Below are 57,671 nucleotides of genomic sequence, written 5' to 3'. Positions count from 1 at the left end.
ATAGTGATTTTGTTGCAATATTATATGACCTAAAAATATAAATATTCAAGAGGTCAAAGCTTTTAAGTAGTTTGAATATTTTTATTTTAGGTTATGCACAAGTGGTAGTCAAAATCATGCCTTTAGCTTGTCCTTAAGTTTTATTTATTTAGTTAAAGTATTGTAGTAATTTTATAGTTTAGCTAATTGGACCATTAAGAGCTATTGCTCTTAATGGTACTTATTTATGTACTAGAATGGTAATTCTTCTAATGGTATATATTCCTCCCATGCTATAGATTCTTTCTCTTCCTTTTCCCAATTTATTATTGCACATTCATCTTGACACTCTTCGTGTATATGTTTTGCAATCTTCTTCCATAAATCAATTTTTCTTTCATTTATAAAGTAGTTTCCCTCTCTTCCAACAAATCCTGTATAAGAAGTTTTAATATCAGATTCATTGTATTTACCACCTATAAAATGTATGAAATATTTCCCATATCTATCTTTATATAGTTGCTGATATGTATAAGATTCTTTTGAAGTTAAATTTCTATATCTCACCTCGTACAATAATTTTGATGTTTCTAAATTAAATCTCATTTTCTAATACACCCTTTCTACCATAAATAAACTTTATCCCCTTTTAATATTTTTCCCTATTAAAAGTATTTCCAATTATGCTAGTTACTATACATATTACAAAATAAATAATATAATTTTTAAGTAAATATATTTAATTACAGTGTATTTATGTTAAATAAAGATATTACTATGAAAAGAGGATAAGATATTGTTAAAAAAATTACATATTAAACTTGTAGCTACTTTCGATAAATTCTATAGCACATTTTTTCTATATATATTATTTGGATTTCTTATATCTATTTCTTCAATTGGGAAAAATACTTTAGGACATAAATTACAGATAATCTGTGGAATTATATGTATAATATCTGGAATAGTTGGATTAACAAAGTCATATAAAACTAAAAGAAAATCCTAAAATAAAAACTTAATCACTTAATTTTAAGGACAAGCCTTAAGTATGTTTGACCTAGCTACAAAAGTATTATAAAAAATTAATAATGTCAATCTGCTTCATAGTCCTAGCTCCTTGACCTTATTAACTTTTTTAATGATATAATCTTGCTTTTCAAACTACAGATAATAATATATTAAATAAGGGGTGGTGGTCGGGGCATATTCAGAAAATATAAACACTCTAAAAATTCGTTAAATTTAGTGCTATCAATTTATCGAATTTTTTAGAGTGTTATTTTAAAAGAATATTTATAAACCTAAAATATCTAAATTTACAATATAATAAGCGGTGGTAAAAATTTTAAGACCATCTGTATTCGTTAAAGGATGGTTAATGTTGTGCCTCAAGATTAATCATGATTTATCGAATAGGTCCTAGTACATCTATAATAAGTATAGGAGCTGCTCTTATTATTCCTGCTACTTTAACTGCAGCTCTTATACAAATATAAGATAGAATGTATAGGTGCTTATACGTCTTTAGTTCCTCTTCTTTAGGTAGCTCTTATACATTCAGCACCCCAATCGGGTACCCAAATATAGGACTAGATTAATCCTAGTCAGTTATTAGTAGATATGAGGTTGAAGCTTGCCGGAAAACTCACAGCTGCTTAGAAATGACAGGTAATATCCTGTACTATTTTGGGTGATGGATAGGTGCCAGTATTAATTAAAGTTTCTAGTATATACAGTATAAGGGTAATCACTCTACTATCTATAGTACATACTTAATAATACACTTATTAATATTCTTATAACTACTTATGATATAGAAATAAATTAACTTTAAAATATTATTAATAATAAAAATATAAAATCAATTTATTTAAAAGCATAAAAAGTATTATTAAATAAAATCTAAACTTACTTTTAATAAAAATATTATCTTGTAAACCAATTTATATATAAAATAAAAGAACATCTAAAAATATAATAGGCATAGGTTAAACCTAATGGACTAGATTAATGAAAAGTTAATATAAATCAAAAATTATATCTATACTTAATTCTTTTGATTAAGTTAGTCCATACACTACCTTGACCACAGAGAAAGGCTTAGATAGTATAGGAGCTGCTCTTAAAACTCCTACTGCTTTAGCTGCAGCTCTTATACCCAACATCTATAAATTAGCTACATAGGAATATAACAATTTGGAGATAGAATAGCCATAAATGAAGTATGAGTGGCTTGGATGTTCTATCTCCTGGTTGTTTTATTCCTCTTCCAGAATACTATCTATAAACTAACTAAGTTTAAAAATTAGGATTTTTTTACCTTAAAGAATATCTATTTTATTAAAAAAATAAAGGCATGTCTATTTAGGTAAACAAAGTTTCCCGAAGTGTACTAGCCTGTTTAGGCTTGTATCATTTACGGGACAACGTCTTGTTTGCCGGAAGTAGACTTGCCTTTATATTAAGATGATTTTTATTTAAAAAGATTATAGAAAAAAATCTTCATATTCTATATAGTTAGACCATATTTTAGGATCTTAAAAGTTAAGTTAAACTTCTTATATCATATTTAATTATTACTTTATTAATTACTTGTATATTTTATAATTTTAGGAGCTATTGTAAGTCCTTTATTATTATTTTTTATATTTTTAGTAATTATTCTTCTAGAATTAGGTTGTATGTTAGTATCATTTGTCCAATTTGTATCTACAAGATTTTTATTACTATCTAAAAAATCAAATCCAATTTCTATATAATCTATAGTCTTATTTTTATTAGGATTAGTTACTGTTACTTGTAATTCTAACCACATATTTCTATCATCTTGCGAAACAATATCAAATTTTTCAATTACTGGTGGTTTTATTTCATCATTAACTATAGGTATACTTGTTTTACTATTAAACACACTTTTTTGTCTAAAATTTTCAGCTTCATCAAAAGATTTTAACTTTTTTTCTTTACATATTTTTATATTAAGATTGTAATCTTTTAAATTATCGATATTTTTATCATAGTAATAGTAATTCTCTGCTAAAGTGTTTGCACCTTCATAATCCTCATTTTTAACTAAGTCTTCTATATTTTCTCTTTTTTCCTTATCTGTTAATCCTTGTCCTGTTTGATATCTATTATTGTCATACTTTAAATATCCAAATGTGCCACCACAAATAATTATAAATACAACAATTGCAATAGCTATATTTTTTTTACTAGAAAAAATAGCTTTTAGATTAATTTTAATTTTTTTATTTTCCCCCATTATTATTCTCCCTTAATTTTCTTTTACTTTATTGTAAGATATATTACCAAATTCATCATTATTTGTGTGAGTGGTTTTCTCATTAGTAGATAATTTTTTTCAAAAAGGAGTAATTGAAATTATTTCAGGAGAACGTTTTGTTTATCGAAATAAACTTGTCTTTATATATGATGATTTTTATTTAAAAAGATTATTGAAAAAATCTTCCTTTAATCAACTTATCTTAGCATTTAGAACAAAATAAATATCTCATCAAGAAATTGAAATTTATTAATATTTATATATTCTCTGAATCCAATCTTAACCGATAAATAAATTGAAGCCATTCTGGTTGCTTGTCTAACACTTCTTTTACATTAGCAAGGGTTCTTTTACCAATTCTCCTATCTAACACAGCAAACATTCTTTCCAACGGGTTCTCAGAATTTATGCTGTATTGAATAATCTGATTTCTATATTTTTCAAGAGCTTCACAGAATTCGTTATCTGTATATTCCAGTCTGAATTGTATAGGCACAGTATCTATAAGTAACCAAAATTCATCCCAATATTCTCCTATACCAAAAGGATTAGAATTTGTCTTATAACCATTTTCAATAAAATAAGTATTAACTGTTTCCCATGAAAATTGCTTTACCAATTTGTTATCAATATATAGTGCAAAAATATGACATCCATCCATGCCAACATAAGAAGTACAGTTATATCGAACTCGCCCGTGCAAACATTCAGCAAGCATTTCTTGTTCAAGATATTTACGCATCCTACTCCAAGACCCTAATATTTTACCCATTCAATCCCCCCTACAATATTTAAAGTATTTTCGTCTCCACCATCATCAAGCATTTCTCCATTATCAAGTTCACATGAAATCATGTCACCTATTGAAAATAAAGTTAAATCTAATGAAATTTTATAGCAGCCTTCTGAATGAACTGGTTTATTTTCATTCATCCAAAACGTATTGTATGTACCTTCTTCAATATTGAAAGAACAAATTTCAGAATTTTTATATACCCTAAAAAATCCAATAGGTACTTCAAATTTATTTACAATCATAATGCTCTTCCTTTCAAATTTGAATTTATCTAAGTATTTGAAATTATTCTTTCATATTTCTTATCAGAATCTGCTACTATCTTAATCTTATTACTTTCTATCATATGTTCAATTCTTGATGCATACCACCAATCACCAATTCCTAATGGATAATTTCCGAGGATGTCACCAATTAATCTAGCTTCTTTTATAGGTTTAAATCCAAGGTGCTTATAAATCAAATGGTCATAAAAATCTACTGGAACTCCTATTAACTGTCCATTTACTACTGCTCTCAAAAGATTGTTATCTTCTATAAGCCCTAACCAATTATTACTAAGCATTCTTATTTCTAGTTGAGATAGTTTTTTTTCATATCTAATAAATGTATTAAATTTTTCTGGTACAATTTCTCCCCAACCTTGGTATTCTATAACTATCTCTTGTATTTGTATATACTTAGGTAACTTCACAACAAATATTTCATTTGATATGTTTTTTAATATACTACATATATAGTATAAACCACACATAGCATATGGAGCATTACTATACCATATTCTAATTGGTTCTCCTTTTAATAAATATTTCATAAACCTATTCTGTTCATCTATATACTTTATTCCAACTTTTTGAAGTTCTTTTAATGATTCTTCATTTTTATAATAGCCATTTTGTGTATACATATCAAAAATGAGTTGCTGCCTATAAGGACTATCTATTTTTTCTCTAATATCACCAATATCTAACATTAAAGCAAGACAAACAACTTTATCTATACTTCCTAAAATAACTCCTTTTTCTATTGCTATTTTCATAGCTGCTGCTTCACTTTCTCCAAATAAAACTTCTATCATAGATTTCTCCTCTATAAATTACTATTTATCTTTTGGTTAATTATATCATATTTTGTAAATACACCCTTATAAATTTTTAAGAGTATTTTAGTAATAACTACAACTTTACATATTATAAAAAATATATAATTTTTTTGTTCTAACCTTGTATTTTTTAATTCTAAAACATATATCCTATGTGAAATCAAATTAAAAGGGGGTAAACTAATGGCTATAAAAAAACTTGTTAAAGGCACTATTATGAGCATAGAAGTTCAAAAAGGTGTTGATAAAAGTGGTGATCCAATATTTACAAAAAAGAGTTTCTCTAATGTAAAAGAGGATGCAGCTGAAGAAAATGTCTATGATGTAGCTGAAGCTATTAAAGGCATTATGGATGGTGCAACTAGATCTACTTTTATCACTGTAGCATCTAAGCTAATGAAAGCTTAAAAACAATAAGCAATAATTAATAAAAAAGGGGGTATACTAAATGGATCATATTTTAACAATGTCATTTCTAACACAAACAGGCAAGAAAACTTCAATAACTATAAATGGAGTTAAAGAAGATGTTAATGCAGATCAAGTTAAAGCATTAATGAACCTTATAATCGAAAAAGAAGTCTTTTTCGTTAATGGTGGATTATTAAAAGCAATTGATTCTGCTCAATTAACAAATAGAGCAATCACAAAATTTGACTTAAAATAATCTTTCTTTCATAATAAAACCCCTATGTATAAATTTAAACTTATACATAGGGATTTTATTTTATAAAGTTGAGTTCTATAATTAGAAAATTACAAGTATATTATAATTTTTTACTATTTATTATCCCACTCTATTTATATAAATGTAAATCACCAATTATTTAATTATCTTATTTATATCTTTATCAGTTAATTTTAATATTTTTTTTATTTTTTCAGTAGTAGTATTTAAAGCTGTTCTATTATTAGATATTTTTCCTTCACTCGTTAAAATACCACCTATAAAAATTTGATTTACATTTCCTCTATTAATTCTCTTCCACTCTAATTTACAAAGTGCTTTAGCCAACTTCTCCATATCTATTCCATCATATTGTATTCCTATATGACCTATTTTGGCTATTGTATATAGTCCTGCCCCTGTCATCGATATATATTCTTCTCTTAATTCCTTTACATTTGATAGATTATAGTTAATTTGATTAAATGGTTCACAATTTATAAAAATGTAATTTAGAAATGCTGAAATTTTCTTCATTAATTTTATGTACTCAAGCTTATTATCGTAATATAATTCCTGAAATTTTTTATCTCCATTCACATTATCTAATGATAAAATTGAAATTATATTTTTTATCATATTAAATGAAATTGTATTACTACTTTTAGAGACATTATCATTAACTAAATCTACACCTATGTAATTCTTATTTTCCGGATATAATGCTGTTACTAAATAATTATAATTATCCATAATACCTAACAAACTTTTAGTTGCATTTGAAATCATATCATTTTCTTTTAATAGTGACATAACAGATGAGTCTATAGACTTATTAGTATTTAGAGTAACAAAAAGTTGTTTTTCCTTTTCTCTATCAACTTCTAAATAAAAATCTATTCCTACATATAACCCTTCAATATCAGTATCAATAATTTCACTCTTAATAAGTTGATGAATTGCATAAGTTCTATGATTTCCATCTGATATTGTAAAAACTGTATTTTTAGGTATCTTAATATATGCAAATATGCATCCATTATTTTGTTTTAATTCGCTAAAAATTTCTGTGCTTATTTGCTTTTCATCCTCCACATTATATACTATTGGAAAAGTTGCATCAACAACAGTTGTAAGATTAGGTAAAATAAAATCTTCAATATTATTCTTTACATAAAGTATAATTTCTTTGCCATGTTTAGGTTCTAAATATCTATTTTTAATATTGTTTAAATTTAGTAAAACTTTTTTATCGTCTTCTGGTCTTATTGAAGTATGTTTGCATAGTTTTTCAACATCCCAAAAAGATAGTACAGATCTGTATACTATTCTTGAACTTTGTTTAAATATCATGGCCTTTAAATAGTAATAATCATTTTTAGATATTATGCTACTATATAGCACTTTATTTTCTTGTTTACTAAAGAAGTCCTTAGTCTCAAATTGTAGTTGTTCGCTTTTCATATACCCCTCCAAAACACTTAATACATAAATTATAGCAAAAAGTGTATTATTTGCGAAGTCTTGTTTTAAACATAATGTTTTGATGTTTTCTCAAATTAAACAAATATTAATTTACTTAAATAATTATTAATAATAAAAATGGGATCTACTATATACAACTCATATAAAATTGCATATAGTAGCCTATCTTTCTATTATTTTAACTACTATTTTCTTCTTAAGAATAATCTCCAATTTTCTAAGATATTTCTCTTCTATAATATTTTTCTTAAATTGATCTGCAAGTATTAATTGAATAGTTTCTGAATCTTCAACTATATTAACATCCATAAACCAAGTTCTATATGCTATTTCCCCAACTTCTTTAAATATTTCTTTATGAATATTAGTTAAGAATACAAGAAGAGGTAATTTAATATTCTTCCTTTCTTTTAATTCTTTACATTCTTTTAATTCTTTATCATTATTGTTTGTGTATACCTCTCGGTTCTTTTGCGGTTCCTGCATGGTTCCAAAGTGGTTCTTGCACGGTTCCAATGCGGTTCCATCTTCTATAAAAATCCCCCTCAAAATGTTGGTATCACAAGAATTTTTAGTGGTTCCATTTTGGGCCTTATTATTTTCAAAATTATTTTCACAAATAACATTATTCTCAAAATCATCGATTTTCGGTGGTTCCAATGCGGTTCCTTTTTTCTCATTAAACCCTTGGTAATCATCATATCTACTAACTTCAATGGTGGTTCCTTTAAAGGATTTCTCCATTTTTATCATTCCATCATTTTGCAATAAATCAAGGAATGTTCTTGCAGATTTCTTACTAGTGGACCATCTTTTAGCTAATTTCAATTCAGATGTATGAAAAGATCCTCTTTTAACTAAAATTATTTCATTACCAATCATAACCTTTTTATCCTGATGATTTGCTTGAAGCAACATATCAATCCACCACTTTAACTTTACTGGTTCTTCCCATATCCAATGCTCTCTTAAGTTTCTATAAAGTTTTATCCATCCTTCACCCATATTTAAACACCTCTTTTAGAGAGTAGAGCTTGTACATTTTTCCTTATACAAGCCTCTTTATAAAGTTACTTAAAAGCTTTATTAAAAAAACTAATTCCAAGCCATGTAGGATTCTTTCCCCATTTTCTACATAACCTAATATATTCTCTTAAAAACTCAAACTTCATATTCCTTACCTTTCATTATCTTTTCTTTTCACATTGTCTATCTATCCATACTTGAAGCTTTTCTCTATTTATAAAAATCCTTTTACCAATTCTAAAACAAGGAAAATCTCTTCTCCTTAATAAATTGTCATACATCATACTTCTACTGCATCCAAGTATTTCAATACATTCTACCGGTGTTATAACCATCTTTGTAATATTTTGTTCCATTTTAATTACCCTCTCTTATAACTATTTCTTTTAAATTATTTTTTTTATAATATTCTCATAACCCAATATGTATTTAATTAATATTAAATACATATTCTACTTTTTCATCTAATGCATTAGCTATACTTTTCATAATTTCAAGACTAGGATTATTTCTCTTTCCTTTTGCCAAAAGATATACATATTGTGCTGATATATTAGCTTTTTTACCTATATCATAATAGCTTAAAAGTTTTCTCTTTCTTAATTTATCAATCTTATTCATATTTATTCCCTCTTTTACAATTATTTACTTATTATGTTTATTATATTAAACTATGAGTTTATTTAAAACTTCTATATAAACTCATAGTTAATTGTAATTGATCTAAAAAACATCTTTTTCTTTCCTATTCTTTACATTTCTCAAATTTTGTCATTTTTATATTGCCATTTATTAACTGTAAGTTTATAATAAAGATAAACAATTAGTTTAAGGAGTGTTTAAATGTGTTAACTGAAAATATTAAGAGGTTAATGAACGCTAAAAAAATCACATCTAAAGAGCTAGCAAAAATTATAGGAGTAACTCCTACTCATATAAGCTATATATTAAATAATAAAAGAGATCCTAGTCTTGAATTATTAAATAAAATAGCTGCTGCTTTAAAAGTTCCAGTTGAAGAAATCTTTGAAAGTAATAGCAATAAAGAGAAAAATAGTTCTTTACAAAATAATTTTAGTAGTGAAAAACAAAAACAAATTGATACAGTTGCAGCACACTTAGAAGAAAAAAATTTAACTCCACAAAAATTAAAATTACTTAATGACTATATAGATTTACTATTTAATGAAGAATTTTAATGCTCTAAATGACAAAACTTTTCTATTAACTTAATCTATAAACAATGTATTTATAGATTAAGTAGTGAAAAGCTCTGTTAAATTATTTTTCTAATTACTGGAGGTTTAAGAAATGAGTTATGAAGAATTACTAATTAAAGCAGAGGAAAAAGGTATTGAGGTTAAAGAAGTAAACATGCATCCTTCTTTAAAAGGATTATATAGAAATAATAAAATTTTAATAAATTTAAAACTTGATACTAATATAGAAAAGAAATGTATTCTTGCAGAAGAGATTGGGCATCATGAAACCTCTTCTGGAAATATCCTTGATAACAAAAATATTGTAAATAGAAAACAAGAGCTTAAAGCTCGTAGATGGGCCTATGAACATATTATTAAATTATCTGATTTAATTAAAGCTTATGAACATGGTGCTATTACTAGTTTTGAAATTGCAGATTATTTAAACATTACTGAGGAATTTTTAAATAATTGTATTATTAATTATAAAAAACGCTATGGTTTTAGCGTCGAATTTGAAAACCATTTCATATATTTTTATCCATACATTAAGATTATAAAAAAGAATACTTTTAATTATTCAGTTATTTAAAATATATTTCAAATCAAATCTTTCTATTATTTTGATAGTCTTTATAATTCTAAAATCAGACATTATAAAATAATTAGCATTAAAAAATCTACATCTAACAAATAATCCATAATTATATTATTAGGCGTATTTTTTAATATAACTTATGCAAAATCATCATTTAATTTATTAATAATAAACTATAAACATTTGTATAATAGTTATCAACAATACTTGTTGATACTTCTTTTTATAATATCTATTTTACTTTAAAAGAATAAAGACATCTCATTATAACTCTTAAAATATTATTATAACTTTGTATAAAGCTACGGCTATTTACACACACTAAATGTATAGAGTACTAGAAATAATACTTACAAAGGAGATTTAATTTATGCCAAAAACAACTTATAAGAAAAAGATTAAAAATGGTACAGAATATTACTTTTATAGATTTAGACATGACAATTTAAGAACGCCCAAAGATATATATGCTTCTACAGTAAAAGAACTTGAAAAGAAAATTAAAACACTCACTACTGAACTTGATAATAATATAGTTAGTAGTAAAGAATTCTTTGATACTTTCTTTACTGAATGGTTATTTAATGTTCAATTTTTACATTTAAAACCCTCTACACAAACTTTATATGAAAGTGTATATAGGGTTTATATTAAAGATTGTGAGTTATCAGATATTAGAATAAAAGATCTTTGTGCAGTTGATATTCAAAAATATTATAATAACCTACTAAAAAAAGGCGTAACCCCTCATACAATAGTCAGTATCAATAAATTAATACTTCCTTGCATTCGATATGCTTATAACACTAATCTAATAATAAAAGATTTTACTTCTGCAATAGTACTTCCAAAAGAAGATGAAAAAACTAGGTTATCTAAAGATAATAAAATTCATCCATTTACCATAGAAGAACAAAAAAAGTTTCTTAATGTAATAAAAGAAAATCCTTATGAAATTATATTCTTAACAGCTCTTTATAGTGGATTAAGACAAGGAGAATTACTTGCACTTACATGGGATGATATAAACTTTAAAGAAAGATTTATAAATGTAAATAAGACAGTAGCAGAAGTTGCTGATGTAACCCCTGAAGGACGTGGAAGATTAAAAAGAGCACTACAAACACCAAAGACTAGTAGCAGTATTAGAAAAGTAGATATCCCTAAATTTTTACTCTCAAAACTAAGATTACATAAATTAAACCAAGCACAAAATAAATTCAAAACCAGCAAAAGATATGAAGATAATAATTTAGTATTCTGTAATAGATATGGAAAATTTATAAATAGCAGAAAACTAAGGCAAGTTTTTAAAGATATCTTATCAGAAAATGATATAGAAACAAGAAAATTCCATGATCTACGTCATACATATGCTACACGCTTATTTGAACTTGGAGAAAGAGAAAAAACAGTACAAAAGCTAATGGGCCATAGTAATATTGCAGTAACAATGAACACCTATACTCATGTCCTAGATGATATAAAAGAAAAAGCTGCATCTAAATTAGATGGCTTGGCAGAAATGATGGAGACCGTTTAATGAACTGTCTCCTCCTTAATAGTCATTATAAAATATTATAAAGATATTTATTTATAATTATGTAATTAATTTTTATTATCTATTAGTTATACGCTTGCTTTTATATTCATGTAATATTCCCATATCAAAAATATCTTTAAGCTTTCCAGTTTCTCTATATTCTTTCATAACATTAAATGCATGGCTTGAATATTTATGATTTGCAATAAAATTATTTATTTTAATTTCTTTGTCATTTAACCCAAATTTAGATAATACCTCATTTAATCTAATAACCTTTACTCTCATAAATTTCTTCACAAACTCTTTACTACCCTTATCGTCAGATAATATTATAGATATTCCTAGAACTGCTGCGTAAATTATTGATACCTTTTCGCCTAAATCTTCTCCTAAAACATATTGTTTCTTAACATTATCATAAATTATATTTTCATTTCTTAAATGTTTATTTATTATCTTTACAATATCACTATTTTGTTCAAATAAATTTATTATCTTAGCTTTACCTTTCTCTCTATTATCATTTATTACATTAAAAGCTTTATTAAAAGCAAAATTTAAATCAACATTTTTATTTTGTGATAATTTCAAATTACTGCAAATTTCTTGGTAAACGGCATCAGTAAAATTTATTATTTTATAATATTCAAATAGTTCACTATATTTTTTACATTTACACAACTTAATAATTAAATCTGAATCACATATTGGATACTTATTAACCACCTTTATCCCCCTCCTATATTAATCTTCAAAAAAATTTAATATTTGATTATATTCATAATCATCAATTAAATTTTTTTGAAGACTCTCTTTTAAATCACTATTAAATAAAGCTGGCAATACAAAACTCTCTTTTATTAAATTTAAATTAGTATATTTTTTAGTTTCACTAACTATTTGTTGCCTATATTTTTCTGAAGTATATGCCATTTTAAATTTTTCTTCAGGCTTTGGTAACATATCATAGAATTTTCCCCATTTTAAATCACTCTTAGATGATGTATTATTAATAACATACACTATTGATTGGAAGCTCACATTAAATTCTTCCTGCAATTTTACTATATCCAGCATATTTAAACTTCTATTTTTACTTTTTTTTAAATTTTTAATTTTCTTTGCTAATAAATCACGAGGTATAATCAATCTACTTGCAAATTCTTCAGCTCTCTTTTCAATAGGAGAACTCATTCTATTTTTATAATAACTTGCTGATTCATCTGATTTTTCAAATAAAATATGATATAATTCATGGGCTACTGTAAATAATTGTCTTCCTATCGGTTCTTTAGTATTAACATATATACAAATATATTTTTCATTTTCTTTTACTGAATTTTTTATTATTGTTAATCCAGATATTTCAACATCATTAGGAAAACTTAAAATATAAAACCCTGGTTTATTTTCTAATATATTAAATAAATCTAAAGGATAATCTTCTTCCTTATTACCTATATTAAATTCTTTTTTAAAAATTTCTACAAATTCTTCTATATCATAGTCATTATAATTTAATAAAGTTTTACCCAATAAATATTTATTAAATGTAGTTTTTTGATTTGCATTATTTCTTCTATGCTTAATCATTTGATCATACAAATAATTTAGTATTTCTATTAATTGATCTTCACTATCGACAGCTCCTCTTGCACTTACACTAATGTCGTCTTGAACTTCTCTTGTTAATTCATCTAAAGAAATATCTAGAAATTCTTCTAGAAATTTATATATATCATAATTGAAGTATACATCTCCCGTTAAAACAAGATTTACTTCATCTTCAGATAAAAAATATTGCTTATATTTTTCATATAATGAATTAAGATTCAAATTTAATTCTTCCATTTTTTCTTTTATCATTATAGATAATTCCTTATTTGTATAGGCTTCTCTGGAATTTATAATTTTTACTGGCATTTTATCACCTAACCCAATTAAATTTTTTATTAATAAAATCTAAAATATTTTTTTCATCAATATCATTTACTTTACTATTATCATCCTTTTTAATTTTAAAACTTTTATATCTATTATTTTTTTTAGCTATAATACCAATACTTTTTAACTGTTTATTAAAATTTTTATTCTTATTCTCATTAAAAGACAATATATATATTTCATTGTTAATTTTTAAATATACATTTATTATTTTTCTAGTTAAACTTTTTATTTCTATATTTTCAAATTCATTCTTCATATTTAAAATTCGTAATCTATACATATTACTTTCTGATTGAAATTTTTGAATTTTTGTATATAAAATTCTTTTTAGTTTATATTCCATAATTTCTTTTATATTAATAATTTCATTATCAATTATAAGTTTAGAAATAATATCTTTTTCTACTTCATTAATTATAGTTTTACTTATATTAGAATATTTTTGTATCATACCTGCAAAAAAATATGGGTATATTGACTCACTTAAATTATACCTTTTAGATAATTCCTTTATTTCTATGACTTTATCATATTTAATCAATGATATTAAAAAAGCTCTTAATATACTTGAATTTATATCTTCTATATTATATTTATCTTTCCCATTTATTACTATATCATATAATTTTCTATAGTTATTTAAATATGATTCTTCAGATATTTTATTTTTTATATCTTCACCAATTTTTATCATAGCGAATTTTATATTAGTATTTTTACATAAATTATTTGTTATAATATTAAATATGATTAATTCATTATTTGAACACTTAAATATATTGTTAGAAACAATATAATATTTATTATTTTTATCTATCTTTAAAAAACTATTTCCACTAATTTTTAATTCCTTTTTTATATTCTTTTTTCTTATTAGTTTTTCTTTTTCAAAACCTTTTTTTATATTACCAATATAAAATTTATTTTCCTTTAAATTTTTAACGTATTTTTCTAATAATATTATTTTAAAATATTCTTCTCGTATTTTATTATTAGATATAATACTTGATTTATTTTTAAATAAAGAATAGTAAATAGCACCTAAAATTCTATCATATAAATTTATATTCAAATACTCCTCTTCAATCAACTTATTTTTATCAAAATCATTTGGTTTATATTTATTTTCTGAATATACAAAGCTATAGTTTTCATCTAATACATATGCATTTTTTATAAAATTTTTCATATTTTTAACTTCTGATGTTATCATTGTTCTTGCAGAAATTATTTTTTTTATTTTATCATTTAAAAAAATAATTATTCCATCAGCAATACTAAAATTTTTAGGATATATAGATACACTTTCATTTACTTGAATAAAGTTTTTCTTATCCTTAATTTCAAATTTAATAATAAATTCATCTTCTTTTATTTTAGGAATATTATTATAAAAAGTTATATATTCATTATTTATATCAAATCGACTTTCTTTATAGTTATAAATTCGTTTATAATTCTCTACAGGAAGTAAGAATTGTAAAGAAAATATATTATTAAAATTTTCAATTTTACTTGCAAAATATATCTCCATTTAGTTAATCCTTTCATTATATAAATTTGAACTAATATTTATCATAAACTCATTTAATATTCCATGATAAGTTATATATAATCTACGTTTGGCTCTTGTGCATGCTACAAATAGACTATTTCTATATTTAAGTTCATCATTCTTTTTTGTTGCATATACCTTTTTATTATCACAACATGTTACAAATACTGTGTCAAATTGCAATCCCTTAGAACTATGATATGTTAATATTGTTGGATTGTCTATATCATTAAAATTTAATGTTTTAATATCACTTTTTAATTTATATTTGTATCCATAATTATTTTTTTCAAAGTATTCAGTTGCATTCCTTATAGATTCTTCATTATTAACAAATATACCTACATTTCTTAAATCATATTTTTTTATTGTATTCATTATAAAGTTAAGTTCATCATCCAATTTATTACATTTTACCATTATTGGTTTATATGTTATTTCTTTATTATAACAATTATCAATTAAATCATTTCTTTCAATAATACACTCTGCAAATTTCATTATTGATTTTGATACCCTATAATGTTTATCTATATTATAAGTATTATTATTTATTTTTTTCTTTATCATATTTTTTATTTCTGCCATTGATATTCTATCTTTATATAAAGTTTGTCCATCATCTCCAAAAAACATTAAATTTTTTATATTATTATTTATTTTTACTATAAGATCTCTTTTCATATCTTGTGATTCATCTACTAATATATATTCTATTTCATCATTACAAATTTTTTCTTCAAAATCTTTGCTTTCTGAACTAAGTATATTTAAGTTATCTATTTTTATATTTTCTACCATTTCATCCTTATACATTTCTATCGTATTCTCTAATCCATTTTTTATAAATTCCATCAATGCTAGTGTATATACTACTAATGTAATCTTTTCTGATCCATGTAATGCAATTAATTCCAAAAATTTATATGTAGCTAAAACAGTTTTTCCTGATCCAGCAGGTCCTTCAACTGTAAAATTATATGTATTATCATTTAAAATAGTATTCTGAATTCCCTCTAACTCTTCTTTGGGTATTAACCATACATCTGGAATTTCCCTTTCTTCTTCAAACATTTTCTCTAATTCATTTTCTTGTAGTCCTACTGCCATTTTTATCCTCCCCATAAGCAATTCTTCTAAATAATTATACCATCTATTTCATTTATTCACATTATTTACTATAATTATTATATAAAAACTTCTCGCCAATACTTATCTTAAGTATTGGCGAGATTATCAGTTTTATATATTAATACTTATTTATATTTGTATAAATATTAGTTCAAAAATTTGACTTATAGATTAATAAAAAATTTCAAAATTTCCAGCACATTTTAAACTTAACTCGTACAATTTTGCCCCTTTTTTTGCCCCTTATTGCCCCTCACAAATGAGTATTAGCTAGTACATGTTAATATTACCCACTCTGCAAAATAGCTCTATAAGCCGTTTTACAAGGTAGCTTGTCTTTTAAAATAAAAAAAGCCGTAGCACAACGTGCTACGACAATTCTGGCAGGGGCACTAGGATTTGAACCCAGAACCAATGGTTTTGGAGACCACTACTCTACCGTTGAGCCATACCCCTTTAAAGACAATAATTATTATATAACATAATTATTAAAAAATCAACTGTTTTCTACAATTAAATCTGTTAATACTTCTACATTATATAAAATTAAGTCATCAAAAGACATATTCCCATCATATTTCCATAAATTCACTACTGCATATTTAGATAAATCCATACTTGTTTGTTCTGTACCATCTTTTAATATAACAAGTTTATTTTTATCCAAATTATTAATTTTTACGAATTCAGATATTTCATGATTATCAAGTTTTAATACATTTAACCCTAAATCTTTAGTTAAATAATCAAAATTATTATTCAATGTTAAAAATGTATAGCTCTTTAAACTTTCTATTTTTTTCGAATAAACTTCTAGTCTATCATTTAATTCTTTTATTGCATTATTATAATTTTCTTCATAATATTCTCTATTTTCTGGGTCTCTATCTTGAATTGCAGCTTTAACATTATATAATGCTATTTTATAAGTTTCTATCCCTTCAAAATAATAAGGATTTTCCTTAGATGATCCATTTACATCATAATTTAAAAGTCTCATTCCTCTAGATAGATTTATTATTCCAATATTACCTTTTTCAAGTTCACCAATAAAACTATTTGCCCACGGTTCAAAAGTTGTACCTGTATATATAAACAGGTCCATATTAGAAACATTTTCAATAACGTCTTTAGTATATTTAAAATCTTTAATATTCTTCTCATCTGCAAACATATATTGTACATTATGTTTATCTTTCACAATCTTTTTTACCATTTGATATTGTGGTTTATTAACTGTCATTATATTTAAATATCTATCTCTCAAATTCTTTGGATTATTTTCAGTATTCGCTAACAACGGATTAGAAAATAAACCTATTCCTAATGAAAAAGCAATTGTTATCACAACCATAACAAATGTTATCTTTTTCAAATTATTCACCTCCGAAAATTTCTTAAATTCTCTTTATTTTAATGTATATATTCTAAATTATAAAAAACTTGTTACCTATTATATTTATATTAACGAACAAACTTTATTGAAATTTATATAATTATTAAAAAATTAATATAATTTTTAGTTATTATACTAAAATATAATAATACATTACATATTCTATTATATCAATTAATAAAAAAAAGTGTATACAAATTTGTTACAATTTTATAGTATAATTCTTTTATGATTACAATAATAAAATTTTGTTTACAATTTAAAGTATAAATTTACATTAATTTTGTTTTTGTTTTATTATAAATCTTGGTTATACCTTTGCTTTTATAAAAAAATTTGGATAAAATAAAAAGATGGTATTAATTATATGTTTTTATATACTCACTTAGAAAGGAGTAAGTAATTAAATGGAATTTAATGTTTATAGTATAGATGATACTACTAAATTAGGGACAAAAATAGGTAAATTAGTGAATGCTGGTGATATAATTTGTTTGACTGGAGATCTAGGTACTGGTAAAACACATATTACAAAGGGTATAGCACTTGGATTAGATATAAAGGAAGATATTACAAGTCCAACCTTTACAATTGTAAATGAATATGAAGATGGTAGATTAAAATTAAATCATTTTGACGTTTATAGAGTAAATGATCCTGATGAAATTTATGCAATTGGATTTGATGATTATATTTTTTCTGAAAGTGTTTCTATTATTGAATGGGCAAATTACATTGAAGAAATTCTACCAGACGATTTTTTACATATAAATATAGAAAAAGATTTAAATAAAGGTGATGATTACAGAAAAATAACGTTAACACCTTATGGTAAAAGATATGAATATATTAAGGAGTTGGAATTATGATTATATTAAGTGTGGACTCATCTTCAAAAGTTGCTACTGCTGCTTTAATGGATGAAGATAAACTATTAGGAGAAATTACATTAAATGATAAAAAAGAACATTCTGTTGTATTGATGACTATAATTCAAGATTTATTAAAAAGCAACAATCTAGATATTGACGATATTGATGGTTTTGTGGTTTCTAAAGGCCCTGGATCTTTTACTGGATTAAGAATAGGAATGGCTACTATTAAAGGTTTAAGTTTTGGAAGTAATAAACCTTATGTTAGTATATCTAGCTTAGATGCACTTGCATTTAGTGTAGCCTCATTTGATGGAATTATCTGTCCTATAATGGATGCACTAAGAAATAATGTATATACTGCATTATATAAAACTTGTAATGGTGAATTAGAAAAAATAATGGATTATTCAGCTATTGATATTAATGAATTAGTTGATATGCTTAATTCTAAAGGAGAAAAAGTTATGTTTATTGGAGATGGAGTACCAAATAACAAAGAATACTTATTAGAAAATTGTTTAAATTGTAATTTTCCATCAAATCATTTAAATATAATAAGAGCTTCTTCTTTAGGAGAATTAGGAATAAAAATGCTAAAAAACGGTAACTACGATGATCCTAATTCTGCTCCATTTTATCTAAAAAAACCACAAGCTGAAAGAGAATATGAGCAAAGGATGAAACTAAGTAATGCAATTACAAACTAGTTTATTAAATGAAGAGGATATTGATGAAGTATTAGAAATTAGTTCTTTAAGTTTTTCAGTTTGTTGGAGTAAAAAATCTTATTTAGACGAATTATCTAATCCTTTAGCTACTTATATTGTTGCAAAAATTGATAACAAAGTTGTAGGTTTTGCTGGTGCCTGGCTAATACTTGATGAAGCACATATAACTAATATTGCAGTTCATCCTGATTATAGAAAACAAAAGGTCGGTTCTGAATTATTGAAAGCTTTAATTGATTATACTAAAAATAAAGGATGTAAATCATATACTTTAGAAGTACGTGCAGGAAATATTATTGCTCAAAACTTATATCATAAATTCGGTTTTAGAGAAAATGGTATAAGAAAAAATTACTATGAAGATAATAAAGAAGACGCTATAATAATGTGGCGTATAGATAAAAAACAGTAAGAATTTTTTAATCCTTACTGTTTTTCTATATATATGTTCTAATTAAGTTAATACATTTATAATCTTTTATATAATTTTTATAGAAAATTGTATCTTTAATTAATAATATCTAGTTAGAAGCATATATATCATAAATTTTTCTATATAAGTTCCTCACTATAGTTGGTGGTAGTACTATTTATAAATATTCTAAGATTTATATTAATAAACAAACTTTATTGGAACTTATATATTATTGTATTATTGTTTTCTTATTATTTTTTTGACTTCCAAAATTAGAATCAACTTTAAAAATAGAAACTGATACTTTTTTATATAAAATATATGTTAATACTGAAACTAAAATTGATTTTATTCCATTAAAAGGTAGTAATCCCCAGGTAACATATTTTAACAATTCAGCACTTTCTAAATTCATTCCATATGCTGGTAATAATAGGTATACATTAGCTAATATTCCTACTATTTCAATACAAACTCCACCTAAAATCATCCCTAATATGGCAGTTTTTTTACTTTTATTTCTATTGTACACTATACCCGCTGGTAATATTAATGATGCTCCTATTAAAAAGTTTGCAAGTTCTCCTACAAAACTGCTCTGACTTCCCTTTATTAATAATATCAATATATTCTTTATAAATTCTATTAGTACTCCTACTAATGGTCCAAATCCAAAGGCTCCAAGCAATGCTGGTACATCACTTAAATCTATTTTAAGCCATGGGAAAATTGGAATTACTGGAAATTCAAAATACATAAGTATAAGTGCTATTGCTGATAATAAAGAAATTTTAATTAATTTGTTTGTGCTTTTATTCATTTTTTGCCTCCCAAAAGATTATCTCCTCGGTGTAGCTTATTAGGTTTTTGATTTTAATATCTTATTAGCTTTATATGCTTTCTTTTTTATTCTTTAGATAATCTCTCTACATTTTTAAACTAATTTTAATATAGCTTATCCACAAATTTGACTATATAGTTTTCTAAATAATAAAAAAATCACTAAGCGACTGTGGAGCGTCGATTTTTTTTAGCCATGCACCCTTTCCAAACGTAGTGCAGGAATAATGGTGCGGCATATGATTATTTTTTATTCTTTAGTTGGTACTTATAATACCTATAAGACAAGATATTCTAGAGGTTATCCACAGATTTTAAAGTATATAATTTCCTAAAGAATAAAAAAAACCTGATGTAAAACACATCAGGGCATATACTAAAAAAATAAGAAAAAAATCTTAATTCCTAATAGGTTACCTTCTTTCATCCAGACTATACTGTTGGCTTCGGAATTACACCGAATCTGCTTAAACTAAGCTCGCGGGCTGTACCGCCAGTAGGGATTTTCACCCTGCCCTGAAGATATATTTTTAATTTTCATTACATTTTTATTATATAACTTTGTTATTATTTTGACAATACTTATATATTAATTAAAATTTTCTCATTTAAATGTAAGCTATCTTTTAAATGAATGTTTATACTACAATATCAACACTACTTTGAAAACATAGCGTAATTCTAAAATAATAACTTATTTTTATTATTCAGTTATATTTACCATCCATTTCTTAGAATACATTAATTTAAGTCCAATTATTAATCTTGCAAGCTCCTCACTTGATAATAGTAAGTAAACCCATTGTATAGGCAATTTAAAAACAAATGCTGCTATAAATCCCATTGGGACCCCGATTCCCCAAGTTCCAAACATATCTAAATATAAGGTATATTTAGTTTGTCCACCACTTCTTAAAATTCCTCCTCCAATAATCATATTTGAAACTTTAACCCATAATACTATTGCAAACATTATTAAAAGTTTAATTGTATAATCCTTCAGATCATCAGATATATTAAATATAACCACATATAATTTAGATGATATTACTAATAAAATTCCAAAAATCATTGAACCAACAAAACCTAGCTTAACAAATTTTTTCGAATATTTAAAAGCCTGTTCATTCTCATTCTTACCTAATTTATTTCCTACCATAATTCCTGCTGCAACACTAACCCCTGAGAAAAAACCTATACTTAAATTTTGTATTGGATATGTTAATGTCATTGCAGCAACTTCCGATGTACCCATTCTTCCATATACAATAGAATACATTGTTTCGCCTACTGCCCATAAAAATTCATTTATTAAGATTGGAGTACTTATAACCATTATTTTTTTTATAAATTCAACTGATAAATCAGATATTTGTTTTAATTTAAATGCTCCTGGATACTTTTTAACATACACATATATAATAATTATTAATATTTCTATAGTTCTAGTTATAGTTGTAGCATAAGCAGTTCCTTGTACTCCCATTTTATTAAATCCTAATTTACCAAATATAAAGATATAGTTTAGAAAAGTATTCATTACTATTCCAAATATTCCTGCAAACATTGGTAATTTAACATGTTCTGTACTTCTTAAAACTGATGAATACATAGTAATTAAAAGTATTGGTATATATCCAACTGCAGTAATCCTAAGATAGTCACTTCCTAGTTCTATTATTTGTATATCTTTTGTATAACAAGCTAGAACTTGATGTGAAAAAAATAATGAAAATATTGAAAATATTAATGTTATAGCAAGTCCAACAAATAAATTTCCTCCAAATGAACGTGCTATATTCTCCTTATCTTTTTTACCCCAAAATTGAGATACCATAATAGAAGTTGCTCCACCAATAGCATTTAAAGTTATTATAAAGATATTAGGAAATCTAGAGCCTAAACCTACAGCTGCGATTGCATTTTCTCCAAGTTGTCCAACCATAATTTGATCGATAATACTCAAAGAAGCTTGAAATAAACTTTGAATAGAAACTGGTATTGCGATTGCTAGCATAGCACTTAAGTATGTATTATTATTAAATATTTTCTTGACCATTTTTTACCCTTCTTCCCCTTTTGTAATAATAGTAGTACTACATGTACTACTATTATATAGTAAAACTTTCATCTTAATATGTCAATATTTTGAAGTAATTTTTTTATAAATTTATCTTATAAAAATTATAAAAGCTGTCTTAAAAACATAAAAATGTTTTTAAGACAGCCATTATTTAAAATGCTAACTTAATTATATTTCATTGCTTAAGATATTTTTATCTTTCTTTTCTTTATAAACTAAAAATATTCCTAAGCATACAAGTATTAATGCTATTAATATTTTGATATCAAATATATTTTCTCCAAGGAATATTGCAGATAATAATGCTCCAAATACAGGCACTAAAAAATTGAAAACTGATATTACTCCAACCTTATTGTATTTTAATAATTGTGTCCAAACAGCAAATGATACTGATGATAATAAAGCCATATATACCAATAATACTGTAGAATTAAAAGTAAATCCTGTTAAGCTTCCACCTAAAATATATCCTAAAATTATTAATATAACTCCACCTATAAATAATTGATAACCTGTAACTATAGACGCATCCTTATTTTGCGTAATTTTTTTCCCATATATTGCAGAAGCTGCAAAAATAATTGCTGCAATCATCATAAAACCTTCACCCTTAAATGTGAAAGAATTTCCTGCAACTGATTGTCCATTTAAATTGACAATAACTACTCCGAGAAATCCTATAATACAACCTGATATTTTATTAAAATTCAGTTTATCATTTTTATAAATAAAATGTGCTAAAATAATACTCACAAAAGTACCTGTTCCATTAATTATAGAACCTCTAACGCCTGTAGTATACGATAAGCCTACATAAAAAAATATATATTGAAGTGCTGTTTGCATTGAACCAAGTAAAGTTATTTCTCCAAATTGTTTTATAGAAAAATCAAATATGCTTTTCTTTTTCACTATTTCTAATAATAAAACTAATATTCCTGCTAATGCAAATCTATATCCAGCAAATATAAGTTTAGATTCTATATCATTTGAATTTATATTAAATAGTGAATATCCAGCTTTTATCGCAGGATAAGCACTTCCCCATAGTATGCAACATAGTGTTGCTAACAATACAATGTTTCTTCTGTCCGTATAAAATGTGTTTTTCTTCATTTAATCCTCCATTTCTAATATATGAATGCAAAATATTATAGCCATTATATTATACGCCTTAACATTATAAATTTGAAATATTTTATTCTATAATTGTTGATAAAAAAGAAATGGAATTTTTAGTTAAAATATGTGTGGAATGTATAAAAGAGATTTTAGAATAATATTATTTTCTAATATAAAAATATAATATATAATCAACTTTAATTTATTATTATTTGTTTAAATTTATGTTATTCTATAGTAAACTTTGATTATAAACAATATTTAAAAAGGGAGATAAAATCATGATTATAAACGAAATTATAAAACCAAATTTTCATACTGTTAATATAAATGATTCTATAGATAATGTATTAACTTCTATGGATAATCTTAATATTAATGGTATGCCAGTTGTGGACGATAACTCAAAACTAGTAGGTATGGTGGTTAAAGCTGATATATATAGATTTATGGTTCAACCTGGACACTACTCTAGTTGTCCTGTTGAATGGGTTATGTCTAAATCAGTAATTATTGCACAAGCAAATGAAGATTTAATAACTGTAGCTAACCGTTTAAGAAAAAATGAGATTATTGCAATGCCTGTTCTTCAAGATGAAAAACTTGTTGGCATTATTACTATTGAAGATTTATTAGACTATTTTTTAACTAATAATAACTAATATAATAAAGGGGCATCTCGAAAGCAATATACTATATCTCGAGACACCCCTTTTTCTATCTTTATATAATTAAAATTAATAGTTTTTAGTTCTATATTTATTTATCTAATGATTCATCAATATCTTTCATAGTTAAAGATATTCTCTTTCTCTTTTCGTCAACTTCTATAATAGCTACCTTTACTATGTCACCAACTTTTACTATATCTAATGGATGCTTTACAAATCTATTTGCCATTTGGCTCTTATGAACTAATCCGTCTTGATGAACTCCGATATCTACAAATGCTCCAAAATCAGATACATTTCTAACTGTACCAGCTAAGACCATTCCAGGCTTTAAATCTTTAATCTCTATTATACCTGTTTTAAGTATTGGTTTTGGCATTTCTTCTCTAGGGTCTCTTCCTGGTTTCTTTAATTCTTTAATTATATCTTTTAATGTAAGCTCTCCAACTTCTAAGGTATCACTTAAATTTTTTAACCCTTTAGCTTCAGCTCTTTCTTCAATATCTGTTAAATTGTTATTTTTTAAATCTTTCTTATCATATCCTAATAATTCTATTAATTTCTTAGCTATATCGTAAGATTCTGGATGAACCGCTGTATTATCTAATGGTTCCTTACTATCATCAACTCTTAAAAATCCAGCACATTGTTCATAAACTTTTTTACCTAATCTTTTTACTTTTAATAATTCTTTTCTTGATGTAAACTTTCCAACTTCTTCTCTGTACTCAACAATATTTTTAGCTATAGTTGCATTTATACCTGAAATATGATTTAAAAGTGAAGGAGTTGCTATATTTAAATCTACTCCAACAGTATTTACTGAATCTTCTACTACGCCTGCTAAAGATTCTTCTAACTTCTTAGGAGTAACATCATGCTGATATTGTCCTACCCCTATTGCTTTTGGATCTATTTTTACTAATTCAACAAGTGGATCTTGTAATCTTCTTCCTATTGAAATTGCTCCTCTAACTGTAACATCCAAATCTGGATATTCTTTAGTTGCAAGTTCAGATGCTGAATAAACTGATGCTCCCGCCTCTGATACAATTACATAAGCTAATTCTCTTCCTGTTTCTTTTTTTATTTCACTTATCATTTCAGCAATTACTTCTTCTGATTCCCTTGATGCTGTACCATTTCCTAGTGAAATTACATCAACATTGTGTTTAGCTATAAGAGCCTTTAATGTTTTTTTAGTCCCTTCAATATCTTTTTTAGGCAATGTTGGATATACTGCTGTATTTTCCAAAAATTTTCCTGTAGCATCTAATATAGCAATCTTACATCCTGTTCTAAATCCTGGATCATATCCCATAACTACTTTACCTTTTATAGGTGCTTGCAGTAATAATGCTTTTAAATTCTCTTTAAAAATTTTAATAGCACCCTCTTCACCAATATCAGTTAATTCACTTCTTATTTCTCTTTCTATTGAAGGGTAAATTAATCTTTTTAATGAATCCTTTATTGCATTTCTTAATTGTTCATCTAAAATTGGATTTCCTTTTAATATGTTTCTTTCTAAATATGTTATAATTTTTTCTTCATTTATGGTAATCTTAACATTTAATATCTTTTCTTTTTCTCCTCTATTAATAGCTAGTATTCTATGTGGAGGAATTTTATTAACTGCTTCAGAATAATCATAATACATTTCATATGGAGTCGGCTGATCAGAATCTCCTTTAGATTCTATATTACCCTCTTTTATAACCAATTCTCTTATATATTTTCTATACTTAGCTTCATCTGATATATTTTCAGCTATTATATCTAAAGCTCCCTGTATTGCTTCTTCGCTATTTGCTACACCTTTATCTTCACTTATATATTTTGAAGCCTCAGCATATATATCTCCATTAAAAATTCCTTCTTTAATTAGTTCTGCTAAAGGCTTTAATCCCTTTTCTTGTGCAATTATAGCTCTTGTTCTCTTTTTAGGTTTATATGGTCTATATATGTCTTCTACTTCTGTTAAAGTAGTTGCTTTTTCTAACGCTAACCCTATTTCCTCAGTAAATTTTTCTTGTTCTTTAATTAATCTTATAACATCTGATTTTCTTTCTTCTAAATTTCTTAAATAATTAAGTCTTTCAAATAACTTTCTTAAAACTTCATCTGAAAGTCCTCCAGTTGCTTCTTTTCTATATCTAGATATAAAAGGAACTGTATTCCCATCATCTAAAAGTTGTATAACATTTTTGACTTGACTTAATTTTAATTGTAACTCTTCAGATAATCTTTCTTCTATTGATTTCATTGAATCCTCCTATATGTCCATATACATTTTTAATAATGTCTTTAATTTAAACAACATTATTATTTTATTTAAATTCTAATTATTATTATTTTTAACATTAAATAACAACATTAATCTAAAACTAGAATTAATAATATAAATTATATGATATTATTAAAATCCTTAATAATATTATAACTTATTTATAGTAACAACAATATTCCTATGTATGTTTTTAATATATTTATTTTTCTATATTGCCCTTATGTAAACCTAATTGTATAATTATATTGTAAATATTTGGAAAAGGTGGTGTGTTCATGATTAAAGTTATAAATAAAATTACCTCGTTTTTATTATTATTTTTTATTTTAGTACTTTTATTAAATAAAGTTAAAGTAATCAATTATTCTGAGGATTTGAAAAATATATTTTATTTTTTAACTATTATTTTAACATTATTTTCATCTACTAATGTAGTTGTAACAAGTAAATCAGGCTTTTTAAAATTTATTAATGCTATTATTATATTGGCTTTAATAATGGGTGGTATATTATCAATTTTAAAACCTGGACTAAATATATATATTTATATTTGTTTACTTTTAACTTCAATATATTGTACACTTGATATTTTTTATAGAAAAGCGTAAATCACCTTATGAAAAATAGTTAATTAAACCTCCTAAAAATATTTTTATATTATTTTTCACAAATGTATCTAAAATAAGGCATATGAATAAAAATAATGAGTCCAAAATACCCTGATTATTTTTCATTAGACAAGGAAGTGGATTTGCCTCATAGCTATCCTATTAGACAAATTTACTGACGCAGTATAATGGAAAATAGGCTTGGTAGATGGACTTGTTATTTTTTTGATTATGCCTAATAGCCATTTACTTTTTAAAAATGGTTATTATTTTTACATATTATTAAGATAAAATTCATATTGTTAAATAATAATTAATAAAATCTACTATATAAAATAATTTATGAGAGGTAAAATATGAAAAAATTTATTTATCATAGTAGTCTATTTGTATTATTTATCTGTTTAACTTTTTCAGTATTTATACAAACTACATACTATCACTTTAACCCTTCAAATGTTAAATATAATATTAAATTAATCTCATCTAATGAATATGAAGGCAGACTTACAGGAACATGTGGAAATGAAAAAGTAGCTTCCTTAATAGAAAACTTCTTTAAAAATAATAAAATTTTACCCTTTAACAATAGTTATAAAGAAAGTTTCGAAGTAACAACTCCAATAAAAAATAATAAAACTCCAGAACTTAAAATAGCTAAAAACAATACCCCTTTGCATGAATATCAATATGGAGTCGACTTTAAAGAAGACATGCTAAATTTTAATGAAAACTCAGTTGTTTTCACAAAACAAGATACAGTTGATATATTGCCAAGTTCATTAGTAATTAAACATAATGATAAAAGGTATCTTTTTTATGTCTCATTAAATAAAGACTTTTCTTTTAGAAGTTCTTTTAATGATGATGCACCATATGAGTTTTCTATTGCTATAACTACCGAATTGTTTAATGATATTTTAGATTCTTTAAGAAGTGATAAAGAGATAATTGTGACAATTCCTTATTCTGAAGAAAAATGTATTACATCAAATATAATCGGTAAAATAAAAGGTTCCTCTAAAGATTTACCCCCTCTTATTCTTACTGCTCATTTTGATCACATAGGTGTAGATAATTTAGATAATTATTATAATGGAGCTTTAGATAATGCTTCTGGTACAGCATTTTTATTGGAACTATCTAAAAACTTATCTAGTTTTATGAAACCCAAAAGAGATATTATATTTGTTGCTTTAACTGGAGAAGAATTTGGACTTTTAGGTTCTTCACACTTTACCAATGAATATAAAGATTTAATAAAAAATAGTAATGTAATTAATTTTGATATGATAGGTGCACCTAATACTCCAATATCATTAATGAGTGGATCATGCAATAAAGATAATGGGAGTGAACTTTTAGATTCTTTAAAAGAAATATGTGATAAAAAAAATATAGATTATAAGATAACATTTGCTGATTGTAGCGATCATGCTAGTTTTGCAAAAGAAGGAATAGACTCTGTAACATTATGTCATTCTGATACATCTAAAATTCATACACCTAATGATACAGTAGAATTTATAGATACATCTGCAATAAACGAGGTTTATTCAATCGTTGAAGATGAAATTTATAATTATGCTTATAATGATTTTATACTATTTTTATATAATCCTAATTTAATTTTATTTTTATTTATAGCTTTTATTATAGTATTCTTTTTTCCTACCTTTAAAAAGAAACTAAAAGTATATATTAATAAGAAAAAACTTAAATAATAAAATGACTATCTCAAATATATAAATATATTTTTTGAGATAGTCATTTAATATTTACTACACTCTGCCTCTATCAATGAATTTTATACTCTAATATCAATAGTATTTTAAAACATAGTATATTTTTAATTATTGTTTTAAATAAGCATTAATAAATAAGTCTATTTCTCCATCCATAACTGCATTAGTATTTGACGTTTCAACATTAGTTCTATGATCTTTAACTAGACTATAAGGATGAAATACATAAGATCTTATTTGACTTCCCCACCCCATATCTTTTAATTCTCCAGTTAAATCTTCTATTTTTTCTTTATGCGCTCTTTCTTTTAACTCTATCAATTTACATTTTAACATAGTCATAGCTGTATCTTTATTAGCAAATTGACTTCTTTCATTTTGACATTGAACAACTATACCAGTAGGAATATGTGTAATTCTTACTGCGGAATCTGTTTTATTTATATGTTGCCCACCTGCTCCTGATGCTCTATAAGTGTCAATTTTAATATCATCTGATTTTATCTCAATATCTTGTTCCTTTGTTATTTCTGGCAAAACTTCCATAGATGCAAAAGAGGTTTGTCTCTTACCATTTGCATTATATGGAGAAATTCTAACTAATCTATGAATCCCTTTTTCTGCTTTAAGATATCCATATGCATACTCACCTGTTACTTTTAAGGTTACACTCTTTATTCCTGCCTCATCACCTTGAAGCAAATCCAGAATATCTACTTTATATCCTTTCTTTTCACACCATCTTGTATACATTCTTAATAACATTTCTGTCCAATCATTTGCATCGGTTCCACCAACACCAACATGAAGTGTTAATATAGCATTATTTCTATCATATTCTCCTGATAAAATTATTTCTATATTATAATCATCAATTTCTTTTTCTATTTCCTTTATAGTATTTATTATCTCTATAGAAGATTCTTCATCATCTTCTTCCATAATTTCTCTTAATACTTCAATATCTTCAACTTTTGATTGTAAATTTTCTACTCTTTGAATTTTATCTTTTATTCTTTTACTTTCTTTAGTAACCTCTTCTGCTCTCTTGACATCATCCCAAAATCCATTTTCCTGCATTTGAAATTCTAATTCATTTAGTTGTTTTTCTAATGATTCTTTGTCAAAGTGAAACACTCATTTCAACTATAGATTCTTTTAAGTTAGAAAGTTTCATTAATTCTTTTTCTAATTCAATAATCATCTACTTCACCTCTTTCATTGATTACATATAACTTTATTAAATATATCTAATTAGATTAAGTTTTTAACTTACTTATTCACTTGTATTTATATGTTTTGTTATTATCCAGAAAAACTTTATCATACTATTAATATAAAAGATATATTTTTATATTATGAAAGGTTGGCTTATGCCAACCCTTTCAATAAAATTAATATACTTTTAAGCTTCTCTACCACAACAATTTTTAAATTTCTTTCCACTTCCACATGGACATAAATCATTTCTTCCGAATTTTTGTGGATTTCTAACTGGACCTACTGGAGCTGATGGTGAATCACCATGAACCGCTCCTGTTTCTTTAACAACTCTTTCTCTTTCCGGAGCTTTTTCTACTCTCACATGGAATAATAACTTAATAGTTTCTTCTTTAATAGAATCAATCATTTCTTCAAACATGTCGCTACCTTCCATTTGGTATGCTTGAACAGGATCTACTTGTTTGAATGCTCTTAAGCCGATACCTTGTTTTAAATTATCCATATTATCTATATGATCCATCCATTTAGTATCAACCGCTCTTAAAAGTACAACTCTTTCTATTTCTCTTAATCTTTCAGAAGTAAATTCTTTTTCTTTTTCTTCATAGAACTTAACTGCTGTTTCATATAAACTTTCTGCTATTTCATCTTTTGAAAGATTTTCAAGTGCTGGTAAATTCACAGAATTTGGTGGTATACATAAATCATTTAAACTCACCATTAAATGTAAGAATTCTTCTCTACAATCTTCTGCTTCACCCTTTATATGAGTATAAACAGCATCTTTTATTACATCTTTCAACATATGTAATATTTCTTCTTTTACATCTTGACCTTCAAGAACTTCTGATCTTTGTTTATAGATAACTTCTCTTTGCTTATTCATTACATCATCATATCCTAATAATGTTTTTCTGATATCAAAGTTATTACCTTCAACTTTCTTTTGAGCATTTTCTATTGATTTAGAAACAAGTTTACTTTCAATTGCTTCATCATCTTCTAAACCTAGTTTATCAACAACACCTTGAATTCTTTCTGATCCAAATATTCTCATTAAATCATCATCTAATGAAATAAAGAAAGTTGATTCACCATTATCTCCTTGTCTACCAGAACGTCCTCTTAATTGGTTATCTATTCTTCTTGATTCATGTCTTTCAGTACCTATAATTTTAAGTCCACCTAGTTCAGCAACACCTTCACCAAGTTTAATATCAGTACCTCTACCAGCCATATTAGTAGCTATAGTAACCATACCTTTTTCTCCAGCATGAGTTATTATTTCTGCTTCTTGTTCATGGAATTTAGCATTTAAAACTTGATGTTTTACGCCTCTTTTCTTAAGTCTACTTGAAATTAATTCTGATTTTTCTATACTTACTGTACCAACTAACACTGGTTGACCTTTTTCATTGGCTTTTATTATTTCTTCAATAACAGCTTTTATTTTTCCATCTTCAGTCTTAAATACTAAATCTGGATTATCTCTTCTAGCAATAGGTCTATGTGTTGGAACCACAATAACGTCTAATCCATATATTTCTCTAAATTCACTTTCTTCAGTTAAAGCTGTACCTGTCATACCTGATAACTTTTGATACATTCTGAAGTAGTTTTGGAATGTAATAGTAGCTAAAGTTTTAGATTCTCTTGCTATTTTAACTCCTTCTTTTGCTTCTATTGCTTGATGAAGACCATCTGAGTATCTTCTACCTTCCATAAGTCTTCCTGTAAATTCATCAACAATTATTACTTCGCCATCCTTGACCATGTAATCTTTATCTCTTCTCATTGCATAGTTAGCTTTTAAAGCTTGAGTAACATAATGTTGTAACTCTATGTTTTCAGCATCAGCATAATTATCTACTTTGAAAGTTTGTTCTGCTTTATTAACACCCTCATCTGTTAACATTACTGCATTAGCTTTTTCATCTATTGTATAATCTTTTTCTTTTACTAACTTTTTAGCAAAATAGTCTGCTACTTTATAGAATTCTGTAGATTTTTCTCCTTGACCTGATATTATAAGTGGAGTTCTAGCTTCATCAATTAAAATTGAGTCAACTTCATCTACTATACAGAAGTTTAAAGCTCTTTGAACTCTTTCTTCTTTATAAATAACCATGTTATCTCTTAAGTAGTCAAAACCAAATTCATTATTTGTTCCATAAGTTATATCTGAATTATAAGCTTCTCTTCTTTGATCATTATTTAAATCATGAATAATAACCCCTGTTGTTAATCCTAAGAATCCATATAATTCTCCCATTTGTTCTTTATCTCTTTTTGCAAGATAATCATTAACTGTTATTATATGAACGCCTTTACTTGCTAATGCATTTAAATATGCTGGTAATGTTGCAACAAGTGTCTTACCTTCACCTGTTTTCATTTCAGCTATTCTACCTTGATGAAGTACAATTCCTCCAATAAGTTGTTCATCATAATGCTTCATTCCTAATACTCTTGTTGATGCTTCTCTAACAACAGCAAATGCTTCTGGTAGAATATCATCTAAAGATTCTCCATTGTTATATCTTTCTCTAAATTCAGCAGTCTTTGCTTTTAACTCATCATCTGAAAGTTTTTGCATTGCTTCATCTAGGGCATTTATTTGATTAATTATAGGTCTAATCCTTTTTACTTCTCTTTCACTATATGTTCCAAATACGGCACTTAATAATCCCATAATGTCATCCTTTCAAATTACATATTTTGATAATAAAAGTGTAATTCTTTTACTACAAATCGTACATTCTGTAATTATAACATTTTTCATTCATTGTTTTCAATAAAATTTACAATTTTTGTTGGAGATATAATTAATTTAAATATTACAAATCCCCCTAGTTTTACACTAGGAGGATTTTTAAGTAACTTATCTATATTCAGGATCTAATAAACCATAATCTCCATCTTTTCTTTTATAAACCACATTAACTTTACTTGATTTTGCATCTTGATATACAAAAAAATTATGTCCTATTAATTCCATTTGAAGAATAGCTTCTTCAATGTCCATTGGCTTAACTCCAAATTTCTTTCTTCTGACAAGTTTTGATTCATCCTCTTCTTTAGGTAATAAATCAACTATTTCCCCATATTTTAAAGATTCATGTTTTTTTCTTGACAATTTGGTTTTTTGTTTCCTAATTTGTCTTTCTAATTTATCTTCAACCAAATCTATGGCTGTATACATGTCTGTATTTGATTCTTCTCCTCTTAATAAAACTCCATTAAAAGGTATCATAACCTCTACTATTTGCCTGTTTCTTTGAATGCTTAATGTTGCTTTTGCTTCTATATCAGAATCAAAATATTTTCCTAATTTAGATATTTTCTTTTGCACCATTTCTCTTAATGCATTAGTTATTTCAATATTTTTCCCTATAACTGTTACTTTCATAAAGTCCAGCCCCTCTCTGTATAAAAACTTTTATAGACAAAATATAGTTTTATTAATTATATTCTACTACGTATTAATAAAGTTAACAAGGGTAATTTTCTGAATTTACTGAACATTATGCCATTTTTATATTTTTTTCAAATTCTATAAATTTTTTCCTGTATATTGCAAAAAAAATATAAAAAAAGTAAAGCTAGTTGACCTGGTTTTTGCCCCCACACCCGCCTGCTGGAGCTTTTGCTACTAGAAATTAATCCCTCACTACTAACCCTCTCATTCTTCATGAATGGCAGGACTCACTTCTATACCGCACCATGCTCATTAGATATTTTATCTAACTTAAGTGGATCGTTTTGCCTGCGACTAGCATCGACTTTCAACCACAAACCTAGCTTTACAATAATATTATATATGACTTTTGGCTAAGGTCAATAGTTTTATTTCTTTTGCGCCATATTTTTTTAATAAATTATAACCTTCATTTATTGTATTTCCTGTAGTTGTAACATCATCTATTAATATAATTTTTTTATTTTTTAATTTAACATTATGTTTTATATTAAAAGCTCCTTTAATATTTTCAGCTCTTTCTTGTTTCTTTAAAGTTTTTTGTTCTTTCGTCTCTTTAACTTTAATTAATGTTTCTAAATATTCAACACATAAATCTTTTGATATTATTTTTGCTAAATATTCACATTGATTGAACCCTCTAATCTTTTTAGACTTTTTTGAAATAGGTATATACGTAATTATATATTCTTTATAATTAATATTTTCAATTAAATATTGTTCCAAAAGTTTCGCTAATATATTCCCAGCAGTAAAATTACTTTTATACTTAAATTTAAGTATTAACTCTTTTAATGCTCCTCCATAATATCCATAGCTTATTATATCATCGTTTAAATAGTTCTGAGTTTTCTTAATCTTACTCTTACAAGTATTACATATTCCAATACAATCCTCGGTATTACATAAAATACAATAATTTTCTATAGGATAAATTACTGTACATATTCCCTCACATATACTATTTATAATCTTATTAAATTTTTTTCCCATATCTTTTTATTAAATTCTCTTGCCAAATCTTTTGCTTTATCCATATCTTCTGAAATGGTATTAGAAACTAATATTATTTCTGGTAAATCAGTATTTATTTTTCCTATTTTACCACATAAATATATTAATTTTTTATACGTATACCTTTTATTATCACAAAATAAAATAACCGCATTGTTAATAAGGCAATATTCACTTAACTCCTCTAATTTATTACTTATTATAAATATTGCCTTATCTTTATATTTTGATACTCTTTCACATTTTTTTATTTCTTCTTGCTTAGAAACTTTAATTACTTTAACTTCTTTCATTATTAATTGATTAGTAAAATAATCATAAACTAAGTTTAATGTTTCTTCATTTGGCGTGTATATAGCAATTTTATCTCTGTTTTTTGCAAACCATTTTAAATATTCATACAAATTATAAGGGATATCTGTATTTAAATTTATTCTTGTTGTTAAAATTCTTGGTTCTACAAATGGTTTTTCATAATTATAAGATGATACTTCTATTGTTTCTCCACTTAACCAATTTTTTTCTATTCCATAATAGATTGCTTTTTTACCTAACCTTAAACATAACTCTACTTTTTTTCTTGAAGTTATATTATCTATATTGGAAAAGTACGTTATATCATCTAATATTACTAAATCATATTCACCTTTAATTAACGGTAAAGCTCTCTCATTTACAAATATTAAGTCTGTAGCACCATTCCCACCCTCAATATATGAATAACTTATATTTATATTAATCTCTTTTAATAAAGTTATTAATTCTCTATTTTCTCTATTATTAGACCATACATAAAGAACCTTGCCACCTTGTTCTGCAACTTCATTTATTATATTAGCAAAAATATATGATGTATTAAAAGGCACAGTAAGTATTGTTAATAATCTTATATTCTTCTTATACCAATGAGCTATTTTACTTATTGCATAATTAAGTTCTTCATGATTAAAATTAATACTTTTGCTCATTTAAATACGCTCCTTTTTTTATTCTGTAATTTCAATTATTCTTATACTCTATAGTAATATTTTATTTGTTTTACTCAAACTTCCTTTAAATTAATTATAAATTCTGCTATTAAATTTCTTCAAATGTCTTATTTACTATATCTTTGATTCTATATTTTAATGATGAATATCTCTCCATACTATTAGTATTATTAACCATATACATTAGTGCCTTTTTTATTCCAACAACAACTACAAGTTCTTTAGCTCTTGTAATTCCTGTATATAATAAATTCCTATTCATTAGAAATGGTGTTCCCATAAATACAGGAATAAGAATTACTTTAAATTCGCTTCCTTGACTTTTATGTATTGTTGTTGCATAAGCTAAATCTAGTTCATCTAAAAATGTAAAATCATATATAACCTTTCGTTCATCATCAAATATAATCGTTAAACATTTTCGTTCTTCATCTATACTTTGAATAAATCCTAAATCTCCATTAAAAACTCCTACGCCTTCATTTTCTCCATGACCTTTAATTCTAAACCATTTTAAAGAATAATTATTTTTAGTTTGCATAACCTTATCTCCTTCTCTAAAAATAACATCCTTTATATTTTTTTCTTTTTTATCTTTTGATGGTGGGTTAAATATTTGTTGAAGTTTTACATTTAAATTGCTTACTCCTAACACACCTTTCCTCATAGGACTTAATACTTGCATATCTCTAAGTTTATTCCAAGAGCTATTAAATTTAGGTAATCTTCTATTCATTAAATCTATGATTGTCGTTACTGTTTTATCTGGATTTTCTTCACTTATAAAGAAAAAATCTTTATTTTTTTGGTTTAAAATTGGCATTTCACCTTGATTTATTCTATGTGCATTAACTGTTATTAAACTTTCATTACCTTGCCTAAATATTTCTTTTAATCGTACTACCTTAATATATTCACACTCAATTAAATCTCTTAATACATTTCCAGCTCCAACTGATGGCAATTGATCAACATCACCAACTATTATCAATCTAGTTCCTAAATTAATAGCCTTCAATAAATTATGCATAAGCACTATATCTATCATTGAAGCTTCATCTATAATAATAACATCTGAATCTAATGGAGATCCTTCTGCTTTTCCAAATACAGAATCATTTTCTTCTGAAACACCTATCTCTAAGAGCCTATGAATTGTTTTTGCTTCTCTTCCTGTGGATTCTGTCATTCTTTTAGCAGCTCTTCCTGTTGGTGCTCCTAATATAACTTTCATCCCATTTTTTTCATATATATCTATTATACATTTTATTATTGTAGTCTTTCCTGTTCCAGGCCCTCCAGTTATAATTTCAATTCCATTACTAAATGCCCCTATTATCGCTTCTCTTTGAGATGAAGCAAATTCAATATCATATTCTTTTTCAAAAATATTAACCTCAAAATCTAAATCAGAATTTATAGTTTGTATTTGTTGCATACCTAAAGTAATTATTTTATTAGTAACGCCTAATTCACAATAATAATATGGGAGTAAAAAAGCTACTTCTATATCATCTACTTTTTCTAACACTATTTCTTTATTTAAAGCTATTAAATCTATATTTTCTTCTATTAACTCATTAGATACTGATAAAAAATCTTTACATTCATCTATTACCTTTTCTTTAGGCATATATGTATTACCTAGTAAACAAAATTGATTTATAACATATTTAATAGTGCTTTGAATCCTAAAACTAGAGTCACTTTCAATTCCAATATTCATAGCAATTCTATCTGCAGTCTTAAATCCAATTCCTGGAATCTCTTCAGATAATATATATGGGTTTTCTTTGACTATCTGTCTTGCATTAGGTCCTAGCTTTTTATATATATTAATACACTGATTATTACTTAATCCATATTGATGGAAATATATCATAATATCTTTTAATGCATGCTGTTCTATATATGACTCATAGATAATCATAAATTTCTTTTTTCCTATACCCTCTATTTCCATAAGACGTTCTATATGATTTTCTAATATATCTAATGTTTGATCTCCAAATTCCTTAATTATTTTTTTAGCTGTTACAGGACCTATACCATGTATTATTCCAGCACTTAAATAACGTTCTATTCCTTCTAATGAATTTGGAATTATTTCATCAAATTCACATATATTAAACTGTTCTCCGAACTGTTTATGCACTATCCAATTCCCCTGCAACTTTACATTTTGGCCTTCTTTAATAAACGGAACTGTTCCTACCGCATTAATTAAATTTTTTGAAGTTCTAATTTTACAGACTGCATAACCTGTTTCTTCACTTTTAAAAACAATGCTTTCGACAAAGCCATTTATTATCTCCATATAATCTCTCCAAACTTTCTGATAAATAAATACTATATTACAAAATTTATTATATTAAAAATCCTTGTTATGTTAAATTTTATATAATTATTCCTAGTATATATTATAATCTATATTTATTTAAAAACTACAATTGTATTCTAAAATATACATACATATAAATTACTAAAACATCCAAAATAATAAAAATAGCAGAAACTGGGGATTTATAAAAAATATAAATAAAGGACTATTTCAAATACATAAATATGTTTTGAAATAGTCCTTTATAATTATTTAAATTGAAAAATAATTATATATATATCTTCTAATTAAATTATTATATTTATAATCTTTTATATAATTGTTATAGAAAATTATATCCTTAATTAACGATATTTAGTTAGAATCATATATCTTATAAATTTTCTATATAAGTTCCTCACTATACTGGTGAGTCATATCATTTATAAATATTCTAAGATTTATATTAATGAACAAACTTTATTGGAACTTATATATATTTTTTTATTTCTTCAACTTTATTTAAATTTTCCCATGGTAAATCAACATCAGTTCTTCCGAAATGTCCATAAGCAGCTGTTTGCTTGTAGATAGGTCTTCTTAAATCAAGATCTCTAATTATAGCACCTGGTCTTAAGTCAAATACCTTTTCTACAATTTCAACTATCTTATCTTCTCCCATTTTTCCTGTTCCAAAAGTTTCAACTTCAATAGAAACTGGTTTTGCAACTCCGATAGCATAAGCTAATTGTATTTCTAACTTGTCTGAAACTCCTGCAGCTACTAAATTCTTAGCTACCCATCTTGCAGCATATGCAGCAGATCTATCTACTTTAGTTGGATCCTTTCCTGAGAAAGCTCCACCACCATGTCTACCGTAACCACCATAAGTATCAACAATAATCTTTCTACCAGTTAATCCTGAATCTCCTTGTGGTCCACCAACAACGAATCTTCCAGTTGGATTTATGAAATATCTTGTTTCACTATCTAATAATTCTGCTGGTACTACAGCTTTTATAACATGTTCTTTAATATCTTTTTCTATTGTTTCTAATGACACATCTTCTCCATGTTGAGTTGAAATAACAATAGTATCAATTCTTTTTGGTTTATTATCTTTATATTCAACAGTAACTTGAGTTTTACCATCTGGTCTTAAGTATTCTAAAGTACCATTCTTTCTTACTTCTGTAAGTCTTCTTGATAATTTATGAGCCATTGCTATTGGAAGTGGTAAAAATTCTTCTGTTTCATTTGTAGCAAATCCAAACATCATACCTTGATCTCCAGCTCCTACAGCTTCAACATCATCCTTATCACCTTTTCTTGATTCATAAGCTTCGTCTACACCCATAGCAATATCTGCTGATTGTTCATCTATAGCTGTAATAACAGAACAAGTATCACAATCAAAACCATATTTTGCTCTATCATAACCAATGTTTCTTACTGTTTCTCTAACCACTTTAGGAATATCAACATAACAATTTGTTGTTATTTCCCCCATAACCATAACCATACCTGTTGTTGTGCAAGTTTCACATGCAACTCTAGCAGTAGGATCTTTTTCTAAAATAGCATCTAAAATAGAATCTGAAATTTGATCACACATTTTATCTGGATGCCCTTCTGTAACTGACTCTGAAGTAAATAATCTCTTCATAGTTTTCTCCTTTCATTTTTAAGCTTTAATTGTTAAAACCTCTATATATAATAATATTGATAATAATTATATTATTATACATAAAAAAAACCCTTCAGATAAGAAGAGAATATAACATAATCTCTCTTATCTTGTAGAATATAATTCTACAGGAATTGGCACCTTGTAAATAACAGGTTGCCGGGTTTCATCGGGCCCTTTTCCCTCCACCTCTCTTGATAAGAGTATAATATTTAATTTTTAAACAATTTTATCATATTAATTTTAAACGGTCAATATGATAATTCTATTTTTTATTAATTTTAACATATACTAAAAAGCTTAACATATTTTTATTTTAAATATACATAAATTCTATCAAACTTCTATAAAATTTTCAAATATAAAAATTTTATAATTTTTTGTATAAATAAAAAAAGAACAAAAAACTTGTTCTTTTTGGTGGAGGAAGATGGATTTGAACCATCGAAACGAAACGTAACAGATTTACAGTCTGCCCCCTTTGGCCACTCGGGAATTCCTCCATATTTAATTGGAGCTGGCAATAGGAATCGAACCTACAACCTGCTGATTACAAGTCAGCTGCTCTACCGTTGAGCCATGCCAGCATAGATTATTTTATTTTTAGTAATTATGGTGGGCACAACAGGGCTCGAACCTGTGACCCTCTGCTTGTAAGGCAGATGCTCTCCCAGCTGAGCTATGCGCCCATAATTTGGTGGAGGAAGATGGATTYGAACCATCGAAACGAAACGTAACAGATTTACAGTCTGCCCCCTTTGGCCACTCGGGAATTCCTCCGTATTTATTTTTTTGTTAGTTGATTTCTGTCGATCAACAATGACTAGTATATATTCAAAATCATTTTATTTCAAGCACACTATCTGACCATTTAAGCAAATTAAATCTATTTATCTATGTTTTTTTATAAAATACTCTATTTTAAGGCATAACTTGATTTTTTTTAATTCCTCATCTAAATATTTAAGGTCTATAAAATCTGAACATATATCTCTAACTCTTAGGTAATCATTTCTTGATAATCTAGTGCTAAATATTTTAAAAGTTCCAACTACACTTTTAGTATCGTCTTTTATTTTTAAACATTCTTTTATTCTCCCGATGTCAGTTGTTGATAATTTTGATATTATTCTATTTAAATCTTTTTTATCTTCATCACACAAATTTTCCTTTATTGTATCTTTATTTTTTGTATATATAGGTTTTGAATATGACATAACATTTATACAATCATTCTGTGACTTTGCTATTTTATCTGTATAGTCTTTTGGATTCCAATAAAAAATTAAATATGCATTCATTATTACTGCAACTCCCATAAATACATAAGTTATAATCTTTCTCACAATTATCACCTCTAACTTTATTATTTTCCATATAGTGGATTTTTTATTCCCACTTTTATCATTTTTATCCAACTATATCATATATATATTTTAAGAAGGAGGTATTTCATTTGACTAAGCATAAAATAAACTATAAATCACCAATTGCTTGTTGTAAAATTTCTGAAGCACTTAAAGAGTATATGAGTGATGAAACTGTAATAGTTTGTATTGGTACTGATAAATGTATTGGAGATTGTTTAGGGCCTTTAGTTGGATCTATTTTAATAGATAATTCATTTCCTTTACCTATATATGGAACATTATCACATCCTATACATGCATTAAATATAGATGCTCGTTTAGATGAAATATATAAAAAGCATCCTAACTCACCTATAATTGGAGTGGATGCTTGTTTAGGTGACAAAAGTGCTATCGGAGAAATTCATACAAGAGATTATGCAATACATCCAGGTAAAGGAGTTGGTAAAGATTTACCTGAAGTTGGTATTGCTTCTATAATAGGTATAGTAGATTCAGTTAATAATTCTCAACTTTTTTCATCATATAGTATCAGATTATCATTAGTTATGGATATGGCAAAATTAATATCAAATTCTTTAATTGAAGCTTATAATCTCAGTAAAAATGATTTTTCTTTCAATAAAAATATATAAATAAAATCAAACCCTAAAATTTATATTTTAGGGTTTGATTTTATTGCCTTATTCAATAAGAACTATTTCTTGTGAATTTAAAGCACTATCTAATTTATCTAATTGTCCCAAAACAGCTCCAGTTCCTTCAGCAACACATTCAACAGAATTTTCAGCTATAGTTACTTCAACACCAGTTCTAAACTCTATAAGCTTATCTAATCCATATAATAATGCGCCACCACCAGTCATTAAAATACCTTTTTCTATAATATCTGCTGCTAACTCAGGTGGAGTTCTTTCCAATACAGCTTTTACAGCATCAATTATGTATTCTACTGACTCTTCTAATGCTTCTCTTACTTCTTCTGTGCTTATCTCTAATTCATCAGGTAGTCCTGTTACTAAATTTCTACCTTTCATCATAGCGGTCAAATTTCTAGACCCTTTAAAAGCAGCACCTATGTTTATTTTTAAATCTTCAGCTGTTTTTTCTCCAATCATTATTTTGTACTTATTTCTTACATACTTTATAATAGCTTCAGTGAATTTATCTCCAGCAACCTTAATTGAGCTTCTTTCAACAATACCACCTAATGAAATAACTGCAATATCGCAAGTTCCTCCTCCAATATCTACAACCATATTTCCATTAGGCTTACTTATGTCAACACCTGCACCAATAGCGGCTGCTAATGGTTCTTCAATTAAATGAACTGTTTTTGCTCCTGAATTTCTTGCAGCATCAAGAACTGCTCTCTTTTCTACCTCAGTGGCTTGAGAAGGCACACAAACTATAACTTTAGGTGCTGTAATATTCCTCTTTCCACATGCTTTTCTTATAAACTCTTTTAGCATTCTTTCTGTCACATCATAATTAGAAATAACACCATCTCTTAGTGGACGAACAGCAACTATATTTCCAGGCGTACGACCTATCATCTTTCTTGCTTCTTCTCCAACTGCTAATAATTTATTATTATTTTTATTAATTGCTACTACAGAAGGCTCTTTTAATATAACACCTTTTCCCTTTACATAAACTAATACAGTAGCTGTACCTAAATCAATTCCAAGGTCTGTCCCAGTTCTCCAAAACCACATTCCTCATTCACTCCTAAAACGTATATTCTTGCCATTAATAACATAATTCTACTAATACTATATTATAACCTCAATATTCGTATCATTCAATAGCTTTATATTTCATTTTAGTAGCTTTTCCACCTCTAATATGACGTTCAGCTTTATTTAATTCCAAAATAGAATGAGTTTCTTTTGCAATCATAGGATTTATTTTAGGAAGTCTTTCTGTCATGTCTTTGTGAATAGTACTCTTACTTACGCCAAAAACTTTGGCTGTTTTTCTTATTGTAGCCTTTGAATCTATAATATATTTTGCAACTTCTAATACCCTTTCTTCAATGTAATCCTTCAAAATATAACCTCCCTTAAATTACTATATTTTTAACTAAATAAATTTTTAATTTCTATAATCTAGTTATGTATTAACCAGCATTTTAAATTAATAAAATAACTGGTTAATATTTTTCATTAATCTTTATTTTGCTTTAAAACTAAAATATTTTTCTGGATTTACTTGTTCTCCATTAGCATTAATTACTTGTAAATTTAAAAATTCTCCATAATCTTTAGTATCAAATAATTTAGCACTATTCCCTACTTTACCGATAACTTGATTAGTTGTAACTTTATCTCCAACCTTAACTGATACATCCTTGTCAAGGTTTCCGTATCTTGTCTTTAATCCATTTGCATGTTTAATTTGTACAATTACACCTTCTTCAACACCTGAATTTTCTACTGTTTCAATAACACCTTCAGATGCTGCTTTAACTTCTGCTCCAACCTTAGAACTTACATTTATTCCTCTAATTGTTCTGTATACATTGTCCTCAACCTTTACTGGTTTAGGATAAGTATATCCCCTGCTTATAGCTCCATCTATTGGATTTGATAGCTTAGTAGTTGTACTAGTAGATGAAACAGTTTTAGAATTTTCTTTAGATGCTACTTCTTTCTTTTCATTATTTTTATTAGTTGCATTCTCTACTCTCTCCGCATTTGGAATTTCATTAGTTGCGCTTTTATCATTAATATTTAGTGCTACCTCTTTTTGTTGTTCTTGTGTCTTAATTAATTGCTTATGGCTATTTATTCTTTTATAAGAAACTGTACCTACTGCTGCCATTATGCAAAGACATAAAAACAAAGCAATATAAAAGCTCTCCTTTCTAAATAAATCTCTAAACTTATGTTTAAAATTTTTGTCCATATTAACACCTCCTTTTCTCATTATTTCCCTTTTATAGAAATTAATACACTAATAATGATTTTTATAGATAAAAATTAACTTAATTTAAATACAAATAAAATTTTGTATTTAAGCATCTCAAAAAAAGAGCAAAAAAATAATAGATTAAAATGATTGAATAGTTTATTTCATTAATTTAAAATAAACTATTCAATCTATTTTTAACCTATTATTTAATTTAATGTATATAATTTCCAATAAGGTCTACCTATTAATTATCATCTTTTATTTATATTTTATCTCTTCAATTTCTACTCCATTATAATAATGTTTTAATATTTCATCATATTTTTTCCCCTCTTTAGCCATAACATTTGCTCCCCATTGACTCATACCAACACCATGACCATATCCAGTACAATCTATTTTTATAACGTTATTGTTTATATCCCATTTAAAATTAGTTGAATTTAAATTAAATAAAGTTCTAAAGTCTTTACCCTTTATTACCTCGTCACCTAATTGGAGTTCTTTTACGCTTCCACTTTCAGTATAAGATTTCACTTTTATAGCAGATGATATATTTTTTTCTGTTATTTTTGCATTAGGATATTGATTATTAATTTTATTAATAAACTCCTTTTTATTTATCTCAACTGAGCTTTTATATTTTGGTGCAATTTCCTCTCCTTTACTTTCTTCCGATTTAAGATATGGTATATCTGATGAAAATACATCTTTTGCATCTTCTGTTTTTCCAGAACTTACTGCAAAAAATTGAGGATATTCTAATACTTTACCATCATAAACAAGAATTTGACCTTTTGTATCATCAACTGCTTTTTTTATTTTCCCCCAATTATCTGCTGCTTCTTTTTTACTCCAACTTTCCATTCTTGATTCTTTATCTATATAAACTTGACAATGTGTAGTATCACATATTTCTGCACCATTTTTTTCTGCATCCTTACATGGATTATTTATTTTATTTACATAATAAGTCCTTGCTGCTACAGCTTGTGCTTTTAAAGCTTCTTCATCAAAATTAGCTGGCACTTCACCAGAGACTACCGATGTAATATAATCTTCTAAGTTTAATTCATAAACTTTATTCTCAGATTTTCTATATAACTTAACTTTTTTATCTTTAGAAAGTTCTACTTCTGTTGATTTTTTTATAACACTATCATTAATATTAAAAGGCTTAAATTTGTTAAAATCAAAGTTTAAAAAAACTATAGGAAATAAAATTAATACTACTACTATAATTAACGTGGTTGAAGCAACAAGCTTAACATCTTTATTTATTTTATACTTCATACTTATCCCCTCTCTAAGTCCCTACAAATAAATATATGCTCTAATTTTAAGAATTATGTTAAGCATTTATTAAAATACTTTTAATATTATATTCTCATATTATTTATAAAATAGATATCTTAGACTCTAAGAATTCTTCTATACTAAAATATAAACTTAAAGGGCAAGATTATCTAATCTTGCCCTTTAAGTTTATACATCGATTCTATAAACCTCTGCACCTAATTTTCTGAACTTCTCTTCTACATTAACATATCCTCTATCTATATGATAAATATCACCTATTATAGTTTCTCCCTCAGCTGCTAATCCTGCTAAAATCATCGCTGCTCCAGCTCTTAAGTCTGTAGCCTTAACCTCACATCCAGTTAATCTAGAAACTCCTTCTATGATTGCAGTTCTTCCATCTATTTTTATATTAGCTCCCATTCTTGTTAAGTCTGTAACATGCATAAATCGATTTTCAAATACAGTTTCTGTTATAATACTTATTCCTTGTGTAATAGCTAAAAGACTCATAATTTGTGCTTGCATATCAGTTGGGAAACCAGGGTATGGTAATGTTTTTATATCAACTGCTTTTTTCATTTTTGTTCCATCTACTATAATAGAATTTTCATTATATTTGCTAAATAAAAATCCACACTCTTTTAGTTTTTCTATAACGGGTCTTAGGTGTTCTTCATTAACCCCATTAATTTTTATCCTACTATTTGTTATTCCTGCTGCTATCATAAATGTCCCTGCTTCTATTCTATCGTATATAGGGGTATAATCTATACCTTTTAAACTTTTTACTCCATGTATAATAATTTTTCCTCTTCCTGCACCTTCTATTTTTGCACCCATTTTATTTAAAAATCTAGCAAGATCCTCAACCTCTGGCTCTTCAGCTGCATTTTCTATTATTGTTGTTCCTTCTGCTAAAACAGCTGCCATTAATATATTTTCAGTAGCTCCAACTGAAGGGAAATCAAGATATATTCTATTACCAATTAATTTTTTTGCTTTTACTTCTACAAATCCATATCCAATGTTTACATCTGCACCAAGTAGTTTAAATCCTTTAAGATGTAAATCTATAGGTCTACTCCCTATATTGCATCCACCTGGCAAACACAGCTTGCAGTAACCAAATCTCGCAAGCATAGATCCCATTATTAAAAATGATGCCCTCATTTTTTTTATTAAATCTGTATTAGTATTTTCAGGATTTATATTACTAGTATCAATCCTTAACTTATTATCTATTTTAGAAAAATTGACTTCACAATTTAATTTAGCTAATACTTTACAAATGACCTCTACATCCTCTAACATAGGAGTATTATTTATAGTAATACTCTCTGGACATAATATAGTTGCTGCAATTATAGGTAGTATTGAATTCTTAGCACAACTTATATTAACTTCACCATTAAGTTTTTTTACACCTTTAACTATTATTTTTTCCATATTATCCTCCATAAATAATTGTTAAACACAAAAAATAAAACACAATTTTTTAATCAAGAAAATAACTAGAATTTTATTATATATTTAGTGTATAATCCTAGTCTTTCTTTATTAAAAATGAATTATTACTTTATTTTTAATGCTTTAATATGTTGTAAATACTATTGGTGTAGCAATAATTACATACGAATCAGTATTATAGTTAGACAGTGCAAAATTAACTTTCTCTCCATCTTTTAAACTTCCAGTGCCTGTATAGCCATTATTAATTTCTATTATATCTAGATCTTTAATATCTTGTGAAGCATTTAACCAATTCCTAAATTTATCACTTGATATATTTTCTACTTTCCCTTTATAATATAAAAACATTTGTATATTTTCTGATGTTTTATCACTTAAAGTTTTTAATATATTCTGTAAGTATTCTATTTTATATTCAGAATTAGTATTTATTAAGATAACTTCAACATAAGTATAATTGTCTACACTCCATAAATTTGCACTAATATTAAAATTATTATTCAATATTCCAAATTTATTTTTGTCAACTTCACTATATATCCCTTGAATATTGTTAATTAGATTTTGCTTAATTAATAAATATTCTTCTTCAATACTTCTTTTAGTTTTAAATTGGATTTTTACACCATTCTCTTCAAATTGACTTTTATTTAGCATGCTATTTTCTATTTCATAGAAGGACTTATTAATCATCTGTTGCTTAGAAATAGCTCCCATATTTAAAAATGATATCAATATAAGTAACATTAAACTAATCTTAATTCTCATACCTATACCCCCTATTCATTTCTTTAATTATGCTCAGCTATTTCAATTTCTATTCTGTTTTTATTTAAGTTTATAATATAATATATAGATTTTCCGTTAATTTGTGATAATTTAATATGATTAATAATAAAAATTTGCCAATGCTACTATGAAACGTGAATTTTCTCGTACATTTGACTTTTTATAATTTTCAAAGCCAAAAAGATAAAAGCTTAAGAGGTATCCCCTCTTAAGCTTTTATCTTTTTAATTTTATACGCTCAACAGCTCTCATTAATGCTAATTCAGCTCTATGCTTATTATAATTATTATCTTCTAATCTTTTTTCAGCTCTCTCTTTAGCTTTTTCTGCTCTTTCAAGGTCTATTTCATCTGGTTTTTCTGCTGCATCACTACATATAGTTACACCATTTGAATCAACACTTGCGATTGCTGTAGCAACAAATATCTCTTCTGTTTTTCCTTCGGCATTTTTTATTTTAATAACAGAAGGTATTGTACTTGTTATCATCTCTGCATGATTTGCTAATATTTCTAAGTTTCCACTAGTATTTTTTAAAAATACTTTTTCTACTTCTCCATTATACACACCATCAGTAGGAGTAACAATTTTTAATAAAAAGGTATTAGCCATCGTTGCTCATCCCCTTTATCCTAACTTTTTAGCTTTTTCTGCTACATCATCAATAGAGCCAACAAATAAGAATGCTGATTCAGGTAAATTATCATGTTTACCTTCTAATATTTCTTTAAATCCTCTTATTGTCTCTTTTATAGGAACATATTTTCCTGGCATACCAGTAAATTGTTCTCCAACAGTAAATGGTTGTGATAAAAATCTTTGAATTCTTCTTGCTCTAGCCACAACTGATTTATCTTCATCTGATAATTCATCTACACCAAGTATTGCTATAATATCTTGTAATTCTTTATACTTTTGAAGAACATTTTTTACTTCTGTAGCAACTTTATAGTGTTCTTCTCCAACTACTCTTGGATCTAATATTCTAGATGAAGATTCTAATGGATCTACTGCAGGATATATACCAAGTTCAACTATGCTTCTTGATAAAACTGTAGTTGCATCTAAATGTGAGAATGTTGTAGCTGGTGCCGGGTCTGTTAAGTCATCGGCTGGAACATATACAGCTTGAACTGATGTTATAGATCCGTTAACAGTTGATGTTATTCTTTCTTGAAGTGCACCCATTTCCGTAGCTAATGTTGGTTGGTATCCAACAGCTGAAGGTATTCTTCCAAGTAAAGCTGAAACTTCTGAACCTGCTTGAGTAAATCTAAATATATTATCTATGAATAATAATACATCTTGACCTTGATCTCTAAAATACTCTGCCATAGTTAATCCAGTTAAAGCAACTCTCATTCTAGCACCTGGTGGTTCATTCATTTGACCAAATACTAAAGCAGTCTTATTAATAACTCCTGAGTCTTTCATTTCATGATATAAATCATTACCTTCTCTTGATCTTTCTCCAACACCTGTGAAAACTGATAATCCACCGTGTTCTTTAGCTATATTATTTATTAACTCTTGGATTAATACTGTTTTACCAACTCCAGCTCCTCCAAATAGACCTATCTTACCACCTCTTTGATATGGTGCAAGTAAATCTATAACCTTAATTCCTGTTTCAAACATCTCAGGTTCAACTGATTGATCTTTAAAACTAGGAGCTGGTCTATGAATTGGGTATTCCTCTTTTGCAATTACTTCTCCTGCATTATCTATAGGAGCTCCCAAAACATTAAATAGTCTTCCTAATACTTCACTACCTACTGGAACACAAATAGGCTTTCCTGTATCAGTAGCTTCCATTCCTCTTTTTACACCTTCAGTAGCTGCCATTGAAATTGTTCTAACAATATCGTCTCCAACATGTTGTTCAACTTCAGCTACTAATTCATGATCTCCCATATTTATACTAATTGCATTATATAAATTAGGAAGTGAGTCTGAATCGAATTTTATATCTATTACTGGTCCAATTACTTGAACTACTTTTCCCATCTTTCCAGGCATAAGATACCTCCTTACTATTTTTGAGCTTCTGCTCCTCCAACAATTTCGCTTATTTCTTGTGTAATAACTTGTTGTCTTATTCTATTAAACTTAAGGTTTAAATTAGATAACAAATCATTAGCATTTTGAGTAGCTCCATCCATTGCCGTCATTCTTGAACTTTGTTCACTGCATTTTGAACTTAATAAAATGCTTCTAACCTTTGCTTTTAAATAAATATTTGAGCAATCTCTTAAAACCTGTTCTATATTAGGTTCAATAATACAATCACTTGATCCCTTATCAGGCTTTTCTATAGGTAAAATCTTAACAGATTTTTGTTGCTGTTTAACAGGTGAAATAAATTCAGAATATACAATATTAACTTCTGAAACTTCTCCATTAATATACATCTCAAGAGCCTTTTCAAAAATAACTTTAGCTTCTGTAACAGTCGGTATATCAGAAATATCTACAAATTCATTAATTGGCTCAAAGCCTACTTTTTTAACATAGCTTATTCCTCTTTTTCCAACTACAACAATCTTTGTATCTCCATCTTCATTTTTCACTAGTCTTTCCAAGTAAGATACTACATTACCATTGAATCCTCCACATAACCCAGTCTCTGATGTAATAACTATGTACAATTTATCTTTACTATTATTCCCTTTAAAATAAATACTTTGTTCTTCACCAGAAATTGCATTTGCTAGTTTTTTAACAATTTGTTCAGTTGATTCAACGAATTTATTATTTAATGATAATTCATTTCTAGACTTTCTTAACTTAGAAGTGGCAACAAGTCCCATAGCATTAGTAATTTTTCTTGTACTTTCAACGGATTTAATTCTTCTTTTTATATCAATTAATCCAGCTGCACACATGATTTCCACCTCCTAAAGAAGGGCATAGCTTAAAATTAAGCTATGCATCTTTTAAAAATATTTTTTTAAATTCAACTATTGCTTCCTCTAACCTTGATTTTATTTCATTAGTTAAAGTTTTTTCTTCAATAATTGAGTTTTCAATATCTCTATAATGAGTGTCCATATATTCTAAAAATTCTTTTTCGAATCTTCTTATGTCACTAACTTTAACATCTGATAAGAAATCATTAACTGTTGCATATAGTATTACTATTTGTTTTGTAACATCCATTGGTTGATATTGATCTTGCTTCAATACTTCCATTAATCTCTTACCTTTTTCTAGTCTTCTACTAGAATCGTTATCTAAATCTGATCCAAATTGTGCGAATGCTTCTAATTCTCTAAATTGTGCAAGATCTAATCTTAGAGTACCACTTACTTGTTTCATCGCTTTAATTTGTGCATTACCACCAACTCTTGAAACTGATATACCTGCATTTACAGCTGGTCTTTGCCCTTCTAAGAATAAACCTGATTCTAAGAATATTTGACCGTCTGTTATAGATATAACATTTGTTGGTATATACGCTGTAACGTCTCCCGCTAGTGTTTCTATAATTGGAAGAGCTGTTAATGAACCTCCGCCTAATTCTGGAGATAATTTAGCCGCTCTTTCAAGTAATCTTGAATGAATATAGAAAACATCTCCTGGATAAGCTTCTCTGCCTGGTGGTCTTCTAAGTAATAATGACATAGCTCTATAAGCTACTGCATGCTTAGAAAGATCATCATAAATAATTAATACATCTTTTCCTTGATTCATGAAATATTCACCTATACTACATCCAGCATATGGTGCAAGATATTGTAATGGTGCTGAATCTGCTGCTGTAGAACTTACTACTATACTATAGTCCATAGCACCCATTTCAGTAAATGTGTTAACAATATGTGCAACTGTAGATTGTTTTTGTCCTATAGCCACATAAATACATATAACATCTTTACCTTTTTGGTTTAAGATAGTATCTATACATATTGCAGTTTTTCCTGTTTGTCTATCACCGATTATAAGTTCTCTTTGTCCTTTACCGATTGGAATCATTGAATCAATCGCTTTAATTCCGGTTTGTAGTGGTTCGTTAACCGAACTTCTATCTATTATACTTGGAGCATGAACTTCTATTGGTCTAGTTTCGTTTGTATTTATTGGGCCTTTACCATCAATTGGTTCACCTAATGAATTAACTACTCTACCAATTAAAGCTTCACCTACTGGAACTTTTACTATATTTCCTGTTCCTTTAACAATGTCACCTTCTTTTATTCCTTCTTCAGATCCTAAAAGAACACATCCAACATTGTCTTGTTCAAGATTCAGAGCCATACCATAGACATTATTAGGGAATTCTAATAATTCACCTTCCATACAATCATCTAATCCATAAACTCTTGAAACTCCATCACCAACTTGAATTATAGTACCAGAATTTACTGTTTTTATTTGTTTTTCATATTTTTCTATTTCTTTTTTTATAATAGAAGTTATCTCTTCTGGTTTAATATTCATGGACTCACCTCTAATTCTGCTTAAGCATTAAATCTTTCATTTCTTCTATTTTAGATTTTACAGTATCATCTATGACCTCGTGTTCAATCCTTACATATACTCCGCCTAAAAGGCTCTTGTCTACTTCAGTTTTGAACAATATGTTTTTATCATATTTTTTTTCAAAAATATTTCTTATTTTTTCTAATTCTTCTGGTAAAATTTGAATAGCTGTTTTTACAACACCAGTTAAAGTATTTTTTCTTTCAAGGTCTATCTTTTCCATCTCATTTAATTTTTCTCTTAAATAAAGAATTCTATCTTTTTCAATTAATATAAGAAGGAAGGAAAGTAGTTCCCCATCTATTTGATTTTTAAATATCTTAATAAATGTATCTTTTTTCTTTTTTGTGCTTATTTGAGGATGTTTGATTACCTCAAAAAATTCAGGATTACTTTCAATAATGTCACATACTTCTCTTAAATCTTGTAAATACTCTTCAACTTTTCCATTTTTTTCAGCAACTTGATAAAGTGCTAAGGCATATCGCCTATCTAAATATTCATACATAGTTACATACCTACCTTAGTAATAAAATCACTTATAAGTTCTCTATGTTTATTGTCATCTATGCTTTCTTCTAATGCTTTAATTGAAAGCTCTACTGCTAAATCTATTGCTTGTTTTTTAACTTCATACTCTGCTTTTTCTTTTTCTCTTTGTATATCTATTTTAGCTCTTTCTCTTAATGATTTAGCTTCTTGATTAGCATCTTCAATAATATCTTGATATATTTTATCTGCTTTTACCTTTTGATTTTCAGTAATCTTTTTAGCTTCATCTTTAGCTGATTGAAGAATTTTTTGATTTTCTAATAAATACATTCTTGCTTTTTCAGAATCCTCATCAGCTTTAATTAATTTTTCATCAACATAGTTTTGTCTTTCGTCTATTACTAGTTGAATTTTACTCCAGAAAAAGTGCTTTAATATAAGAACTAAAATGAAAAAGTTAACTAAAGTCATTAATAAAGTTGAAATATTAATATCCATATACTTATTTATATCCTCCCTTCGGAGTCAAGATTATTAACTCATATAATTTATTATTTTGATAATAACATAAATGCAACTATTAAACCATAAATCGCTGTTGCTTCTGCAAGACCTGCTCCTATGATTAAAGCTGTTTGAATTTTACCTGCTGCTTCTGGTTGTCTAGCTATACCTTGAGTTGCTCCTCCTGTAGCTATACCTATACCTATTCCTGCTCCTAATCCAGTTAATACAGCAATACCTGCTCCTATTAATGCTAAATTCATTATGAATTCCTCCTTAAAAATTATTCTGTTAAAATTAATGTTCTGCTGTAGTTTTAATGTTAATCATTGTTAACATTGTAAATACAAGCATTTGAATTGTTCCATCGAACAAGTCAAAATATCCATGAACTATTATAGGCGTACCAAGTTGTGCTAATACTCCTATACCAGCTAATGCATGATAGACTGATTCTACTAAAATTGTTGCTGCTAACATGTTACCATAAAGTCGCAGTGCTAAAGATACTGGAAGCATTACTCTTTCCATAATGTTTATTGGTAACATAACAGCAAAGGGGTGTGTAAAGCCTTTTACGTAACCTCCTGGACCTCTTTTAAGAATTGCATTTACATTAATAACTAAAAAAGTTGTAATTGCAAGTCCGAAAGTTACACTCAAATTCTGAGTTGGTGGCTCTATACCGACTAAACCTGTAAAGTTTAAAAATAATAGGTAAACTATTAAAGTTCCTACATACGGTACAAAATGAGCATAGTTTTCACCCATGGTACTGTTAACAAGTGACTTTACTGTTTCGTAAAGTTTCTCTAAAGCTGCTTGTTTCTTATTAGGCTTCTGCTTTAGATTTCTCGTTAATAAACAGGCACCTACCCATAAAATTAAAATTATCGCCCATTGAATTATTATCTCTGGAGTAATATCAATAGGGAAATTTCCAATTTTAAAGGAGTATATAAGTCTACTAGACTCCAACTTAAACACTTCCTTTCCTATTTTTTATGCAGTTTATTATTAGTAATATATAATGCGAAACAAATCCAAGCATATAAAAAAATGTTAATGTTATACTTTTTATAAACGGTGCTGCTATAGCAATTATTGCAGCTATTTTAAAAAAAGTAATTATAGGCATATATTTATTTCGCTTATTATATTTTAAGAAATTTACTGTAATATATGCACTTACAATAAAATTTAGTAGCGATACTACTATCCCCAATAAATATATCATTCCATTTGTTAAAGAAGAAAAGAACCATATAATAAAAAACATTATAATACCAGCACTTAAATCAATTTTGCTCATATCTTTAAGTAGCTTAATAACCTCATTATCCATATTTTTTTCCTCTTTTCCCGTTGATATCAGATATTATATCTCCATATCAAACTTTAATAAAACGTCGTTTTTATTAATAAATTGCTTTTTATTGTCACTGTGTTAATTTAACTCTCATTTTCTTATAAATATGCAGTTAAAATCCGTTTTTCTTTTATTATTTATATAATATGATTTTGTTCTAGGACAATCTTTCAATTAACTGAATATTCAGTCTTAAGAAGGAACTTATTCTTATTGTTGATAACATTTACATTTCGAATTTTATTAAAATTTATAATATTTTCTTTATTTTTATGTATTTAATTAAATTTTAATATATAAATTTGTAATTTTTTTTTTGTACTAATGAATACAAACAAATAAATTTATTCAATTATTTATTTTTATATTTAATAATAAAATACTTATAAGTGCTTATGTAGACTTTATAAAATGGTATTTATAATTGTTTATCAAAGATTTTTTCTTACTTCTTGCATACATTTTATGCAATATAAAGATAAAGTATCAATATTTAGAATTTTTGTAAGAATTCTTTCATTCGATAATTTAAAGATTACTTGTTTAAACCTATACTATATATTTTTATATTATATATATTTTTATACATTAATTTAATTATTTATTTTATTAAGCATGTATATTTTTAACAAAGTAACAAAATATCTAAGTCAGACATAGAAGTGTTCATTTATTTACATATCTAGTTTTTAAGCATATAATCAAAAAATCTAACTTACAAATATCTTCTATTTTTTTATTCTTTAATCTATATTTATTAACTTTTATCTAAAATTACAATTTAAGCTTCTGTTTATTCTTTAATAATATAATTTCTAAAGAATAAACAAAAGCTGTTATAATGTTCTACATTATAACAGCTTTGTGTTTAAAGAATATTAACAATTATTATAGTCTTTCAACTATAAGAGCTGTTCCCATTCCTCCACCTATACAAAGTGTTGCTAAACCTTTTTTAGCATCTCTCTTTTCCATTTCATGAAGTAATGTAACAAGAATTCTAGCACCAGATGCTCCAACTGGATGTCCTAATGCAATAGCTCCACCGTTAACATTAACTTTTTCCATATCAAATTTTAAATCTTTAGCTACTGCTAAACTTTGAGCTGCAAAAGCTTCATTAGCTTCGATTAAATCCATATCATCAATTGTTAAGTTAGCTACTTCTAAAGCTTTCTTAGTTGCATGGAATGGTCCGTATCCCATTATAGAAGGATCTAATCCTTTTGATCCATAAGAAACTATTTTAGCTAATGGTTTAAGTCCTAATTCAGCTGCTTTATCAGCACTCATAACAACGAAAGCTGCTGCTCCATCATTAATTCCTGATGCATTACCTGCAGTTACAGTACCATCTTTAAGGAAAGCTGGTTTTAATTTAGCTAAAGATTCTGTAGTTGTTCCGAATCTTGGGAATTCATCAGTATCAAATACTTTTGGTTCTCCCTTTCTTTGTGGAATCATAACTGGAACTATTTCATCTTTGAATCTTCCGCTTTCAATTGCTTTTTGAGCTTTTTGTTGTGATGAAGCTGAGAAAGCATCTTGTTCTTCTCTAGTTAATCCCCATTGTTTAGCTATATTTTCAGCAGTAACACCCATATGATAGTTGTTAAATGCATCCCATAAACCATCTTTAATCATTGTATCAACCATTTTAGCATCGCCCATTCTTTGGCCCCATCTAGCACCTGGTAATACATATGGTGCTGCTGACATGTTTTCCATACCACCAGCTATTATTACATCAGCATCTCCAGCTTTAATCATTTGAGCTGCTAATCCAACTGCTCTTAAACCTGATCCACAAACCTTATTGATTGTCATTGCTGGGATTTCTACTGGTAATCCTGCTTTAACAGCTGATTGTCTAGCTGGATTTTGTCCTAAACCTGCTTGAATTACATTACCCATTATAACTTCTTCAACTAATTCTGCTTTAACTCCAGCTCTTTTTACAGCTTCTTTAATTACTGTAGCTCCTAAATCTACTGCTGGAACTGTTTTTAATGATCCGCCAAAGCTTCCTAATGCAGTTCTTACTGCACTTACAATAACTACTTCTTTCATCGTATAAATCCTCCTAAAAATTATATATATTTTAATATTGATATCGTTAAATTATTAACATAATTTAATTATACATAATTTTCTCACATTTTTCAAGGGTTAATTGTTAAAATTTAAACAAACTCTATCTTTTAAATTCACTTACCTCTTTTTTGCTAAGATTAAAATATTTTAATATAGCATCTGCTATTCTAATCGATGCTACACCATCTCCATATGGATTTACAGCTTTACTCATCTTGCTGTACTCTTCAGTATTATTAATTAATTTCATAGCTTCATCTACTATGTTTTTCACATTAGTACCTACTAATTTAACAGTTCCATATTCTACAGCTTCCGGTCTTTCAGTTACATCTCTTAATACTAATACTGGTTTACCTAAGTGTGGTGCTTCTTCTTGTAATCCACCTGAATCTGTCATAACCATAAATGACTTATTCATTAAATTATGAGTTTCTTTAGTATCTAATGGTGGTAACAAATGTACTCTTTCCATACTGCCAAGTTTATTAAATACAACGTCTTTAACAACAGGATTTAAATGAACTAAATATACTATTTCAACATCCGAATTTTCCTCAACTATTTTCTTTAGAGATTCACAAATATTTTCTATTCCTTCTCCCCAATTTTCTCTTCTATGAGCTGTAACCATTATAACTTTTTTATTAAAATCTATTTTTTGAAGTTCTTCATTTACAAATTTATAATCCTCTTCAACAGTGTGCTCCATAGCATCTATTACAGTATTTCCAGTTATATAAATATCTGATTCTTTTATACCTTCTCTTAATAAATTTTCTTTTGAGCCTTTTGTTGGAGCAAAATGTAAGTCAGCTAAACTTCCTGTTAATTTTCTATTCATCTCCTCTGGAAACGGAAAATATTTATTAAAAGTTCTAAGTCCTGCTTCTACATGTCCAACCCTAATTTGTTGATAGAAAGCTGCTAACGAACCTGCAAAAGTTGTTGTTGTATCTCCATGTACTAATATCATATCAGGTTTTTCTTTTTCAAATATTTCTTCTAAACCCTCTAATACTTTATTAGTTATTCCTGTTAATGTTTGTCTTGTTTTCATTATATTTAAATC

At 26.6% G+C, this 57,671-nt stretch carries 56 protein-coding genes, 5 tRNA genes and 2 riboswitches (1 of these 63 only partly in view); of the genes, 13 read left to right on the top strand and 48 right to left on the bottom strand.

What is annotated here, in order from left to right; genetic code table 11:
- Positions 1-231: 231 nt before the first annotated feature.
- A complete protein-coding gene (locus tag ACYUET_RS16465) occupies positions 232-585 on the bottom strand; it encodes a hypothetical protein (RefSeq protein ID WP_460281434.1) in 354 nt (117 codons plus the stop codon).
- Between the two features lie 190 nt (positions 586-775).
- Here ACYUET_RS16465 and ACYUET_RS16460 point away from each other — a divergent pair, with 190 nt between their 5' ends.
- Positions 776-988 (top strand): hypothetical protein, encoded by a 213-nt coding sequence (locus ACYUET_RS16460; protein ID WP_460281432.1) that lies wholly within the window; start codon positions 776-778, stop codon positions 986-988.
- A gap of 1,578 nt (positions 989-2,566) precedes the next feature.
- On the opposite strand, the gene ACYUET_RS16455 is transcribed toward ACYUET_RS16460, so the two are convergent.
- From ACYUET_RS16455 to ACYUET_RS16440, 4 genes are all read right to left on the bottom strand, one after another.
- Positions 2,567-3,247 carry an FxLYD domain-containing protein gene (locus tag ACYUET_RS16455; protein ID WP_460281430.1) on the bottom strand — a complete coding sequence of 227 codons (681 nt, stop codon included), beginning with the start codon at positions 3,245-3,247 and terminating at the stop codon, positions 2,567-2,569.
- Between the two features lie 277 nt (positions 3,248-3,524).
- Complete coding sequence (locus tag ACYUET_RS16450) at positions 3,525-4,010, bottom strand: SF0329 family protein (RefSeq protein WP_460281428.1); 486 nt, start codon at positions 4,008-4,010, stop codon at positions 3,525-3,527.
- A 14-nt stretch (positions 4,011-4,024) separates the two neighbouring features.
- Complete coding sequence (locus tag ACYUET_RS16445; protein ID WP_460281426.1) at positions 4,025-4,306, bottom strand: hypothetical protein; 282 nt, start codon at positions 4,304-4,306, stop codon at positions 4,025-4,027.
- A gap of 29 nt (positions 4,307-4,335) precedes the next feature.
- Positions 4,336-5,142, bottom strand: a complete 807-nt coding sequence (locus tag ACYUET_RS16440) for a DUF1835 domain-containing protein (protein ID WP_460281425.1) — start codon at positions 5,140-5,142, stop codon at positions 4,336-4,338.
- Positions 5,143-5,349: 207 nt separating this feature from the next.
- On the opposite strand from ACYUET_RS16440, the gene ACYUET_RS16435 reads away from it, so the two are divergent.
- Entirely contained in the window at positions 5,350-5,574 is a 225-nt protein-coding gene (locus ACYUET_RS16435; protein WP_460281424.1) for a DUF1659 domain-containing protein, read from the top strand.
- A gap of 40 nt (positions 5,575-5,614) precedes the next feature.
- Positions 5,615-5,833, top strand: coding sequence for a DUF2922 domain-containing protein (locus ACYUET_RS16430; RefSeq protein WP_460281422.1), 219 nt, complete (start codon positions 5,615-5,617; stop codon positions 5,831-5,833).
- Between the two features lie 156 nt (positions 5,834-5,989).
- Here ACYUET_RS16430 and ACYUET_RS16425 read toward each other — a convergent pair whose 3' ends face one another.
- The 4 genes from ACYUET_RS16425 to ACYUET_RS16410 form a co-directional block, all read right to left on the bottom strand.
- A complete protein-coding gene (locus ACYUET_RS16425) occupies positions 5,990-7,297 on the bottom strand; it encodes a DNA sulfur modification protein DndB (RefSeq protein WP_460281420.1) in 1,308 nt (435 codons plus the stop codon).
- Positions 7,298-7,480: 183 nt separating this feature from the next.
- Complete coding sequence (locus ACYUET_RS16420; RefSeq protein WP_460281418.1) at positions 7,481-8,323, bottom strand: DnaA N-terminal domain-containing protein; 843 nt, start codon at positions 8,321-8,323, stop codon at positions 7,481-7,483.
- Positions 8,324-8,505: 182 nt separating this feature from the next.
- Positions 8,506-8,700: a helix-turn-helix domain-containing protein gene (locus tag ACYUET_RS16415; RefSeq protein ID WP_460281417.1), complete on the bottom strand. Its 195-nt coding sequence runs from the start codon at positions 8,698-8,700 to the stop codon at positions 8,506-8,508.
- Positions 8,701-8,773: 73 nt separating this feature from the next.
- The gene (locus ACYUET_RS16410; RefSeq protein WP_460281415.1) at positions 8,774-8,965 is read right to left on the bottom strand and encodes a helix-turn-helix transcriptional regulator; all 192 of its coding nucleotides are present in this window, start codon (positions 8,963-8,965) and stop codon (positions 8,774-8,776) included.
- Positions 8,966-9,189: 224 nt separating this feature from the next.
- On the opposite strand from ACYUET_RS16410, the gene ACYUET_RS16405 reads away from it, so the two are divergent.
- The 3 genes from ACYUET_RS16405 to ACYUET_RS16395 all read left to right on the top strand — a co-directional run bounded on the left by ACYUET_RS16405 (position 9,190) and on the right by ACYUET_RS16395 (position 11,687).
- Positions 9,190-9,543 (top strand): helix-turn-helix transcriptional regulator, encoded by a 354-nt coding sequence (locus ACYUET_RS16405; RefSeq protein WP_460281414.1) that lies wholly within the window; start codon positions 9,190-9,192, stop codon positions 9,541-9,543.
- A 112-nt stretch (positions 9,544-9,655) separates the two neighbouring features.
- On the top strand, positions 9,656-10,138 hold the full coding sequence (locus ACYUET_RS16400; RefSeq protein WP_460281412.1) for an ImmA/IrrE family metallo-endopeptidase: 483 nt from the start codon (positions 9,656-9,658) through the stop codon (positions 10,136-10,138).
- 376 nt (positions 10,139-10,514) lie between these two features.
- The gene (locus ACYUET_RS16395) at positions 10,515-11,687 is read left to right on the top strand and encodes a tyrosine-type recombinase/integrase (protein WP_460281410.1); all 1,173 of its coding nucleotides are present in this window, start codon (positions 10,515-10,517) and stop codon (positions 11,685-11,687) included.
- A 75-nt stretch (positions 11,688-11,762) separates the two neighbouring features.
- On the opposite strand, the gene ACYUET_RS16390 is transcribed toward ACYUET_RS16395, so the two are convergent.
- From ACYUET_RS16390 to ACYUET_RS16365, 6 genes are all read right to left on the bottom strand, one after another.
- Positions 11,763-12,416, bottom strand: coding sequence for a hypothetical protein (locus ACYUET_RS16390; protein ID WP_460281408.1), 654 nt, complete (start codon positions 12,414-12,416; stop codon positions 11,763-11,765).
- A gap of 18 nt (positions 12,417-12,434) precedes the next feature.
- The gene (locus ACYUET_RS16385; protein ID WP_460281406.1) at positions 12,435-13,613 is read right to left on the bottom strand and encodes an ImmA/IrrE family metallo-endopeptidase; all 1,179 of its coding nucleotides are present in this window, start codon (positions 13,611-13,613) and stop codon (positions 12,435-12,437) included.
- A gap of 4 nt (positions 13,614-13,617) precedes the next feature.
- Positions 13,618-15,171 carry a hypothetical protein gene (locus ACYUET_RS16380; protein ID WP_460281404.1) on the bottom strand — a complete coding sequence of 518 codons (1,554 nt, stop codon included), beginning with the start codon at positions 15,169-15,171 and terminating at the stop codon, positions 13,618-13,620.
- Complete coding sequence (locus ACYUET_RS16375) at positions 15,172-16,302, bottom strand: 3'-5' exonuclease (RefSeq protein ID WP_460281402.1); 1,131 nt, start codon at positions 16,300-16,302, stop codon at positions 15,172-15,174. It lies immediately after the preceding gene.
- Positions 16,303-16,704: 402 nt separating this feature from the next.
- Positions 16,705-16,779, bottom strand: a tRNA-Trp gene (locus ACYUET_RS16370).
- A 40-nt stretch (positions 16,780-16,819) separates the two neighbouring features.
- Complete coding sequence (locus ACYUET_RS16365; protein WP_460281400.1) at positions 16,820-17,698, bottom strand: metal ABC transporter substrate-binding protein; 879 nt, start codon at positions 17,696-17,698, stop codon at positions 16,820-16,822.
- Positions 17,699-18,126: 428 nt separating this feature from the next.
- Between ACYUET_RS16365 and tsaE the strand changes: the two genes are divergently transcribed.
- Genes tsaE through rimI form a run of 3 tightly spaced genes read left to right on the top strand, consistent with a single transcriptional unit; the run spans position 18,127 to position 19,734 of the window.
- Positions 18,127-18,588 carry a tRNA (adenosine(37)-N6)-threonylcarbamoyltransferase complex ATPase subunit type 1 TsaE gene (tsaE, locus tag ACYUET_RS16360; protein WP_460281398.1) on the top strand — a complete coding sequence of 154 codons (462 nt, stop codon included), beginning with the start codon at positions 18,127-18,129 and terminating at the stop codon, positions 18,586-18,588.
- Complete coding sequence (gene tsaB, locus ACYUET_RS16355; RefSeq protein WP_460281396.1) at positions 18,585-19,301, top strand: tRNA (adenosine(37)-N6)-threonylcarbamoyltransferase complex dimerization subunit type 1 TsaB; 717 nt, start codon at positions 18,585-18,587, stop codon at positions 19,299-19,301. Before tsaE ends, tsaB begins: the two co-directional genes overlap by 4 nt.
- Positions 19,285-19,734, top strand: a complete 450-nt coding sequence (rimI, locus tag ACYUET_RS16350; RefSeq protein WP_460281394.1) for a ribosomal protein S18-alanine N-acetyltransferase — start codon at positions 19,285-19,287, stop codon at positions 19,732-19,734. The genes tsaB and rimI overlap by 17 nt, the downstream gene beginning before the upstream one ends.
- 232 nt (positions 19,735-19,966) lie before the next feature.
- Here the strand turns inward: rimI and ACYUET_RS16345 are convergent, their stop codons facing one another.
- From ACYUET_RS16345 to ACYUET_RS16335, 3 genes are all read right to left on the bottom strand, one after another.
- On the bottom strand, positions 19,967-20,557 hold the full coding sequence (locus ACYUET_RS16345; protein WP_460281393.1) for an ECF transporter S component: 591 nt from the start codon (positions 20,555-20,557) through the stop codon (positions 19,967-19,969).
- A 431-nt stretch (positions 20,558-20,988) separates the two neighbouring features.
- Positions 20,989-21,105: riboswitch (FMN riboswitch) on the bottom strand.
- Between the two features lie 175 nt (positions 21,106-21,280).
- Positions 21,281-22,636: an MATE family efflux transporter gene (locus tag ACYUET_RS16340; protein WP_460281391.1), complete on the bottom strand. Its 1,356-nt coding sequence runs from the start codon at positions 22,634-22,636 to the stop codon at positions 21,281-21,283.
- Positions 22,637-22,828: 192 nt separating this feature from the next.
- Positions 22,829-23,779, bottom strand: a complete 951-nt coding sequence (locus ACYUET_RS16335) for a DMT family transporter (protein ID WP_460281390.1) — start codon at positions 23,777-23,779, stop codon at positions 22,829-22,831.
- 287 nt (positions 23,780-24,066) lie between these two features.
- On the opposite strand from ACYUET_RS16335, the gene ACYUET_RS16330 reads away from it, so the two are divergent.
- Complete coding sequence (locus tag ACYUET_RS16330) at positions 24,067-24,447, top strand: CBS domain-containing protein (RefSeq protein WP_460281389.1); 381 nt, start codon at positions 24,067-24,069, stop codon at positions 24,445-24,447.
- 97 nt (positions 24,448-24,544) lie between these two features.
- On the opposite strand, the gene ACYUET_RS16325 is transcribed toward ACYUET_RS16330, so the two are convergent.
- A complete protein-coding gene (locus tag ACYUET_RS16325) occupies positions 24,545-26,722 on the bottom strand; it encodes a Tex family protein (protein WP_460281387.1) in 2,178 nt (725 codons plus the stop codon).
- 299 nt (positions 26,723-27,021) lie between these two features.
- Between ACYUET_RS16325 and ACYUET_RS16320 the strand changes: the two genes are divergently transcribed.
- Together ACYUET_RS16320 and ACYUET_RS16315 are read left to right on the top strand one after the other, a co-directional pair.
- Positions 27,022-27,354 (top strand): hypothetical protein, encoded by a 333-nt coding sequence (locus ACYUET_RS16320; protein ID WP_460281385.1) that lies wholly within the window; start codon positions 27,022-27,024, stop codon positions 27,352-27,354.
- A gap of 356 nt (positions 27,355-27,710) precedes the next feature.
- Positions 27,711-29,078, top strand: a complete 1,368-nt coding sequence (locus ACYUET_RS16315; protein WP_460281383.1) for a M28 family metallopeptidase — start codon at positions 27,711-27,713, stop codon at positions 29,076-29,078.
- A gap of 129 nt (positions 29,079-29,207) precedes the next feature.
- Here the strand turns inward: ACYUET_RS16315 and prfB are convergent.
- The 12 genes from prfB to ACYUET_RS16255 all read right to left on the bottom strand — a co-directional run bounded on the left by prfB (position 29,208) and on the right by ACYUET_RS16255 (position 41,157).
- Positions 29,208-30,303, bottom strand: a protein-coding gene (gene prfB, locus ACYUET_RS16310) for a peptide chain release factor 2 (protein WP_460281381.1) whose coding sequence is annotated in 2 segments (ribosomal slippage) — positions 29,208-30,224 and positions 30,226-30,303 — 1,095 coding nt in all. Because the reading frame shifts where the segments join, the coding sequence is not laid out codon by codon here.
- Between the two features lie 201 nt (positions 30,304-30,504).
- Positions 30,505-33,015, bottom strand: coding sequence for a preprotein translocase subunit SecA (gene secA, locus ACYUET_RS16305; protein ID WP_460281379.1), 2,511 nt, complete (start codon positions 33,013-33,015; stop codon positions 30,505-30,507).
- Between the two features lie 189 nt (positions 33,016-33,204).
- A complete protein-coding gene (gene hpf / locus ACYUET_RS16300; RefSeq protein WP_460281377.1) occupies positions 33,205-33,732 on the bottom strand; it encodes a ribosome hibernation-promoting factor, HPF/YfiA family in 528 nt (175 codons plus the stop codon).
- Between the two features lie 405 nt (positions 33,733-34,137).
- The gene (locus ACYUET_RS16295; protein ID WP_460281375.1) at positions 34,138-34,794 is read right to left on the bottom strand and encodes a ComF family protein; all 657 of its coding nucleotides are present in this window, start codon (positions 34,792-34,794) and stop codon (positions 34,138-34,140) included.
- Complete coding sequence (locus ACYUET_RS16290; protein ID WP_460281373.1) at positions 34,767-35,783, bottom strand: hypothetical protein; 1,017 nt, start codon at positions 35,781-35,783, stop codon at positions 34,767-34,769. Before ACYUET_RS16290 ends, ACYUET_RS16295 begins: the two co-directional genes overlap by 28 nt.
- A 109-nt stretch (positions 35,784-35,892) precedes the next feature.
- Entirely contained in the window at positions 35,893-38,121 is a 2,229-nt protein-coding gene (recD2, locus tag ACYUET_RS16285) for an SF1B family DNA helicase RecD2 (RefSeq protein WP_460281372.1), read from the bottom strand.
- A 493-nt stretch (positions 38,122-38,614) separates the two neighbouring features.
- Positions 38,615-39,790, bottom strand: a complete 1,176-nt coding sequence (gene metK, locus ACYUET_RS16280; protein WP_460281370.1) for a methionine adenosyltransferase — start codon at positions 39,788-39,790, stop codon at positions 38,615-38,617.
- Between the two features lie 123 nt (positions 39,791-39,913).
- A riboswitch (SAM riboswitch) is annotated at positions 39,914-40,015 on the bottom strand.
- Positions 40,016-40,229: 214 nt separating this feature from the next.
- Positions 40,230-40,314, bottom strand: a tRNA-Tyr gene (locus tag ACYUET_RS16275).
- 9 nt (positions 40,315-40,323) lie between these two features.
- Positions 40,324-40,398: transfer RNA gene (locus ACYUET_RS16270), tRNA-Thr, on the bottom strand.
- A 26-nt stretch (positions 40,399-40,424) separates the two neighbouring features.
- A tRNA-Val gene (locus ACYUET_RS16265) sits at positions 40,425-40,500 on the bottom strand.
- A gap of 6 nt (positions 40,501-40,506) precedes the next feature.
- A tRNA-Tyr gene (locus ACYUET_RS16260) sits at positions 40,507-40,591 on the bottom strand.
- Positions 40,592-40,701: 110 nt separating this feature from the next.
- Positions 40,702-41,157, bottom strand: coding sequence for a hypothetical protein (locus tag ACYUET_RS16255; RefSeq protein WP_460281368.1), 456 nt, complete (start codon positions 41,155-41,157; stop codon positions 40,702-40,704).
- A 110-nt stretch (positions 41,158-41,267) separates the two neighbouring features.
- On the opposite strand from ACYUET_RS16255, the gene yyaC reads away from it, so the two are divergent.
- The gene (gene yyaC, locus ACYUET_RS16250; RefSeq protein WP_460281366.1) at positions 41,268-41,816 is read left to right on the top strand and encodes a spore protease YyaC; all 549 of its coding nucleotides are present in this window, start codon (positions 41,268-41,270) and stop codon (positions 41,814-41,816) included.
- Between the two features lie 48 nt (positions 41,817-41,864).
- Here the strand turns inward: yyaC and mreB are convergent, their stop codons facing one another.
- The 17 genes from mreB to wecB all read right to left on the bottom strand — a co-directional run.
- Positions 41,865-42,899 (bottom strand): rod shape-determining protein, encoded by a 1,035-nt coding sequence (mreB, locus tag ACYUET_RS16245; protein ID WP_219777932.1) that lies wholly within the window; start codon positions 42,897-42,899, stop codon positions 41,865-41,867.
- 82 nt (positions 42,900-42,981) lie between these two features.
- Entirely contained in the window at positions 42,982-43,233 is a 252-nt protein-coding gene (gene spoIIID / locus ACYUET_RS16240) for a sporulation transcriptional regulator SpoIIID (RefSeq protein WP_219777933.1), read from the bottom strand.
- Between the two features lie 123 nt (positions 43,234-43,356).
- On the bottom strand, positions 43,357-44,091 hold the full coding sequence (locus ACYUET_RS16235; protein ID WP_460281364.1) for a peptidoglycan DD-metalloendopeptidase family protein: 735 nt from the start codon (positions 44,089-44,091) through the stop codon (positions 43,357-43,359).
- A gap of 264 nt (positions 44,092-44,355) precedes the next feature.
- Entirely contained in the window at positions 44,356-45,390 is a 1,035-nt protein-coding gene (gene spoIID, locus ACYUET_RS16230) for a stage II sporulation protein D (RefSeq protein WP_460281362.1), read from the bottom strand.
- Positions 45,391-45,582: 192 nt separating this feature from the next.
- A complete protein-coding gene (gene murA / locus ACYUET_RS16225; RefSeq protein WP_460281360.1) occupies positions 45,583-46,845 on the bottom strand; it encodes a UDP-N-acetylglucosamine 1-carboxyvinyltransferase in 1,263 nt (420 codons plus the stop codon).
- A gap of 144 nt (positions 46,846-46,989) precedes the next feature.
- Positions 46,990-47,637: a hypothetical protein gene (locus tag ACYUET_RS16220; RefSeq protein WP_460281358.1), complete on the bottom strand. Its 648-nt coding sequence runs from the start codon at positions 47,635-47,637 to the stop codon at positions 46,990-46,992.
- A gap of 237 nt (positions 47,638-47,874) precedes the next feature.
- Entirely contained in the window at positions 47,875-48,270 is a 396-nt protein-coding gene (gene atpC, locus ACYUET_RS16215; protein WP_460281356.1) for an ATP synthase F1 subunit epsilon, read from the bottom strand.
- 15 nt (positions 48,271-48,285) lie between these two features.
- Positions 48,286-49,677, bottom strand: a complete 1,392-nt coding sequence (gene atpD, locus ACYUET_RS16210; RefSeq protein WP_460281355.1) for a F0F1 ATP synthase subunit beta — start codon at positions 49,675-49,677, stop codon at positions 48,286-48,288.
- Positions 49,678-49,691: 14 nt separating this feature from the next.
- Complete coding sequence (gene atpG, locus ACYUET_RS16205) at positions 49,692-50,543, bottom strand: ATP synthase F1 subunit gamma (protein WP_460281353.1); 852 nt, start codon at positions 50,541-50,543, stop codon at positions 49,692-49,694.
- 40 nt (positions 50,544-50,583) lie between these two features.
- Positions 50,584-52,098 carry a F0F1 ATP synthase subunit alpha gene (gene atpA, locus ACYUET_RS16200; RefSeq protein ID WP_460281352.1) on the bottom strand — a complete coding sequence of 505 codons (1,515 nt, stop codon included), beginning with the start codon at positions 52,096-52,098 and terminating at the stop codon, positions 50,584-50,586.
- 10 nt (positions 52,099-52,108) lie between these two features.
- On the bottom strand, positions 52,109-52,648 hold the full coding sequence (locus ACYUET_RS16195; RefSeq protein ID WP_460281350.1) for a F0F1 ATP synthase subunit delta: 540 nt from the start codon (positions 52,646-52,648) through the stop codon (positions 52,109-52,111).
- 2 nt (positions 52,649-52,650) lie between these two features.
- Complete coding sequence (locus tag ACYUET_RS16190) at positions 52,651-53,130, bottom strand: F0F1 ATP synthase subunit B (protein ID WP_460281348.1); 480 nt, start codon at positions 53,128-53,130, stop codon at positions 52,651-52,653.
- Positions 53,131-53,183: 53 nt separating this feature from the next.
- On the bottom strand, positions 53,184-53,399 hold the full coding sequence (gene atpE, locus ACYUET_RS16185) for an ATP synthase F0 subunit C (RefSeq protein WP_460281346.1): 216 nt from the start codon (positions 53,397-53,399) through the stop codon (positions 53,184-53,186).
- A 34-nt stretch (positions 53,400-53,433) separates the two neighbouring features.
- Positions 53,434-54,123: a F0F1 ATP synthase subunit A gene (locus tag ACYUET_RS16180; protein ID WP_460281345.1), complete on the bottom strand. Its 690-nt coding sequence runs from the start codon at positions 54,121-54,123 to the stop codon at positions 53,434-53,436.
- The gene (locus ACYUET_RS16175; protein ID WP_460281344.1) at positions 54,116-54,481 is read right to left on the bottom strand and encodes a hypothetical protein; all 366 of its coding nucleotides are present in this window, start codon (positions 54,479-54,481) and stop codon (positions 54,116-54,118) included. The genes ACYUET_RS16180 and ACYUET_RS16175 overlap by 8 nt, the downstream gene beginning before the upstream one ends.
- Before the next feature lie 912 nt (positions 54,482-55,393).
- Complete coding sequence (locus ACYUET_RS16170) at positions 55,394-56,575, bottom strand: acetyl-CoA C-acetyltransferase (protein ID WP_460281343.1); 1,182 nt, start codon at positions 56,573-56,575, stop codon at positions 55,394-55,396.
- A gap of 124 nt (positions 56,576-56,699) precedes the next feature.
- On the bottom strand, positions 56,700-57,671 hold the 3' portion of the coding sequence (wecB, locus tag ACYUET_RS16165) for a non-hydrolyzing UDP-N-acetylglucosamine 2-epimerase (protein ID WP_460281342.1). The gene runs 177 nt beyond the window's last position; only the last 972 of its 1,149 coding nucleotides appear in the window; its start codon lies beyond the right edge, outside the window; its stop codon occupies positions 56,700-56,702.

The organism is Clostridium sp. CTA-5, from assembly GCF_054768135.1.
This window is presented reverse-complemented; position numbering and strand designations above follow the sequence as displayed.

Excerpts from the sequence above, each read along its gene's own strand:
- ACYUET_RS16465 (WP_460281434.1), bottom strand. The coding sequence starts at position 585 with ATGAGATTTAATTTAGAAACATCAAAATTATTGTACGAGGTGAGATAT.
- ACYUET_RS16455 (WP_460281430.1), bottom strand. The coding sequence starts at position 3,247 with ATGGGGGAAAATAAAAAAATTAAAATTAATCTAAAAGCTATTTTTTCT.
- ACYUET_RS16450 (WP_460281428.1), bottom strand. The coding sequence starts at position 4,010 with ATGCGTAAATATCTTGAACAAGAAATGCTTGCTGAATGTTTGCACGGG.
- ACYUET_RS16445 (WP_460281426.1), bottom strand. The coding sequence starts at position 4,306 with ATGATTGTAAATAAATTTGAAGTACCTATTGGATTTTTTAGGGTATAT.
- ACYUET_RS16440 (WP_460281425.1), bottom strand. The coding sequence starts at position 5,142 with ATGATAGAAGTTTTATTTGGAGAAAGTGAAGCAGCAGCTATGAAAATA.
- ACYUET_RS16435 (WP_460281424.1), top strand. The coding sequence starts at position 5,350 with ATGGCTATAAAAAAACTTGTTAAAGGCACTATTATGAGCATAGAAGTT.
- ACYUET_RS16430 (WP_460281422.1), top strand. The coding sequence starts at position 5,615 with ATGGATCATATTTTAACAATGTCATTTCTAACACAAACAGGCAAGAAA.
- ACYUET_RS16425 (WP_460281420.1), bottom strand. The coding sequence starts at position 7,297 with ATGAAAAGCGAACAACTACAATTTGAGACTAAGGACTTCTTTAGTAAA.
- ACYUET_RS16420 (WP_460281418.1), bottom strand. The coding sequence starts at position 8,323 with ATGGGTGAAGGATGGATAAAACTTTATAGAAACTTAAGAGAGCATTGG.
- ACYUET_RS16415 (WP_460281417.1), bottom strand. The coding sequence starts at position 8,700 with ATGGAACAAAATATTACAAAGATGGTTATAACACCGGTAGAATGTATT.
- ACYUET_RS16410 (WP_460281415.1), bottom strand. The coding sequence starts at position 8,965 with ATGAATAAGATTGATAAATTAAGAAAGAGAAAACTTTTAAGCTATTAT.
- ACYUET_RS16400 (WP_460281412.1), top strand. The coding sequence starts at position 9,656 with ATGAGTTATGAAGAATTACTAATTAAAGCAGAGGAAAAAGGTATTGAG.
- ACYUET_RS16395 (WP_460281410.1), top strand. The coding sequence starts at position 10,515 with ATGCCAAAAACAACTTATAAGAAAAAGATTAAAAATGGTACAGAATAT.
- ACYUET_RS16385 (WP_460281406.1), bottom strand. The coding sequence starts at position 13,613 with ATGCCAGTAAAAATTATAAATTCCAGAGAAGCCTATACAAATAAGGAA.
- ACYUET_RS16380 (WP_460281404.1), bottom strand. The coding sequence starts at position 15,171 with ATGGAGATATATTTTGCAAGTAAAATTGAAAATTTTAATAATATATTT.
- ACYUET_RS16375 (WP_460281402.1), bottom strand. The coding sequence starts at position 16,302 with ATGGCAGTAGGACTACAAGAAAATGAATTAGAGAAAATGTTTGAAGAA.
- tsaE (WP_460281398.1), top strand. The coding sequence starts at position 18,127 with ATGGAATTTAATGTTTATAGTATAGATGATACTACTAAATTAGGGACA.
- tsaB (WP_460281396.1), top strand. The coding sequence starts at position 18,585 with ATGATTATATTAAGTGTGGACTCATCTTCAAAAGTTGCTACTGCTGCT.
- rimI (WP_460281394.1), top strand. The coding sequence starts at position 19,285 with ATGCAATTACAAACTAGTTTATTAAATGAAGAGGATATTGATGAAGTA.
- ACYUET_RS16345 (WP_460281393.1), bottom strand. The coding sequence starts at position 20,557 with ATGAATAAAAGCACAAACAAATTAATTAAAATTTCTTTATTATCAGCA.
- ACYUET_RS16340 (WP_460281391.1), bottom strand. The coding sequence starts at position 22,636 with ATGGTCAAGAAAATATTTAATAATAATACATACTTAAGTGCTATGCTA.
- ACYUET_RS16335 (WP_460281390.1), bottom strand. The coding sequence starts at position 23,779 with ATGAAGAAAAACACATTTTATACGGACAGAAGAAACATTGTATTGTTA.
- ACYUET_RS16330 (WP_460281389.1), top strand. The coding sequence starts at position 24,067 with ATGATTATAAACGAAATTATAAAACCAAATTTTCATACTGTTAATATA.
- ACYUET_RS16325 (WP_460281387.1), bottom strand. The coding sequence starts at position 26,722 with ATGAAATCAATAGAAGAAAGATTATCTGAAGAGTTACAATTAAAATTA.
- ACYUET_RS16320 (WP_460281385.1), top strand. The coding sequence starts at position 27,022 with ATGATTAAAGTTATAAATAAAATTACCTCGTTTTTATTATTATTTTTT.
- ACYUET_RS16315 (WP_460281383.1), top strand. The coding sequence starts at position 27,711 with ATGAAAAAATTTATTTATCATAGTAGTCTATTTGTATTATTTATCTGT.
- secA (WP_460281379.1), bottom strand. The coding sequence starts at position 33,015 with ATGGGATTATTAAGTGCCGTATTTGGAACATATAGTGAAAGAGAAGTA.
- hpf (WP_460281377.1), bottom strand. The coding sequence starts at position 33,732 with ATGAAAGTAACAGTTATAGGGAAAAATATTGAAATAACTAATGCATTA.
- ACYUET_RS16295 (WP_460281375.1), bottom strand. The coding sequence starts at position 34,794 with ATGGGAAAAAAATTTAATAAGATTATAAATAGTATATGTGAGGGAATA.
- ACYUET_RS16290 (WP_460281373.1), bottom strand. The coding sequence starts at position 35,783 with ATGAGCAAAAGTATTAATTTTAATCATGAAGAACTTAATTATGCAATA.
- recD2 (WP_460281372.1), bottom strand. The coding sequence starts at position 38,121 with ATGGAGATAATAAATGGCTTTGTCGAAAGCATTGTTTTTAAAAGTGAA.
- metK (WP_460281370.1), bottom strand. The coding sequence starts at position 39,790 with ATGAAGAGATTATTTACTTCAGAGTCAGTTACAGAAGGGCATCCAGAT.
- mreB (WP_219777932.1), bottom strand. The coding sequence starts at position 42,899 with ATGTGGTTTTGGAGAACTGGGACAGACCTTGGAATTGATTTAGGTACA.
- ACYUET_RS16235 (WP_460281364.1), bottom strand. The coding sequence starts at position 44,091 with ATGGACAAAAATTTTAAACATAAGTTTAGAGATTTATTTAGAAAGGAG.
- spoIID (WP_460281362.1), bottom strand. The coding sequence starts at position 45,390 with ATGAAGTATAAAATAAATAAAGATGTTAAGCTTGTTGCTTCAACCACG.
- murA (WP_460281360.1), bottom strand. The coding sequence starts at position 46,845 with ATGGAAAAAATAATAGTTAAAGGTGTAAAAAAACTTAATGGTGAAGTT.
- ACYUET_RS16220 (WP_460281358.1), bottom strand. The coding sequence starts at position 47,637 with ATGAGAATTAAGATTAGTTTAATGTTACTTATATTGATATCATTTTTA.
- atpC (WP_460281356.1), bottom strand. The coding sequence starts at position 48,270 with ATGGCTAATACCTTTTTATTAAAAATTGTTACTCCTACTGATGGTGTG.
- atpD (WP_460281355.1), bottom strand. The coding sequence starts at position 49,677 with ATGCCTGGAAAGATGGGAAAAGTAGTTCAAGTAATTGGACCAGTAATA.
- atpG (WP_460281353.1), bottom strand. The coding sequence starts at position 50,543 with ATGTGTGCAGCTGGATTAATTGATATAAAAAGAAGAATTAAATCCGTT.
- atpA (WP_460281352.1), bottom strand. The coding sequence starts at position 52,098 with ATGAATATTAAACCAGAAGAGATAACTTCTATTATAAAAAAAGAAATA.
- ACYUET_RS16195 (WP_460281350.1), bottom strand. The coding sequence starts at position 52,648 with ATGTATGAATATTTAGATAGGCGATATGCCTTAGCACTTTATCAAGTT.
- ACYUET_RS16190 (WP_460281348.1), bottom strand. The coding sequence starts at position 53,130 with ATGGATATTAATATTTCAACTTTATTAATGACTTTAGTTAACTTTTTC.
- atpE (WP_460281346.1), bottom strand. The coding sequence starts at position 53,399 with ATGAATTTAGCATTAATAGGAGCAGGTATTGCTGTATTAACTGGATTA.
- ACYUET_RS16175 (WP_460281344.1), bottom strand. The coding sequence starts at position 54,481 with ATGGATAATGAGGTTATTAAGCTACTTAAAGATATGAGCAAAATTGAT.
- ACYUET_RS16170 (WP_460281343.1), bottom strand. The coding sequence starts at position 56,575 with ATGAAAGAAGTAGTTATTGTAAGTGCAGTAAGAACTGCATTAGGAAGC.